Below are 55560 nucleotides of genomic sequence, written 5' to 3'. Positions count from 1 at the left end.
TAATGTTCAGGATAGAAGCCACATTGCGGGCACTGCACTCCGAATGTCAGACATGGCAAACGGAGATTATGTCACTAAGGGTTTTTCGCCTGTTCCTTCAACCCCAGTAAGCTCGTCTGCTCTTCGCAATTGGACGACGAAGCTGTTTTCGGGCGGCTACGTCGATTCCCTCCCTGATGGCCGTGCCATTAAGGTTCAGGGGATTGTCGAACTGCAGACCCGCTCGCGCAATTTCGTGTCCAGGGCAACCGTGACTACAGCTGACGAACAAACGCTCTTCATAGACCGCGTTGAAAAACAGCCCGTTGACGGTAGTCTCCTTGACCGAGGGCGACGGCCCGCGGTTGAAGGTCCTAGTCAGCCAACGAACAATCCTCAAACCAGGGATGGCCGCTCTCCAGACACGCCCCGGGCGGCAGTGCTCCGAACGGAACTTACTGTCCCGGATCTCCCCGACGCCGCATCGTTCTTCTCGGAGATAGTGGGTGTCCCGGTGAAGCACGCATCACGCCGGGTCGGGATTAGCGACAGTATATGGTTGTGCGAACCCGGTCCTAGCCGAGAACCCGGCACTCAATCAGGGGTGTTCCTGACGATCCTTGTCGCCAGCCTGAGTGAGGTTGAAGCCCGGGCGACTCACCAGGGCAGAACAACATTTGCGTGGTCACCAGACAGGCAGTCGTTGTGGCTCGTAGGTCCAGGAGAAATGCGCATCCGACTTCTTGAGACGACCTCCGCAAGCGTCGGTCGAGCTAATTCAACTGAGCCGGATTCTTTGTCTGACAAGAGAGAAGTGACCTCTGGAGTCGCTCCATATCCAACTCTATTTGAGATGGACGTTTAGAGTGCAGGATCGGACATCGTCCGTCACCCCAAGATAACCGAGTGACAGGCTGAACGAGCGGACGTAGTCGGGTCCGCTCGTTCAGCCACCAGCCCAGCTGCGCATCGCTTGGATAAAGATTGTCTAGTGCGAGACTTTGCCGCTGTGCGCTCGCTAACGGAGTACAACCTTGCGCCGGCACCCTAGTTCCCTTAGATCTGATGGAGAGAGGATGGTTGTGCAGGACAGAGCCAACCTTGACGACCGGCAGCAGCAACTGTACTACGCCTTGGATGAGCGAAGTCCGGCTCTCGCCGGGACATATAGTGCGGCCATCCGAATGCTCGGGACCCCGGCGGTGGCAGGCGAGGAACGTGCTCGTGTTTTCGCTTATCGGAAATGCGATGCGAGAAGTCATGAACGCCCTGCCCTCAGTCATCGGCGAGACCACAGGCCGCCTGAAGGGTAAGTCCGCGTCAGCCCTCGCCCGCGAGCTTTCTGATGCTCTGGCGCTGTCGTCTGACCTCGACCTTCGGCAGGACCTAGACTACATCCCCGTGCCTAGAGCAGTAGCGATTGCTATTGATCAGGTAGTACAAACGGTGGTTCTGGAGACCAAGAAGGTCCGCGACGATGCCGCCGCTCTGCTCGCTGAGGGTAGCAGCAGCGATCATCCAGCGGTCGGGCAATGGATTGAGGCCCGTGAGTTCTTCGTTCGGTGGACCCATCTGGAGCGTCCGCCCAGGGACAACGGTGATGTGCCAACCGACGTTGAGATTCTGCGGAATATCCGTGTTGTCGAAGACCTGGTTGCCGTTAGGACTGCCGGCTTCTTCGACACTCGTCGGCTACTCGACGAGTTGTTGGCTGAGATCAATCGCGCGGACAAGCCTCCGACTTCCGAACAAGTTCAGTGTGCCTTGCGCCAGATCCCAACTCTCCAGCTTCGTCGGGTCTTCTTCGAGGGAAACAACAGCCCACTTTGGCTACAACCATTGGCTGCGGCAGGTGTCTTCAGCACTCCGCCCGAACCTACCCCGGGGGACGACGGCTACACTCGTGAGCCGTATTGGCCCGAAATCGAATTCTTGACTCGTATGGCCGGCCTCGTACCAGACCAAGTGGTTGGCGTTTTTCTTGGTCTTCGGAGCGCTAGCAATTCGTGGGTGCGCCGAGCGGTGTTCGATATTGGGGCCAGGATCCCTGCAGAGCATGCCGCACGTCTGGTGCCAACGATATTGGAGTGGGGCGTGGATGGGCTCGGTTGGAGGACTGACCCACGTTCACAAGGCGCTTTGACCAAAAACCTGCTTGACAACGGGGAAACCAAAGCAGGACTAAAACTTGCCAACCTACTCTTCCGCCCTCGGGCCGATGGCCAGCAGGGCAAAGTTGAGGTTGCGTTCGAGGACTACTGGTACGCCGAGGAACTGCCTAAGGTCGCCCAATCGCTGGGTGAAATCGGACTCCGCACGATTACGCCCTGGCTTGAAGACTACCTATGGATGATTGAAAGCGTCACTGAGGATTTTGATGTGAGCTACCTGAGACGAGCCGTCATTGGCCGTAAGGATCTCTCGCTACCGAGCGTTGAGCATGCCCTCATTGACACTGTTCGTGATCTGGCGACAGCAAGCATCCGAAGGGCTCCCGATTGGACCATCTCGATGCTTACACGAACATCAATTCTGCTACTTCGTCGGATTGTTCTGTTCGCCACCGCGGAGGCTCTCCTGCTTTTACACGCGGAGCGTGGGGACACCGTGGCCATCATCTCTGCAGCTAAGGACCTCATCTCTGACCCTCTGTCAAGCGAGGAACCATGTTGGCTTGAATTGGCTCACTTGATCAAGGCCGTCGCCGACATCGCACCGGATGAACTCGCGGAGTTGGCTCTACTTATCGGAGCCGTTCCGCGTGTCTCATCAACCGCGGTGGGGAGATATTCACGTAGCGAGGATGGTGTGCAGACGTCTCCGGATGAGCAGTCGTCAGAATTCCGGGAGAGATGGCAGCAGCGGCTTCTGGCTGCGATCGGGGCACCGTCTCTTCCGCCCGACCTGCAGCAGCGGTTGTCAGAGTTGGATGCGGAACACGGTGTCATCGAGTCGCCGCTGGCTCCTGACCTGAGCTCTGGATCGTGGCGTGGGCCAACGAGCCCGAGCTCCCAAACTGAGTTGTCCGCGATGGACTCCCGGGAGCTGGTTGCACACCTTGAATCCTGGCGGATAGGCGACGATTGGCGAGGACCAACGCACGAAGGCCAAGGACGCGAACTCACTACTCTTGTATCCACCAACCCGTTTGCCCTTGCTGGCATATCAGATCTGGTCGACAGGCTACGACCGACATATCTTAGGGCAGTACTGACCGGGTGGGAAGCCGCGATCAAGGCGGGTATCCAGCCTGAATGGAGTCAGCTCCTGGACGTCACGCATGCTGTACTCGATCGTGCCAAACCTTCAGTGTTCCCTCCGGAAGGCCATGACTTTGATGACGATCGGGACTATGGACATGCAAAACATGCGGCGATAGGCCTCTTGGAGGAAGTGACTAAGAAGCGAAACAACGTCTTCCTCCCCAACTTGGTCATGGAGCAAGTGGCTGCAGTGCTGATCGGCGCCATAGAGGACGATGGAGCCTGGCGTGAGTATGCCAGCCGTCATTCCAGTAGCCCGATGGATCCCTTTGCAATATCGCGGACCTCCCGGTGGCCGGTCTCAGTCAGGGGTCTCATCAACCTCCTAAGCCACGGGGCTGATTCTTCATGGTTCCAAGGTGCCCTTGTTGCACTTGAGCGCGAACTTGGGCGCCGAGATCCGCACGGAGCAATCCACGCAGTTGTCGGTGAAAACCTGATGAAACTGTATGACTGCGCTCCCGATTGGCTGACGGCCAATCTTGCAAGCTTGTTTGGCGGCGACGAGGGAATTTCCAAGGGGCAGCAGGTGGCTCTCACGACGGCGCTAGCTGTATATCATCCCCACAAGGCTACGTTTGAGCTGCTCCGTAAGCCGCTGTCTGCTGCGCTCCACCTAGAAGAACCGATCGCGGTTGGGTGGAAACGGTCGGAACCCCTTGAACTGATGGGTCAGTGGATTGTCGAGTCGTTCATTTGGGGTGACATCGACATAAACGACACCTTGCTACGCGATTTCTTCGAGTTGGTCCCGCCGGCAACCAGAGGGGCGGCCGTCGCCAATATCGCATGGCAGTTTGTGGCGATGAAGTCGGTTGACGTGCGCATTGCGCAACGATTGGGCGAACTTTGGGACGAGCGTGTCGCGCACGTGCGCGCAAATCCGGAGGAAAGGGCTGAACTCGGCGACTTCTATTGGTTCGTAAGGTGTGGAGAGTACCCAGTGGAATGGTGGTTGCCACGCCTAGTCGAAGCAGCTGAACTTCATGGCCGTCTCAACAGTCATGGGATGATCGGCGAAATTTTGGCCCAAGCCGCGCCGGCGAATCCCCGTGCCTCGCTCGACGCACTCAGACTTCTACTGCCGGAGGGGGTTGATGCTGAGGCAAGGAGCTACGACCTCACGGAGCATGCGGCCCCTGCCGTAATAGCAGCGGGTGTCGCGTCAGACGATGAGCGACTCAGAAATGATTCGCGGCATCTGATGCATGTGTTGGGCGCCCGTGGATACCTGGATCTTGAGCAACGAGTGCTGGCAATCGTTGAAACCCCAGGAAACCCCTAAGAGAAAGTAGTGGGACAACTCCACGCCCACACTCGCTAAACTCGGCACGCCGGCTGTTTACATAATCCGAGGTGGCCGTGGTTTATTCGCGAAGCTCGCTCGGATGAGGCATCGGAGTGGATCTGGCTTGAAACAGCAGTCAACACGCAGTTAACGTACTATCTCGCGATGAAAGGCGGGAGAGTCGGCACTACAGGGCTGACTTGCTTGTCGCGTTGTTGGCCAACCAGCGCACCTGGCCGTCGGTTCAGTGCGCCGGCGTTTCTGCCGGACCTAGCCACTCCACGAAATCGCAGTTTTCGACTTGGCCTGAGTCAGATCGCAGAACATCAAAAATCATAGTGGCAGTTCTGGACGTGGATACCTCCGCATAGTGGGAGTTGTGATCGTGGTTGGAGACGTATATGTCATTCCGCAAGTAGGGCACATCCGACTTATGGACCAAGCCGTCTATTTCGATGTCCGCTGAGAGTTCACAACGGACTAATTCATCCCCACCGTCAAAAATGTCATTTCTCTGTGTGGTCATCGTGTCGAACTGAAGGTCGACGCTCGAAAGCATGGGATTCTCGAATGTCCTTGGAAGGTCAAGCGTGTCGAGCTGCTCACCGTCCCCAACCTGTATTTCGTGCCACAACAGTTCTTCAGCGGTAGCTGTCAGCGCCAATTCGAGCATGCGATTCTGCTCATCATGAAGCTCTTCAAGCTGGGCTGGTTGTTCCCTAGACATAGGAACGTTTTCGCCTTCCGGTTCCTCTGCTTCGCCGGCCGGCAGTTTCAGGCCGGCCGACTCTAGGAACATTGCGACATCTAGTTTAGCCGTCAATTCGAGCTTGACGCCGTCGTTGATCGCCGATGCTTCCTCTAGCAGGTGCTTGGATAAGACGTCATCGGTGCCAAAGTCCCTCGAATTATTGGAGACAAAGTACATATGCGTGTTGGCAGCGCTCGCTTCAACGACTTCCAAGATCGAGTGCCAGATGAGAGCGTCTCGATATCCACTACCGTCAGATTTGAAAGGCTGTGTAAAGCTGACGGCTCGCTCAAAGAGTGATTCCTGAGCAATCTTAGGTAGGGGTAAAATCCGGCCACCGGAAGCCGATATCTTGTTGATCATCCTAATGAGGTATCCATTCGCATCAGTCTCAATAGAGACTTTTTGCTCAGCCAGCGCCTTTTCCAACGCGGCCTTACTGCCTGCAGTTCTCAACTTTTTGGATGCTGCCGCGAGTGAACGCACGGTCTCGGCGGCTGCCGCCTTCACTTGACGCTCGGCTTCACGGAGGACAACAAGTGGAACGGCAAGATCAATAGAACCACGGCGCGAGGCCTTCAATGTGGTTGTCCAGGCGATTGTGCCAAGCTCCGCACTTTGGTCATGGAGAGTCGTCGTGTCGACAACAACACAGACCTTAGCCGGTTGTTCAGTTTGTTCTGTCAATCTGTGCCCCCGCGTACTCGTATAGCTATAAATGTCTTCGGTCATTCTTCCATGGGTCGAGCCGCGTTCAGTTGATTAGTCCGAGTCAGACTACCCGCCGCCAAGATTCGAAGTCTGAACACGTGGGAAGCCTGTTCTATCAGCAAGAGGTCCCGTGAGCCCCGGCTAACCTGGCGTTATGAAAGTCGTGAGCCTACCGTTCGGAAAATTCCTTTCGGGTCTGCTGGTTGATGGGGTCGCGGATACGCCCTACGCAGCAAGCACTTTGCGCATGGAAGAATCAAGCGGCGCCGTTGTTGAGATTCCGTTCATCCAGGATGACTCGACGGGGCAATTCAAGGCTGTGCAGCAGTGGTTCTCGACGCGAACAGCCCCGGAAAACTTACTACTTAAAACTGATGAGGGCGACGTGTCGCTGTTTGATGTTCAATGGTCTAGCCACTCTATGAGAAGTGGTCACAGAGTGTCGCTGGGTAAGCTTGTGCCCACAGAAGTTGTGCTGGCGCGACGCGAGGCGGATCTTTCATCTCCGCTGCTGGTTTCAGAGATGCGAAGCCACATCGATGGGTTGAAAGAGTGGAGCGGATTTACTGCAATCAACCACTCCGGCCGCGCCATTGACAACAAGCTCGTTACCAACGTTGAGAGTGCCCACTCCGTTGAATGGGCTCAAGGCGGCGCGACCATGACACTTCGGACCGATTGGCGCACGGCAGACTTCGAGACGCCTGACGGCCCGAGCTTAGGTATCTTCGAATGGGTAGTGCTGACAGTAGGTTCGCGGAACCAGCACGGTTCTTCGACCATTTGGTTGAACAACGGAAGATTGTGCATCTCCTTGTCCTCGTCTTCGGTGGGGCCATCCAGTTCCGAAAGCACCTTGTCAAGGATGAGACCTTCACTGATCGCTTTCTCAACGGCGCGGGGCTGCACCACCCGTTCGTGGAACTGATCAGTCGCCGGACGGTACACGAGTACGTCGAGCAGAGGCCCACGACCAGTGATTTGCAACGGCCCCTCGTCGCACTCCGACAACTCGGCCCGGTTGGGCTCGTTCGATGGGCCCAGGAATACGAGAAATGGAAGCGCTTTATCTTGCCCGCGGTCGGGGTACTCGGGCGGCGCGGAGTGTTCGTCGAGGATATGGTCGTCTCCCTATCGATGTCTCTGGAAGCGGGCGGTCAGCTTATAGGCGTGCGTGAGGGTGAAAATGCCACGTACACCAGAAATGAAAAGCCTACGACGGCAACCTACGTGTATCGGTGTCTGCATCTGCTCGATGTCGATTGGGGCAACCGGATTAATAGTATCGGCGGTCTCGCACGGGCGGCCGCTAACTCTTACAACTCAATCAAGCATTTCGATAGAGGCGAGTTTCCTAATAACGACGAGACGTATCTCGTCAGCGTGGTGCTTCGGCAGGTAGTCCGACTGATGCTGCTTGAGATCCTTGACCCCTCAGGTGGTCTGCTCAAAAACTTCCGCCAAGAGGAGAGCCTTTGGCGGATCCACGAAAGTTTCAAGAATGCCGGGCTTCGCATTCTCGACGACGGCAAATGGGAAGTTGCGCTGAGGCCTGAGCCGCGCCCTCTCCCGGACGGCCTGACGTTTTGAATCGCACATCCCGAATATGACAACTGGGTATGGCCGAACTGGCGGAAGGTACCGGATTCCGCACGGCGTTGGGAGGAGTCGCCTTTAAGTTGTTACACCAGGAACCACGGCGCTCCGGCTCAACCACCTGTCGTAGCTCGGCTGCCACGTGCCATAGGACTTGGCGGAATATCGATGGCCCTTCTTCACTTTCTTTATGTGCTCAACGAATTCAGCAACGTCTCGGCGTGAGAATCCTTGAGTAATGGCCCAGGCCGCGAGTTTGTTCTCATCCAACTCATGGCCGTGTCGCTGGAGCTCAAGGAGGGTGGAGACCCCATTTGGATCATAAGAATGTTCGGGAGTACAAAGTTGAGCGGTCAGTTCTCCACGCAAACTAACGAATGCAGCTTCAACCACAGGATCAAGGTCATTGGCCGTGCTGATTGCTCTCTTTTGGTTGGTGATCAGATCGATAGCCCCAACGTAGTCAAGCCACACATTGGGAAAGCGGTCTGCCTCCCCGTAGGTAAGCACGCACATAGCCGAGACACGGTCGGCGTATCGGTCGGTGAGTTTGAGAAGTAAATCCCTAGTGGGGAAGAGGGCAAGGAGTGGCCGGTTGCTTCCGCCGGCTCCTATGCCGGAATCTCTTGTGTGGACTTTCGAGACAGACCGAAGCCAAGGACTCCTTGGGATGTCGTTAAGCGCACTTGCCAGGTCGCAAGCTAAGACACCACGTTGACCATTTGGTTGGTTGCGTAGCCACTCGAGACCCGCCGCAACGACCGTTTCAATGCGGCGTCCATTTTGAATTTCAATGTAGTAGATAGGGGCAAAATCTGGTTTGGTCAGTATCATGGCTTTCCTTAGAGTCGAGGGGATGCTTCGGGAATTAGTCTGTCACCGGGGCATGACAATTTAGCCGCAGCCTGAATGATGCGCGATTTCTAGGGCGCCAACCCTGGGCGTGGACCTGAATCCGATCCCGACAATCCTGCTGACCCAATAACCTGGATTCACATCGGGCCTCTAGTTAGAACTACTTGCCCGGTCGGCTCGTGCAGCGACGTTCGACCCGAGCGGGGCTCCCATAACCGGTCTCGCAGGACACCGCGTCGGCACTTGACCGGGCAGTTGGTCACGGAAATTTGCCTGATCGGTGTCAGACGATACGGACAATCGAAACTCCAGCATCTCGGAGATCTTGGTAGATTTCCCCAAGTGGCGCCGGTCTGCCTCGTTCGTCGCATTGGGTGAAGACTAGGCGCTCGGCCGCTCGGGAAACACCGACGAAAAAGGTCATGGTGGACTCGACGGTATTTCGTGCGTGCGCCCACCACTGGTCTCTGTCGAGACCGATGAAGAAAACCGTGTGGTATTCCAAGCCTTTGCTCCGGTGGACTGTCAACAGCGGAACCGCGTCCTCGTCGAAGAAAGCGTCTGAGACGGAGCTCCAAGAATCAACCCGCTGAAGTACCTGGGCGAGACGGATCTTGAAGGCCGCTACGGTCACCTCAATATCTTCAGGCCTGTCGCCGAAGAGCCTCTTATGCCCGGCCGATTCCACCCCGATAAAATTCGTCAGTCGGTCTACCAGAGACACTGCAATCTGGTCGCTCAAATCGATTCCCGAACCATCACTCAGGGGGGTTGCAGCGAACCACGCCCGTAGGTCGCGAAGGTAGTTCGTGAGATCGTCGTCGGCCTGGGAGCTTACCTCTCTGTCGCCTTGCCCAGAGTACAGCCGCGCCAACGTAGCGGTGACTTGTCGCCAGATTTCGGGCTGGCCACCCTTGTTGGCACCAAGTGCGATGATGCCGACCAAGAAGCGTACGAGGTCGTCGGTGAGTAGGTCCTGCAACCTGATGTCGCCGACCTGTGCATCGTCGTTGCGGAGCCGCAGGCCGACGGCCGTCAATGCCCTGCTCAGTTCAGGTTCCAACTTGGAAACTTGCTGCCTGGCTATCAGAGCGTAGTCGGCGGGACTTTTCCCCGAAATCTCAATATCCGTCGCTATCCAGGCCGCGATGGCGTCAGCTTCGCGTCTGGCGGTCGCAAAAGACCAGACCTCGACCGGGGTCTCGCCAACCAGCGGGGCAACGCGCGACTGCTGCTGGGGCGAATTCGGGTCGAGCCGGACGGCGAAGCGGTGCTGGAGGTCAATGAGCTGTTGGGAGGATCTGAAGTTTGAGGTCAACGTGAAATTTTCTGCTCCGAAGTCCTCCTCGAACTGAGCGAAAGCGTCACTGAGCGCCCCCGCCCAACCCATGATCCGCTGCTTTCGGTCGCCGACTGCGGTTACCGTAGTTCGGTCATGGGCGAAGACCGCCTTGAGAAAGGAATACTGCGCGTAGGTTGTGTCTTGAAACTCGTCGACGAAGACGAACGGGTAGGTGGAACGCAAGGCTCGTTGGAGCTGAGGACTCGACCGAATAATTAGGTCGGCGAGCCGGTTCAGCATGACGAAGTCGACCACGGGAACTTCGCGAGTCAGGTAGTTGCGCCGCCACCATTGTTGGATGGCGTATTCGCTGGCAGAAGTTGGGGCTGGGTGCTGGGACGGCGCTGCCGGAAGGTCTGAGGCACCCAAGACATTCGAGAGGAAGGTGTCAGCGGATAGTGAGTAGATGGCTGCGGCTTGGTCCGTCTCAAAATCTCCAGCGATGTCAGCTAGGAATCCTTCGATCTGTTGCTTGGTTGAGAAGCCGATCTGGTAGTCGGCGTTCAGCGCCCATTCGTTTGGCAGTAGTCCGAGGAACCGGTCGACGATCGACTTGGTGAAGGCGTCGAACGTCATCGAGATGAACCGATGGGCGTGTTCTGGAAGCCGCGCTTGCACACGGTCTCTGAGGTTAGCCGCAGCTGCGCGCTTGAACGAGATGGCAAGGATCCGTTGGGGTGGGCGGCAGATACCCGTCTCTAGCAAATACCCTGCACGTTGCGCGAGGAACTCCGACTTCCCAGCGCCTGGACCGGCCGTCACTGAAGCTGCTCCAGCCTTTAGGGCGGCCCACGCAGCTGGCTCGAGGTCCTCGATGCCATGGGGGCGCCAATCCTCAGGGGTCATCATGCCGGTGTGACCGCCTTCTGGATGCGGTCCAGGAGCCGTCCGAGTCGCGCGGGCGGCGTCGAGAGAGCCTCGTTGGTCACAAACGACAACGCTCGGAGGTGTGTGCCGGGCTTGGAGTTGGACATGAACAAGTAGCGGTACCATCTAAGGTCATCCATGTCAGGTTCGCTGTTCCAGACCGCTAGATCTGCTCTGACGTCGGGATCACCCAGGACAGCGTCGCGCGGGTCACCCTTGCTGCTGGGACCGGTCTTCCCCTCTTCGAGGTGACCCGTGTACGCGTCCTTAAAGTGTTTAAGTAGGAGCATGTCGAGGTCGAGCGGTGTTGAAAAGTAGATGTCCCACTTCTCAAGGTGCTCGAGCCACGCCTCGAGCTGGTCGGTGCTGAGATCGTTGATGTCCTCCACGGAGGTAAAGCCCTCGATGCCTGTGCTGCCGTCAAACGGTGACATATCCATCGCGACCAGGCGGCTGCATGCGTCGCGAATGCGGCCTTCACCACCGCCACTCCGACCGTGGTCCAGGTCCAGCAGTGTCGCATACGGGATACCGAGCTGATGGAGGAGCCGCCAAAAGTGGTTAGTGTGACGTCCCCCGAGTGGAACGATAGCGACGAAGGACTGGTCGATGTGCACACCACGCGCAGCGGCGAGCTTGGGAATGACTATTTCCTCGGAGGCACCCTCGCCGAGCACGACAAAGCGAGCGAAGTAGAGCTCTGGGTGCGCCCTCACGGCCTCGCGAAGATATTTCCCGGCCTCGGTGCCCTCATCAGGAAGAATGATCCGGCTGACCACAGTTGACTTGGTGGTCTCGTCAGTGCGGAAGTGTCTGACCTGCTCAGGCGGGATTCGAGACATCACACTTGCCGAGTGGCTTGAGATCAAAGCCTGGGCCCGGCCCGTGCCCGTAACGTCCACGAGCTGCCGGACGACCCTTGAGAGGAAGTACGGCGCCAGGTTGTTCTCCGGCTCTTCGATGGCCAACAGCGTCAGGGTCGGCAGTGCGGCCGCTGTTATGTCGAACTTGTCATCGTGCTTGCCGGAAGCGATCTCTGTTTCAAGGTCGAGGGTGGCCGCGGTCAATGCGATGTGGAGGAGCGACTGCTGGCCGTCGCTGAGCTCTCGCGCCGGACGCGTCCTTCCGGTGGACGTCGGCTCGAAGTGCATTTCGGCATTGGTGACGAGAACTGTCATGTCTCTGCTTAGAGGCTCAAAGATGGGGTCCCGCTCCACGGCGAGATGGTGGAGCTCCTTCCAGCGGGTAGCGATCGCTTCAGTCACAGACGCGACAACAGCCTCGGACTTGAAGTTGGCGGACAGCTCGTCGGCCGCTTGTGTTATATGGGAGCGAAACGTGTCGGACCAGACGCTCGCCCGCCACAGGCGTCCGCGAAGGAATGCGTTGACGTGGCGGGCGCCGTCTCGAGTGGCTGGCACGTAGACAGCTTGAATGCGGTTTCGATCGGAAGCACGCAGGTCGACGCACTTGTCGCCGAAGTCGTCGTCGAAGGTGTACACGACGCGCCGTTGGTCTTCGATGAGTCCGTTGGCCGATCCGTCTGCCGTCCACGTGGCGTCCAGGACGATTCTCAGCTTGAGGTTGCCTTCAGAGTCGGCGGCCATCTGCGCGAAGAACTCCGGAACGGTGGCCGCGCCACCAGCGTCCGTGTCTGAGTCGAGTTCGGGGAACGCGAAGACCGCGTCCACGCGGAGGGTTCTGGCTGCCGGCGCTTCGGACTCGTCGTCAGGGACGTGGAAATCTTCAACACGGACCTGCCGCTGGTCGGCGACGACGCTAAAGAGCCTGAGCAGCGCGTTAATCGCCGCTGTCTTGCCCGTACCGTTAACCCCGAGCAAAGCAGTCAGTTGCTGGTCGAACATGATGGTGTGAGGGACAGGTCCAAAGCACTGGAAATTAGTCAATGTGACGCGTTCGAGGTACATCTGTGTTTACTCTCTGTTCTGCCCTAGCCTGTCGTTCCATAACCTTACGGGAACCTAGCCACCCCAGACCTGGGCCATCGTTCCGTGTCGGCAGAGTTGAGGCCCGCGAGAAATTCAGCCACGCGATTGACCCATCAGCTGCACTATTAGCTAAGCCTTGCTGGGGTCGCTGGCTATACGTCGTGGTCCGCCGCTTTGACGATTGGTGTCTTGCGCCTTGATCGTGAACTCGGGGTCGGCATATTGCCATTGATGGTGAGGACAACAACGAGGCTAGGCGCCTCGGGGTTGTCGAGTCCGTGTAGCTTCGGCTCGAGCGTGAACAGGTAGTTTTCGGGGGTGCCGGGCGGGAGGTCCTTCACGCTCATGTCCAAGATCGTCAGGATGGATAGGCGTGCGCCATCGGCGGAAGCGTACTGTGTCGCCTGACCGATATACTTTGGGGCGCTTTCCCGCGTGACAGGAACCTTCCGTTCGACCTTCAGCTCCGCGGTGATGCCGTCGTGACGCACGTCAAGGAAACCAAGAGCGAGTGGCGTGCCGCGCTCGACTCGTCCGCCGAGTTCCGGGTCTACGACGAGTCGGTCGTGGAGGTCGTTGTGGAATTCGCGCTCCTTCACATACACGCCGCGGCGGTACTTCTTCTCCCAAGCCATTGATAAACCAGCACGGCAGATCGCGGTCATGAGTCGGCAGAACGCTTGGAGCTGATCGTTGTCGTAGCCAGCCTTGGCGAAACGGTCGTACATGGCGAGCAGGCGTTCATCGAACACTGGAAAGTCTGTGGCACGGTCCCTGGTCGCGTCGTACGGCCGCACTCGCAGTTCCCTGTGCCCGGCAACGTCCAGGACCTGGCTTCGCGGTTCTTTGTCGTGCTTCCCTCGCCAGGTCAGACGCAAAAGCAGTGGGGGTGCCGGTCTTCCAGGGGCGACCGCGAACTTCAGCACGAGAGATCCTGACTGCTCGTACGTCTCGCCGTCGCCGGCGTGTTCGACCCTCCTCCACTCGAAGACCGGCTTGATGATTTCGTCCTCAGTCAAGTGGCTGATGAACTCGGCATCGAGACGGTCAGCCCAGGTGGGCCACGCGCCTGTCTGAACCCGCAGGGATAGGTCATAGACCCGCCCGCCGCGGAGGACTTCTGGGCCAGTGACAAGTTTCCCGTCGAGGGAGGCGAGAGCGACCACGACCGGTGTTTCATCGTTTTCCGATGTGAGGGAGGGTATCGATCCGTCCGGTTCGGGTCCGAGCTCTGAGGGCCACTGTCGTGGTTTAATTCCCACGACCATCGGGACGGGCAGGGGCAACTGGGCCAAGGCGCCTAGGGTAGCGGCAGTCGCAGCCCCCGCGGATCCGGACGCAACAGCGTTGAGTTGATCGCGCAGCGGACTGCCGAGTGGGTCATCGTCGCCGAAACGCGTCTGGAGGTCTCCCACGATCAGCTGTACGCGACGGTCCGCTGCCTCCTTATGCGCAGTGCGGTCAGCGGTCCGTGCGTCGAAGGTGGCCGCTTCTGCCCGCAGCAAGTGCGCACCAACCTCGCATGCCGAAGCAAACGCCCGTAAGTAGCCAGCGGTCGGGGTGGCACGGACGGACGCCCCTGCAAGCTCGGCTCCAGCCGCCGACAATTCAGCCGCCCGGGCCTCAAGCGCCGAGGCGGGATCGGTTCCGTCGATCAACCCACCGGTCACCAGCGCACGCTTTACCCTAGCGTTCGCACTCACCGAGGCAGCGAGTCTTGTGGCCACGTCTTCGCCGTGCTGGTCCCGGACTGCGGCCGCGGCTGCGGTTGCAGCATCGGCGGCCTTGCCGCAGTCATTGCCGGCCGCAGCTTCGGCGTCGACGTCGACAGCAGATGCGAGTGCGGACAGGAGGGCGCGATGGTCGGCATAGGCCTGCTGGTCTGGGGTTCCTTTAAGGAGAGCGAGGAGAATCGCCCGCGCGTCACCGATACGACCTGCACGCCACGCGACTTCGACGAACTCAGCCGCTGCCAACGGCCTGTCGGGGCCCTGTCCTACAGCGGCTTCGGTCAGCTGCGCAAGCGGAAGCTCGACCAAGCCGGCGCCGCACGACAGCAGGTCGCACAGTTCGTCGTCGTCGTGCACATTAAATCGGTCGTTGATCGCAGGATCCGCTGCTTGCCGAAGGCGCAGCTTCGCCATCGCAGCCGACACCGTGACCTTGCGCGTCCAGTCGGCAGAGCGGCCGAGTACCGTGGCCAAGTCATATCTGACCAGCGGCTCGACAAAGTTCAGGACTTGCTCCTCGGCCCACTCGGTTAGCCGGTCGTTCGACAGACGGCGGGCGAGTGCCTTGACAGCGCGGGCGGACTCCTTAGCCACGTCCTTGTGCTCAAGGACATCGACGCCGGCTAGTACGTTCAACGTGGTTTGCAGCAGGGTCATGGTCTGATCCGGCGTCCATGAGAGGCGCATCGCTGCACGGGTGACTGCGGCGGCGACCACGACGAGTTTGTCGCCGGTCAGCGCAGGCAAGAGGTCGGCCAAGCTAGACGGTAGCGCATGAGCGCGGCCGATTTCGGACCAAGCGTCGATAGCTTCGGCCCGCAGAAGCGGCTCTGAGCAAAGGGTGTAGGTGTATAGGGTCGGAAGCACGGCCTGGATTACGCCGAGCTCGTTGCCGTACCTGGAGCAAATACGGCCCAGGAACTTCAGTGAGTGCCAAGCGAAGTCCATGTCCTTGGCGGAGTTCCGCTCGTCGTCGATGAGTTCAATTATTGCAGCGCATACGGCCAATGGGTCAGCCTGGGCTGTCCGTTCGACGGCCTCCAGGGTGCGATACATAGCGGAACTGAACGCGGTCCGCCGGTTCATCGGCTCAAGACTCTGAATCATCGGGCTTGAGTCCGCGACGATCTCCAGCGAGGATACCTGCGGCTTCTTCGATTCCTCGAGTATGCCGAGGAAACCGCCCAGAAGTGCAGGGAGGCGCTCCAGGGTGAACTTGGGCTCGTCAGTCGCGATCTCTTTGATGAGTTCGGCAGCATCGGCACGGGCGACGTCACCCCACGCTCCCGCGAGACACTTCAGAGCAAGTCCGAGAATGGTATCGATCAGCTCGGCCCTTCGGGCGGTGTCCGGCCGTGGATCACCTGGGTCACGCCACCGCGGCTCCGCAAACGTCAGGTCGACCGCAAGTTCGAGGACCCGTACGTACCGTTGACCCGAGACTCCACGTGTCCGCTCAGCGGCTTCGTTGATCTTGTTGACTACGTTGCCCACACCCAACACAACGCACACCGCGAGAGCGCGCTCCACAAATGGTCGCGCGGGGTCGTCTTCAAGTAAATCCTCGCGATCCGCGGCCTGATGGCGCACCAGGATGGGCAGGAGTTGTTCAACCAAGTGTGGGTGCGTTGGCGCGAGAGCACGAATGGCGCCCGCGGCCGCTGCAGCCCCGTAGTGCACGGCCTCGTCTCCAGCTGGGGGCGTCGACAGCAGGATTAGAGTCCGTGGAGGGCGGGGGATTGGGAACATGGCCTTAGCAACCGCGACCAGGCGCTCCGGAACCAGATTGGCGATCGCCAGCAGCGCCACCGGGTCCTTGGCTAGACTATCCGGCCGATGATGGACACGCGAGACCCTACCAGCGAGTTCAATAGCCGTCCGGCAGACCGCATCGTCGATTTCGTCTAGGACCAGGTGGTCTGATAGATCGGCAATGCAACGTCCCGCAGGCACAGACGCGCGACGCCGAAACTCGGCCACTGCGGCCGCTGCGACCTTTGGCCCGAATTCGGGCCGACGAAGTGCGACCCGCCGTAGGGGCTCTAATAAGTTTCCGCCGATACCAGGGCCGGCGATCAGGGTGGTGGCCGCAGACACTATGTCGAGCGTGAACAACTCTGGCACCCCGTCAGCCAGGGCGTTCAACCGCGCCAAAGCAGCCTTCTGAGCATCGAAGTCAGGCTCCGCTAACGGGTCGGGGTCGACAAGGCCGATGTCGGCTATTGCGGCGGCCATGACCTCGTCACTGCCGACTGACAGCGCCCGGCGGGAGTCCTCCCGCTCGGACCAGGAAGCATGCGCGGCATCCTCACGCTTTGTCGACGCAGCCTGCTCTGCTGCCGCTGCAGAGTCCTCATCCGCTACCGCGGTCGCTAGGTTCGGGAACTCACCGGTTGAACGGCGCTGGTCGCAACCCACACAGTGCTCCCGGAAGAAGGTGGTCGCTACCGCGAGCAGGTCCATGGACCCCATCGATCCAATGGCAACCGGACACTTTGCCTTACGCATGTTGATGGGGAGTCCGGTGATTTCTTCGAGCATCCCCCGACCCAAGAACTGCTCGAATGTTAGATTCAGGCAATGGCGCCGGGCGAGCTCGATCGTCTGGAGGTTCAGTTCTCCCTGACGGATGGACTTATCGATGCGGTCGGACACCCCTGAATTGTCTCAGTTGCCGCGGACACGACCTAACCGATAGACGCTGCTCAACTCAGCGGCCATGTTGGATCCCCCGTCAATCCGCTACAACAGAGTTCATGATGCCAAGACATCGCATATCGAACCGGGGGGTTTGAGGGCCCGACGCAGCCTCGCGTTGTAGGTACGGCCGGTCATTTTCGGGTCACCGTCTAAGAGAACGGCTGTTGAAGTACTGCGGGCTGCAAACGCCACCACGGACAGATGGCCGTCGCAGATGGCGGTCCTGCGGGCCACGTCCCGGGCGGTGATGGCATAATCCTCCGGGAGCGTCTGCAAGTGGTTGGTACCGCTGATATCGATGTGGCCCATAGCCGCTAGGGTGGAAATTATGGGGCTCCAGAGGATTAGCGAGCGCCACATTAAGAACTGAGTGGGGCAGCCCAGGTCGACGCGATGCGAGATCCGTCTGTGGTGCCAGGACACGCCTTCTTGGTGCGACCGGGGGGCTGAGTGGCCTCCGAGCTCAGATGGTCCCGGTAGGCAAGCGAAAATCGTCTGCTGGTGCAGGGAATTGGGGTGGGTGGGCGGTTCCGACCGGCTGCTCGTGACATAGATTCTCACCAGAAACACGTATTACGTGCTCATCCGGGTGGAAAGCGGACTCAACCATCATGGCAGGTTCTACAGTTGCCAATGAGGAGCGCCTCCCTGGGCTTCGATCTGAGGCGGATGGGCAATCCAAAGGGGATTTAATGGCAAGCTGCTGGGCCATCCCCAGCCCTTCGAGCCGGTGTTTGACTCCATACATCGGACCATATTGGTCCGAAGGGTAGGGTCGCCCATGTAGGCTTGGCGAATGAGCTTTGACGAACGCGAGACGCGGATGCGTCTCATTGATCCATTGCTAGCTGCGGCGAGCTGGACCAGCGAGCAGATCGAGGAAGAATACGTCTACCGTCCTGGGAAACTTCGGCTTCTCGGCGAGCAGACTGTGCGTGACGAGGCGCAGTACGTGGACTACATACTTCGTGCGGAGCCGCGGGGAGCGATTCTGGCAGTGGTCGAGGCCAAGGATGAGACGCACGCGCCCGGAGCCGGCATGCAGCAGGCCCTCGCGTACGCCGCTGACATTTCCGCAACTTTCGCTTTCGCGACCAACGGGCACGAAGTCGTGGAACAGGACATGCGGACTGGTGCGGTTCGTCGTTTGTCGGCGTTCCCGACGCCGGACGAACTTGTACAGCGCTGGCGGTCAGACGACTCGTGGCGGGGCGAGACAGTTGTTGGACGCGGCGGCCAAATTGTCAGGAACCCACTGTTGCAACCAGCGTTCCACCTTCCAGGTGCGCCGTCGATGCGCTATTACCAGGAGCGCGCAGTTTTCGCTTCCATTGAGGAGATGCTCAATGGTCGGCATCGGGCGTTGCTTTCGCTCGCGACTGGGACTGGCAAGACGTTTATAGCCTTCAATATCGTCCACAAGCTCTTAGCGAGTGGCTACCTCAAACGTGTCCTTTTCATCGCTGACCGTGTGAGTCTCCGGGACCAGGCCTACAACGAATTTGGGGCAATTGGCGAGCGTCGCGGCGTGGTTGCGGGCGGTAGCGTTCCGTTGCAGCGGGACGTCCACTTCGCAATCTATCAGTCCCTCTACGCGCAGACGCCGGATGGTCGACGCGTGTATGAGCAGTACCCCAGCGATTACTTTGACCTCGTCGTCGTTGATGAGTGTCACCGAAGCGGGTATGGAGACTGGGGTTCGATCCTCGACCACTTCGACGAAGCGTTCCACCTCGGCATGACGGCGACGCCGAAGCAGGACGACTCGATCGATACCTATGCCTTCTTCGGTTCGGAGAACCTGGATGCCGGTGGCCAGCCGCGTCCTGTATACGAGTATTCGCTAGGGCGTGGGATTGATGACGGGTATCTGGCTACCTACAAGGTGCTTCAGGTCAAGACCAACGTCGACGATGGCATCGTGATCCATGATGAGGTCGAGCGCGGCGCTGAGCTCATCGTTCCGGAGGGGACGTCGGCGCGCGATATCTATGCGATGGCAGAGTTCGAGCGCGAACTGGTGGTTCCGGATCGAACCCGCGTCATGTGCGAGCACCTGGCTGGTGTTTTGCGTTCGTACGGTGCGCTTGAGAAGACTATGGTCTTCTGCGTCACGATGGAACACGCTGAACTTGTCAGGAGCGAAATGCAACGATTGCTTGGATCGGAGACGGGCAAGAACCTGTACGCTGCGCGTATCGTCAGCGAGGAACGCGATGCGCAGGCAACTCTCGAACAATTTCAGCTGGCTTCTTCGAGTGAGCCCGTTGTTGTCACCACCGTCGACTTGTTGTCGACCGGTGTGAACGCCCCATCAGTTCGCAATATCGTGTTCATGAAGCCGATTGGGTCTGTTACAGGGTTCAAGCAGATCATCGGACGCGGCAGTCGGATTGATCAGCTCACAGGCAAGACCTTCTTCCGCATAATCGACTACACGAACGCTACGCGGCTTTTTGACCAGTGGGACCTTCCCAGTCAGCCCGTCGTGCAGGGACCGATCGAGGGTACGCAGGCAATTGCGGGCTATGTGCAGGATCAAGAATCAGCGGAATCGCTAGGCGGCGCCTCGTACTCCGTCCGGCTGCAGGGACGGCTCCTAGCAGAAGGGCGATGCCCTGATGATGGTCGCTTCGAGGTTCAAGACCTGCCGGGTGGGGTAGTCGACCTCTTCATCGCGGCAACGGGATACTCTCGTCGTCATCTGCGTGTGGACACGACGTTGGAAGAGACGAAGGATCTTGTTGTTGCGCTACGTCGTCCATCCGAGGGGGCGCGACGGTTGCGGATCTCGGGGGTTGACGTCACCATCTCCGACGAAGTTGAAGTCGACCTTGGCGACGGCCACGTTTTGCGGACAGCTGAGTACCTTACTCGCGCGAACGGAGTGATCCACGAACGTGCTCGGTCGATGGGCGATCTCAGGGATGCTTGGCAGAGCAGAGACACCCGAGTCGCAACAGAAGAGTACTTCGCAATGCGCCAGGTGACGCCCGAGCTCCTGTCGCTTGTGCTGGGACGAACTGACGTTGATGCTTTCGACTTGTTTGCCGCTGTTGCTTTTGACGCCCCTATGACTAGCCGTGAGGTACGGGCAGCGGCTGCGCACGCGATTTTGGAGGACAAGTACCCGATGCTTCCCACCGGTTTCCTCGAGGCCGTTCTGGATAAATTTCGGATCGGTGGAATTTCGGAGATCGCCAGTAGCGAACTGTTCGGACTTACTCCCTTTACTTCGACCTGGGGCGGTGTGCTTGGAGTAACGTCCAAGCTCGGGGGGCCAGCGAATGTGGCTGCGTTCCTCCGCGATCTCCAGGTTGCTCTCTTCTATACAGAAAATGACGAATGACTATCCAAGAACTACAAGCCAAGATAAAATCCGCTTCCGACAAGATGCGGGCAGATGACAACACAAAGAACGCACTGAAGTACCTCGAACAGCTTACCTGGCTGTTGTTCCTAAAGGTCTTTGATTCATTGGAAGAAACCAAGGAGATGGTAGCCGTCATCGATGGTGCGGACTATAGGCCGCTCATCGCCACAAAATATCGATGGAAGACTTGGACTCGCAGTAGCGAGTTGACCGGCGACAACCTTATCGACTTTGTCGGTGATGAACTGTTGCCATATCTGCGGGAGCTTAAAGGAAGCACGCGAGCCGAGCGAATTGCGGCAATTTTTGGCGAGATAAGGACTGTTATGAAGTCCGGTTACTCCCTTAAGGAGGTCATCACGATCGTAGACTCGATTGACTTCCACGCCCTCGACAACCACCACGCTATGAGTGTTATTTACGAGTCGTTGCTGGCGCAGACCGCGGACGCGGGATGGTCTGGTGAGTTCTATACACCGCGTCCGGTCGTGGAATCGATGGTACGGATAATTGATCCGCAGCTCGGTGAGCGTGTCTATGACCCATGCTGTGGATCAGCCGGATTCCTGGTGGGCTCCGCTGAACACCTGGCTACCACGGCCAGCACGCTGGAGGACAAGGAGATTTTCGATTCGGCGACCTTCTTTGGACAAGAATCGGGGGAGATCGCAGCGCTAGTTGGCACGATGAACTTGATTCTCCACGGCGTCGAGGATCCTCAGATTGTCCGCCGCAACACTCTTGAGCAGGACGCACGCAACGTAATCCCGAGCGAACAATACGACGTCATCCTGACGAACCCGCCATTTGGCGGGACTGAGAATCCTCAGGTTCAGCAGAACTTCCCGAGCCGTTCAGCAGCGACGGAGTTGCTGTTCCTACAGCATTGCATGGCAAAACTGCGGGACGGCGGTAGAGCCGCGATCGTGCTGCCAGACGGCATCCTTTACCGAACGGAGACGGCGTTCTCGACGGTTCGCAGGAGGCTCTTGAATGAATTCAACGTCACGGCGATCGTTCGCCTCCCCACAGGTGTCTTCCCGACCGCAGCGGATACCCGTACGAACCTGATCTTCTTCTCGAAGGGCGGGCGAACCGAGTCGATTCGTTTCTACCAGGTGCCCAATCCTCCTGGAAAACGTTCTTACAGTAAGACGAATCCGTTGACGCGCCTCGTGCTGGCCGGTGCCGAACGATGGCTGATCGAGGGCATCGAGGATGAATACTCGTGGTCGGTGGACTACAAATCCATAGTTGATAGTGGTTACGACCTCGATATCCCCTGGCCCAAGGCGTCTCTCACCATCGACGCAGCATCCGCCGGCGAACGAATCGAAGACATGCAGAATCGACTTGCGACCCTCATGACTTTGACAGACGCGCTATCAGCCGCCCACGGCTCGCTCGACTCTTACCCCCTTGGTGAGAATATTCCGATCGGGGAATGGGCTGTTGAATCGGGCGTACGCGCTGGTACACGCGTCCCGGACAATCTCGTTGGCGTGTCAAACGAAGGCGGGCTTGCTCCCTTCAAAGGAAAGCCCGCCAAGGACACCAGCCGTTATCGCGAGCTTCGGCCTGGAGACTTTGTGTACAACCCCATGCGCGTTAACGTCGGATCGATTGCCCTCTGCCGTCGCGAGGAGGAATCAGGATGGGTTAGCCCCGATTATGTCGTCTTCCGTCTTGCGGAAGGTGCGCCATTCGATGAGGAGTTCCTCCTCATGTACCTTAAAAGTGAACACGGCAGGGCCGAGATTGTCAGGGAAAGCCGCGGCGCCGTGCGACGGCGACTCTATTTCGAAGGCGTGCGAAAGATAAATGTACCGGTGCCCGTCGGCAAGGAGCAGTGGACGGCGCTCATCGCGTCGTTTGCTGCGGTTAGACGACACCTGCGAGAGTTACCCGACATTGCTTTCGGGACACTGGCGGCGTTTGAAGGGGCGGCGTTCCGTCCGCGGGAGAGCGAAGCCCTTTAGGGTATCCGCTGAATTCGTTCAAGAATGCCGGGCAGAGCCGGAAGGCAGCTGAAGGGGCTGGGCCGTCTTGCCCTTGGCGAGACTGACAGGGCGGTGGCCGTCCGATATGTGTTGAAGCTGCTGGCGCAGGTCGACCACTATGTCGCCATCGTCACTCTGATCGTAGATAGATCGGTGGAATAAGACCCCGGACCATCTTAATAGCATGACACGGCGTAAGAGCGCTTGACCGCCACAGCGATCGTATCCAGCCTGATCTGACAGCAAAAGGAGCCTCGGATATCTGAGGCTCCTTTTGTGAGTTTCTAGTAGATATCGTCTGGTGCTATGCCGAGTGATTCCATCACTCGACGCAACGCCGCGAGGCCAAAGCTGGCCGCTTGGATCTCGGTTGCCATCAGCTGCCGCCTATAAGCACAGACGTCTGCAATCCCATCCAGGTTCTGCGGATAATAACTCAAAAGTGCTGCGCGTTCGGAATCCGAAAGAATATCGAAGGCATCTCGATGGAACTCCCATAAAGAGTCCGCCATCAGTAACTCTGTATTATAGCGACGCTCGTCTGGAGATAAAGTATCCGTCATTTCCTAGATTATGGGCAACAATCCTTTGCTTTACAAGGTTGAAGTCACCAGTCGAAGGCCTTGAAATCTGGAGTCACGCCGCGTTCGAAGTCATCCGAATGGATTTTGGCCGCCTCATAGGTGCCAAACTCATAGCGAACCGCCCAGCCGTCGACATGTGGGGCGAACGGGTCATTCTTTCCATGCTGGTGAGGATTCCGGATTTGACCGTCGCTCTGAATAAAGGCTATATCCCCATTGCTCATATAAATAGTCTTAGCGACATCAATCGCGTCTTCTCGCTTCAATTTGCACCCGCCCCATGATCGCGTCCTGCCAGCCAGGACAGCTGCAAGTCAAAGTAGCCGTCTTCCTCGGCCGCGGTCAATAGACATACCGGTTAGTTCTCCCTGAAGTCGTGTCCACGCCGCCCGCCCCGGGTCTGCAAGATGCCCATGCTCGCGATATTCAGCGTCGCGTGTCATGCTAAGGCCCATAAAGTCGTGACGTCATGCAATGCCCCGCGCTTCCTACGAGACCTACCGTCAACGTCACCTGCAGCTGCGCCAGCTTTTGGAATGAGCGCCAGGGTCTCTTTGTCCTAATTGACCCCACGGAGCAGTGGGTACTTCACGAGTACTTCCTCTGCGCCGGCCAACCCGTCCGGGCACGAGTCAAAGCATCTGCAGAACGCAAGGGCAAAGTGGTCACTCTCCGTAGCTTGGGCAGCCGCCGATTGACGTCGATGGCTACGTCGTCACGGTCATGCAGATAGTGGATCTGTTCAACCGTGACGAATCGGCTTCATAGTTGCGACACGATTGATGCCGGTTGGTGGCGGCTCCTAGGTGGACTCTATGATCGGACTAGATGTCGGTCGAGCGGTATAAAGCATAAGCGTTTTATAGCAAAACAATGAATTCCACTATTGTCAAATTAGGGACTGCTGAATTATAATTGAAGCAATAGATTCATAGCGAGGAATGAAGCTATTTTAGTAAGGATCCAGTCTTTGAGGGAAGGCTGGAGATCAATAAATCAAATGGGGGTTTCGCTATGAACACACTACTTATAGGTTATGACCTGAATAAGGTTGGCCAGAACTATGATGAGCTAATCAAGGCTCTCAAAGAATATAAAACACGGTGGCATCATCTAGACAGCACCTGGCTGATTCGCACGGAGGAATCGGCGAAAGAAGTCCGAGATAAACTTATGGAGCTTATTGATACTAATGATGAGCTCCTCGTTATTAATGTTACCGGCGATGCTGCAGCCTGGAAGGGGTTCTCAGAGGGTGGAAGTAGTTGGCTTAAGAAGAATCTCCAAAAGTGATCTTATGGTGAGTCAAAAACAACTATCACCCCTGAAAGGCAACGTGATGACGAAGGGTCTAGTCTTATGACACTGGAAGCACAGCTACGCGGCTGGACCGGTCCATCAAGTGCCACGGAGAAGGATAAGCAGGAACGAACGGAGCGGATGATTCGCGAGGCCATTAACGCGCACGAGCCGTTCCAGGACATGTCTCGCGAAATTTACGCCAAGGGATCGTATGCGAACAACACTAACGTACGTTCTGACAGTGACGTTGACGTCGCCGTGGAGTGTAAGGAGGTCGTTTACTGGAACGAGCACGAGCCGGGCGCGCATCCATCTGGCAGCTCTCCATATACAGGGGAGTGGTCGCCTGAAAAGCTTCGTTCGGAACTCGTGACAGCCCTCAGGGCTAAGTTCGGTGATGCTGTAGATACGAGCGGGTCGACCGCTATTCAGATTCATTCCAGCTCTGCGAGAGTGGAAGCGGACGTCGTGCCATGCTTTAACTACCACTACTACTTCTCAGCTACCAGCTTCAGGCAGGGTGCGAAGGTCTTCAAAACTGACGGCACCTCTCTGGTCAACTACTCCGCACTGCAGCTCACGAACGGTCGGGCGAAGAACAATCGCACTAATCAGGCGTTTAAGAAGGCCGTACGAATCTTAAAGCGTTTGGAGAATGCGATGGTCGAGGCGGACTATCACCGTGAAGTACCCTCGTTCTTTGTCGAATGTTTAGCGTACAACTGCCCTGTCGTAATTTTCGAACGTGCGTCATGGACTGCTGTTGTAAAAGGTGCTCTTGCTCACATCTATGACTCATCGGAAGGAGATGAACCAACAGAGGAAAGCGAGCGTTGGCTTGAGGTAAATGAAGCAAAGTTCTTGTTTGGCGGCGCTCAGAAGTGGACGCGTAAAGATGCACGGGATTTCGCGTTTGCCGGTTGGAACTATTTAGGCTTGGGGGATGCGTAGATGGGTCGTCCAACTGCCTTAGCTCGAACAATCACGCTTATCATCTCTGGTATCTACTCTGTTGTGCTCTTCAACGTTGGGTTTCAGCTTCCTGGCTGGTGGCGCTTCGTTGTTTCATTTTTGCCCACGCTCGCAGTCCTTGGACTTGTTGTGTGGGATCTCTGGGTCTGGCGCTGGCCCGGGGTGCAGAAGCTCGTACGGCGCCCGGATCTTAATGGCCTGTGGCGCGCGACACTTACGCCACACCCAGATTCGATGATTCCAGATGGCGGGAATCGAGGTCCGATCGCAGCGTTTGTAGAGATCAAGCAATCGTTCTGGGCCCTCCACGTCCGCCTCTATACGGATCAAAGTTCAAGTAAGAGTACAGCTTCCACTTGGCTTCCGACCTATGAGAGTTCAGTGGATAATCCTACGTTCACATATGACAACACGCCAAAAGTGTCCGAGTCTCCCCGGAGTCTACGCAGTGCCGGTACCTGTAATCTGATGCCGATGTCGCTCAAGCCTGACGAGGTCGAGGGAACTTACTTCACTGATCGCTTCACTAAGGGCGACATGGTTCTTAAGCTCGTTGACCGTACAACTGGCTATCCATCTTTTGCGGCAGCAACGAAGTACGCAGATGAGAAAGAGGTTCAGGCATGAGCCGGGAACTTGACGTGTCTCGCGCCCCTCGCGGCGAATTGGTCGCGGCCGCCTTGGTCGAAGCAGTCGCTGCCAATGATGACCGTGTCGAGCGTCATTATCTGGAAGTAAAGAGCGATCTAGACTTGTCCAGGAAGACCGATGTCGCGAAGATCGCTAAATACATCCTCGGATCGGCGAACCGGATTCCTGGGATCGCGGCTACGGCGTTCGAGGGCTGCGGGGTCATGGTGATAGGTGTCGCTCCTGGCAGTATCCGCGGAGTGCCGCCAATTGAAATTCTTGAGATTGACAAGATTGTCAGCCGCTACATAGGCGCCGCTGGTCCACGTTGGGATCTCGTTCGTGTTCCTGTGAGCGATTCGACGAACGAGGTACTCGTCATTGTCGTGGATCCTCCAGTCGAAGGACAAGATCCGTTCCTTTGCAGGAAGGACGGTGAGGGGCTAGCGGATGGCGCGATCTATATTCGGGCCGACGGTGCCACGCGAGAGGCAAAGGCGGATGAGGTCGAACTGTTGCTGCAACGTGGTAAGCACCAGGTCGCGCCTGAGGTTGCGTTTGAGGTTGCTATAGATGGGGTTGCGCATCCTGTCGACGTGAATAAGGAAATGACCATCGATGCCGAGATCGCTCGTGTGAAGCAGCGACTTTTCGACGCGCTCCCGCAACCCGATCCTGAGCCCGATCCAGAGCCCGACACGGGTGGGGCCACCACTACACACAGTCTGGGGAGCCATCTTGGCACGTCCCGGATCGTATCTTCTGCCTTCTCGGACATGATGAAGCCGCACACAAGTACGTTGGCTGGTATGGCCGCGGAGCTGGCAAAAGTGCAGTTGCCTGTGATCCCATCGATGATCAGCACTGAGCCTGAGAAGCGCACCGAGGACCAGTACCGAGACTCGATCGCCAAGTGGGAGGCGCGCTTTGGCGAGAAGTGGCCGTCGGCAGTAGATGCCCTTGCGGGTCGTCTCCTAGAGGGGGTTACCTTTCGCATCAAGAATGCGACAAAGACGTTTTTCCATGACGTAGAGGTAAAAATCCACCTTGAGGGTGCTGTGCGAGGAATTGACCGCGTTAACGACGAGCGGATCAACCGTTCCGATCTTGACCTGCCAAGTGCTCCTCGTATCTGGGGGCCGGTGTCGCGTTCAATGTTTGATACAGGACCCCACCTCCCAGGAGCATATTTACCGACGAACTTCACGGCGTCGACGTATCGCTCCCCGCTGGATTGGCGCAATTCAGGATCGATCGATCTTCGTCTAGACGTAGGCGAATTGCGGCCGCGTGAAGAGTATGTTTTCGACGACCAAGAAGTCGTTCTGGTCCTTCCATCCGGCTATGAGGAGACCATCAAGGGTACGTGGGAGATTACCGCGCGTGGCCATAATGAGATCTATACAGGAGTGCTCGAAGTGCAGGCGGGAAAGTCACTCGATCTAACTACCGCATTTCGAAAGTTGCTCGACATTAGCTGATAGCCCACGTTGTGCGACTAGTTCTTCAGGAGGTGTTCGTACGAAGTCCGCATCTCAACTCCCTTTTCAACCAGCCGTGATCGCACCGTATGAGCGGTCACACTCATACGCTTGCCGATTGTGGCGAGTGAGTAGCCTTGTTCGTAGAGCCTGGTAGCTTCCTCGATTTGCTGTTCGTCCAAGCCGACCCTGCGTGGCGCGATTGTTTGCCGGCGTAGATGCTTGCTTACCGTCTCCCGACTGATCCCGTACTTAACAGCAAGCTCCTTTACCCGCATGCCGGACTGGTAGTCCGCGGCTAGTGCCTTGGACTGTTCAGCTTTGAGTTGTGGGCAGCGCCGGGGGACTAGCTGATCCTTCGGTTCTCTCGGTGGTCTGGCCTGAATCTTCTCAATCAGGGCTCGAAGCTCCAGATGCTCGGTACCTTGATTCGAATAAGCTTGTAGGACGCCCACCATCAAGGTCCTGTCTTCTTCATGAATTGCATGGAGACGGCAGGACCTTGTTCGTACCCGGAGGCAGCCGCTTGCAGAACTCGTGGCTATTTGGCCGGTGCCGGGCGTAACGCCGGCAGCATGAACTCCCACATCTGTTCGATCCTTAGCAGCATGTCTTCACGTGAGGCCAGTACTTCAGAGACCATCTGAACGCCGGTGAACGACGCAACCAAGTACCGGGCGAACGCTGCAGCGTCCAACTCGGGACGTACGGCGCCATCCTCTGCAGCCTGCCGCAGCAGTTGCTCTGCCGTGCTGATCCAGTCCTGGTAGGGACCTGAGACGTCGGCGTCGAAAGCGGAGGCTTCAAACGTGAGCCGAATGCCTCCTTGGACAACCGGCTCATCCAGCAGCTGTTGGCCGAACATCCTGCAGAGTCCTATGAGCCTGTCCAAGGCGGGTGCGCCTGAGGCGACGATTTCAGACCCCGCGGCCAAGACGATGGCGTGCTGCTCCTCGATGACAGCTAAAGCCAGGTCCCGCTTTGACGTGAAGTGGAAGTAGAGCGCACCCTTCGTCACGCCTGCACGCTTGGTGATGTCGGTCAGGCTGGCATTTCCGTAGCCGATTTCCGCGAAGACCCGGGCAGCGCCTTCGATGACGGAAAGCCGGGTGTCTTTCGCACGTTGCTGCATGGGTGGTGGGTAGCCTCTCAGGTCAGGCAGGAGACGGAGGAGCGGGCCGCCGTCGAGACTCCACAACGCTACCATCGGCGGACCACGGCCTCACCGGAACATAAACCGACTGAACGGTTTGGTTTTGTTCCGAGGAAAATCTAGACTTCAAGTGGAGCCGCGCAGTTTTGGCGGATGGCTCCTTCGCGGCCGGTTTGGGGGGAGGTGCGGTGGAGTAATCCAGCGCACCTCGGCTGCGGATCGCCCTCCGTCGGACCGCAAGGGCGGCGTGATGCAGCTCACGTTCCGGCGATTTCGCTTCTCGTGGGATTGTGGTTAGTATTGACGAGTTGCTTCGGCGGGAAGAGAAATTGAACCGTTTGCGGTCAACAAAATTCCGGGGCTGTGGCGCAGCTGGTAGCGCACCTGCATGGCATGCAGGGGGTCAGGGGTTCGAGTCCCCTCAGCTCCACCATATTGACGTTATTCGAAACATCGGCAAACTCGATACCATCGAGTAGGTCCTTAACGGATACCAAAAGGGAACCGCCAAGTCTGGTGGTTCCCTTTTTCGTATCGCTGTTAGCGGTGCAGTGCGCTTGTGCGCGCCCGAGAGCCTCCGCGTGGCTTACACCGACTTTGAGGGCCTGGTGGCCGACTTGTGCGGCTATAAGGGTTGCGATGGGTTCTTTGAGCAAGGTACCTGTCACGTCGCCTTCCTCTACGAGGACTTTGACGAAGATTGCTTGGTTTAGCTGACGGCGTTCCTGGTTGCTGGCGGCGCGATACAGTGCTTCTGGGTTGGCGAGAAGGTCGAGGTAGGTTTCCAGATGCCGCGCTCCCACGTCAAGGTTGCATTCAAGGTTGCTAAGTTGTTCACGGACGCGGTCACGCTGACGTGTGATCACGGTCAATCGGGACCGGATCATGTCCTTTGGAAGTATTCCCTCGGCGGCAAGTTCCAGTAGGTTCTCTTCCTTGGAATCGCATTCCTGCAGCGTTGAGGTGAGTTGCTGGCGGAGGAGGTGGTTGGCGGCTTCCTTTTCCTTGAGGGCTTCGCGGATGCGCTGTTCGGCGAGCTGGATGAAGTCTTCCGTGAACGTCAACTTGCGGTATTCGCCGATCATGGCGTCTTCGAGACGGGCGGTGCTTATGTATCCCGATGTGCAGTCCTTGACTGTCCGGCCGACGCAGAAAAAGTAGAAGTACTCGTTACCGTGTCTTCCGATCGAGCGCTGGATGACCATGCGGTGGACGATGCCTCGTTTGTGGCAGTTGTCGCAGTAGAGGGTGCCTTTGAGGTAGTGCTCGTGGACGCGGCGCCGTTCCCCGGAATTGCCTCGGCTGTCCAGCAGTTGCTGGACTTGATGGAAGAGGTCGTCGGAGACAAGGCGCTCGTGGCGACCAGGGTGTTCGGCACCGTTGAGGCTGATGACGCCACAGTAGTAACGGTCGCGCAGTAGCCGCGAGAAGTGGGTTGGGGTAATGGCTTTCGAGGGGCGCTTGGCGCTTGGTTTGGTCGTGAGGCCGCGGTCCTCCATGGCTTCGGAAAGGTCGGCGAAGGTGTAGTTGCCGGTGGCGTAGAGCTCAAAGGCTTGGGTGATGAGAGGACCGCGTACTTCGTCTATGACCACGGTTCGTATTTCGCGGCCTTCGAAATACTCGCGGACGTTGAGATACCCGATAGGGGCGCGGCCGATGGTGCCGCCCTTTTTTGCTTTTTGTGCCATCTTGTATTTGATATCGGCGCCGTCTTCGGCGGAGCGGTACTCGTTGAAAGCAGCCAGCAGCCCGTGCATCAGTTGGCCGACGGGGCTGGCGTCGATGCTTTCGGTGGCGCTGATCAGGGTGACGCCGCGTTTCCTTAGGTCGGCCATAACAAGGGCATCGTCAGTGCGGTTGCGCGCAAAGCGGGAGAGTTTGTAGACAACGACGTAGTCGACGTCCCGATCGGCCCTGACCCGCCGGAGCATTTCCTGGAAGGCGACGCGCTTGCTCATTTCGGTGCCGCTGCGCCCGGGCTCGATGTACTCGGTGACGACGTTCAGGCCCATTTGTTCGACTTTGCGGAGGCAGGATTCGCGTTGTGCGGGGATGGAGATGCCTTCGGGGTCGTAGTCGGTGTTTACCTGGCCTTTGGAAGACACTCGGAGGTACAGGACGGCGCGGGTTCCGGCGGGAGCCTCGTCGGTGATGTTAGTAAAGCTCAAAGAATCCGAATCCGGGATGTCGACGAGGTCATTGACTGGATCGTCAGCTGCAGTGTAGGCGCTGGGGGCGAGTGAATTCATATGGAGTCTCCGATTAGGCGTCTCTGACAATAACTCTTCTTCGCCCTGAAGGGAACGGTCGAATTCAGGTGCGGCCATGGGGCTTCTTTCCACCCCCGACGTCCCTGACGGTTGTCTGTGGATAACTACGTGTTGAACACATGGACCGTGCCGTTTCTGTTTTCAATGACTTCCCAAGCTTCTTTGTAGCGCTCCCAGATACAAGATCGATCAAATTCCAGTGGGCAGTCGATTCCCTGCTCAGCTTTGAATGCGCTCAGCGCTTGGCTCCATCCCATGGAGTCAAGGAACTCGTCGATGCACGTCTCGGAGTCCGGGAACGAGGCAATGTAGAATTCTTCGAATTCGGACAATAGATTCTCGCCCTGTTCACCGCCGGCGTGTGCCCTGGCGTAGGCGGCGAAGGGTTCGCCGTGGAGGTCGATACCTTGGCCTATGTTGGTGATATGGGCGATGTCGGTATCCAAGGAGGGGCCGTGGCCGTAGAAGCCGAGGGTGTCTTCGATGAACCAGCCGGGTGCTTCCGGACTGCCGGACCGGGCGGCGGGTGAGGCCGCAAGGAAGGCGTCTAGCTGGTCCTGCATCTTGTCAGGTGCCTGGTCAGCGCGGATCCAGGCAGAGTGGCGGATATTGGCGGTGAGGTCGGCAAGTGAAGTCACGTAGATCCACGGGATGTCCTCGGAATAGCCGCCGCGTTCTGGGCTCGAGCGCCGTTCGGGTAGGTCCTTTGTTTTTTCCATCACTTCTCTCCTTCCTTGTTGGGTGTTGTTGTTTCGCCTCCTGCTGCCACTAGCGGGGCGAGTCCCTCAATTTCAACGACTCGGAACAATTCGTTGCTCAGGTTTGGCTCTTCGTCGATGGCCGCCTCGATTTTGCTGCGGCGTGCTGCGTCGGGGACAACCCAGACCGTGAGGGGAAAGACTCCTTGGCGCTGTTGTTCAATGCCTCGGTCGTGGTAGAGCTGGACGGCGCGGCACTTGCGGATGACAGCAGGTAGATGCTCGGTGTCGCGGTCGACCTCGATCATCCAATGGTCCTCAAATTCCGGTGTTTGCGTGACGACGTAGAGGTCGGGTTTGATGTGGGCAGGCTGACCGTGGCGGTTCAGATACGGGCGCCAGCAGTCCGGTTCCATTTCGGTTCTCATGATGTTGAAGGCCCCTGTCCGATCGGCCTCGATCAGCTCCAGTCGGGCATCGGTGATCGCCAGGATGTGATCGAGATGGTGGGTCGAGGGGTGGTCGTAGCGGCGGCGCTTCCCCGGGACACCTTTGAGGTCGGCGATGGCCTTCTCTCCGGTATCAGTGACACCCCAGACGAAGGCGCGGGAGCCGCCGGCAAATCCGCCGACCCGTCGCTGCATCCGCATGATGAGCTGATGCTCGTGGAGGCGGCCAAGGACCCGGCTCGTGGACCGAGCGGCCGCCAGCTGGCTTTTGTGACCGTGGAAGTAGAGGCGCTGGATCTGGATGGTCGTCAGGTAGCGGTGGGCGGCCAAGCCGAGCAGGATGCCTCGATCACGGTCACTCAGCTGGGACAGGATGTGGCGGCGCAGCTGAGGGCTGAGCCGCGGGGCCGCGGCTGGCTGTGTCCTCCCAACGGGAGGATCAGTCCCTAGCTGTGAGTTCGCATCGGGGGCGTGTTCTGGCGAAGTCATTACGTTCGTCGCAGCAGCGACCGGACGGGCGACCGGATGGTCTGCACTTCTGTTGGCGCTGGCCGGTGTGTTGGTTGTGGCGCTGGTTTCGTTCATTTGGGGTTCCTCCTTTTCCTGCCAACCGTGGATGCGGCTGGCATTGCTCTTAAGGGACTTGCAGATGGGGCGGACGTGTCTTTGGAGACTGGCGGCGGCTTGTCCGGTTCGGTGGGGCCGTAGCGTTTCCGGCTGCGTCCGCGCAGGGCGGCCGGGTCACTGATTTTGATCGGCGGTGGCAATGTCTTGGCTGAAGCCCATCCGGATGGTTGGCCTCCTGCGACCAGGTTGCAATAGACCTCGTATTTGCCTAAGGACTGGAAATCGATGGGTTCCAGGCTCGGTGCCATCGTGGCCATGGCCTTGGCATCGTCGATTTCCAGGGCGAAGGCCACCTTGCTGCGGGCGTTGTTGTCGATAGCAGAGACCATTGAGGGTGGTAGCTGCTTGCGGTATTGGTGGGCCAACTGCCAGCCCACCCCGAGGGAGCGGGACTGGGCAAGGGCGCCCGCCAGATCTCCGATTTTCAGGTAGTCCTGCACCTCATCGACTGTGATGATGACGGGCGCGCGTTGGTTGGCTGGTACTGCGGCCCGGGCAAGGATGCATTGCCAGAGCTCGGCCACCAGTAGCGATCCCAGAAGCGACGCGGACTCGGCCCCGACGATGCCCTTGTTGAGGGGTACCAGAAGGATTCTGCACTTCGTGAACAGGTCGTTGACGCTGAATCTCGGCTCGACCTGGGACAGGACGCGGCGCAGTTGCGGTCGCAGGAGGAACACTCTGAGTTTGTTTAGCAGTGGTGCGGTGGTTGACGCCTGGGCCTCCGGCTTGAGGCCGTCATACCAAGCCCAGAATCCAGCTAGGACGGGATCGCTGGCTTGGGCTGCTGTCAGTGGCCGCCGGTAGGACGGGTCGCTGAGCAGCCGGGGAATGTCGGCCAGGGTGCGCCCGCCGGCGCGCACCAGGGTGATGAGGGAGGCGTGCAGGATGTCTTGGCTGCGCGGACCTATGCCCTCGAAGATGTCCTTGATAGCCATCAAGATTCCATCGACGACTACTTCGGCGTTCCGGCCCGAACTGGCCAACGGGTTGAAGCCAACCGGGTGCTCGTCACTGGCGTCCAGGACGACGACGTCGTCCCAGCGGCTTTCCGGCACTCGGGCGAGGACGTCGTCCACGAGCTCGAGCTTCGGGTCGATGACGCATACAGAGCGTCCAGCGAACATATCGGCGATAACCGTGTTGAGCAGGGCGGTCGACTTGCCGCTTCCGGTAGGGCCGATATAGACAGCGTGTCGCAGAGCGTCGATCGGTCCGATCCCCATATGTCGGGGCTTGCCCGGCGCATTGGAGAACGCGAAGACCCTCTCAGTCGCGCTGACCACCGGCGACGCGGCCAACTGTCGGGGGTGGAGCGGACGAAGCCCGGGGAGGTCACCGTCGCCCAAGGGCGGCACCATCAGGGCCGAGGCTTCATGAACACTAAGCCGCAGCGGCCAGTGCAGCTGTGGGGATCGAGCCTGATTGAACTTTTCGCCTCGTTCCACCGCCATAGTGGCGCGGATCCCCGGACCTTCCATGGTGCCGATGGCCTGAAGCACGCCAAGGGCCAGCGCTTGCCGTTTGGCCGACGTTTCCCCGGCGACGCCAATCCGCACCACAGCCTCAATCGAATGCTGGCCTGCCTTGCTCGCCAGACTCGCCCGGACACTGGCTGTCGGCCTTCCCGTCCCGCTGGCGAGGACTCTCCACCACGGCGCGAGCGGGTCGGTGGCGTCATTGGCAAATTCCGGGCTGTGACCGGCACCGATGACCATCTGAAGGACAACCTGATCATCGCCGATGCGGGCAGCCGTCAGTGCGGCAAAAAGTGAGCGACTGATTGCTTCGGGGTCCTCGACCGCCGACGCCAGCGCAGATGGACTCCAACGCAGGCTGCCGACCCGGGTCACCGCAGTTCTGGCTGCCGGGGTGGTGAAGGAAACCCCAGGGAGGAGCTGGCGAAGGAGGTGGGCGAACCGGCGGGACTGTTCCGGGTTGGTCGCCATGAGGTGCCGAACCAGACCATGCTGTCCGCGAGCCTCCCAGACCATCGTTCCCTGCTGACGGCTCGACGCCAGATGGCGGACCATGGTGACAACTGCTTCGTACTCCAAGGGGCGGGGCCAATGAAGTTCTCGCCAGACTAAGGCCGATGCGTCCCGGCTAGTCATTGCTTGCCTCCAACCGTGCTTCCCGTTCCGCTTGGGCCTCCTGCTCGGCAGCGGCTTGCCGCATAGCCATGTCGATGAGGGTGGTGGTCAAGCGATCCAGGTTGGGTGGATCCTGTCGTATGCTCCGCACCCGGAGATGCTTTTCCGGCTTTGGGCCTCGTTTTCGTCCTTGCTTTCCCATGTGCGTCATCCTCCTTTCGTGTAGAAGAATTTGATTCCGCCTTACTGGTGCTTGTTATATTCCAGTCAATTCAATGGGTCAAGAGAGTTTGTGTATTTCACAACACCGACTTGACGCCTTGGCAATTTGCTTTTACAGGGATCAATTGATGGATTACGGCTCTGGAATTTCATGCGGTTATTTAGTGGTTCTGTTTTCTTTTCCGCTATATCTGGGGCTTTGGTCACCAGCGGCGGCGCCAGACTCGCCACCAAATGATCAGCCCGGCAATGACAGCAGTGCTTGCCAGGGCGATGACGACCCCGATCCAGACTTGTGAGATGAGTCCCATAGCCCAGTTGATTGCCAGCGCCGCGCCGAGCAGCAGGAGGCTGGCGTCGAACAGCCAGCGCAACGGGCTCCTCGGCGGTGGCTTATCCGCCATGGCTGGCACCTTCTTCGTCCGGCACGGTCTGCTGATCCAAATCAGATGACACCGGGTACCCCGAAATGCTGATCTGGCTGTCGATCTCATTGCCCCAGGCATCCCAACCTGGCTGGTAGCGACGGGCGAATAATTCCAGTCTGGGTCCGTCGCAGAGGCGTTCAATCGGTGCGTAGAATTCCTCCGGTTTGTGTGAGTGGTCCTGGACGGGGGCGAACATCCATGTCGGCTGGCTGCGGAAGTTGGGCTTCACTCGACCTCGCGTACCAATGAGCAGGTGTTCGGAGGCATTTCGGAGGTAGTTTCCTAGTCCGAATTTTGGTTTGATCCAGGTGAACGGCACCCTCGGGGTGAATCCCCAGGCTTCGAGTACGTCGTATCCGGCGCGGAGGGTTCCGTTGGTGACCCATAGGAAGCACCAAGCATCATCGGCTGCTAGATCGGACACCGGCATGGCTTTGATTCGCTCCAAGGTCATCAGTTCGTAATGACGTTGGGCGCCGAGCTGGCCTTTCTGGTCGATGTCCCAGGGTGGGTCGGCCAGGATACAGGTGTAGCGTTGGCCGACGCTCGTGGTGATGTTCATGATTGGGTCCTTTCGGTGGTGGTGATTTTCAATTTCGCGGTTCCCGGATCGGAAAAGGTTGTCCGTAACGGGCCGACGATGCAGGTGGCGGACTCGTGGTGTTCGCCTGGTGGGTCAATTGAGTGCTGGAGTCTCTCGTTCTTCATGGGTTGCCTCCTTTCGGGAGCTGTTTTGGGCGCAGCAACCTCAGGTCGTGACGTTTAGCTGGAGATTCGACGTCGTGCTGGCGGATGCTCTGGTGGTACTTAAGACCAGGCAGGTGATTTCGTAAACCGTCTGATCGCCTTGTCGCTGCAGCGACTGGACGGGCGATCAGACAGGCCGCTGCTTCGACGGAATGCCCATCTGGGACCGTTAGGTTGGCGGCGTTTCGTGTGATGTGGAATTCACAACGATGCTTGATCTAGGGCGGCTCGGTGGTGTCGATCTGTCGTCCTTCACGGTGTACTGTGAGGCCCTCGAAAACAGCCCGGGCGAGACTGCCTGATGCGGAGTCCCGCCGGATAGTGAGGCTCGTGATGTTCGGCGCGGCCAAGGAGTCTGGCGGCGAATTTCGTAGGCCGACAGCGAAGACCAAGCCATCGAACGTCGTCAGCCGCAGCAATAGCGGTGCAAGGTTTTGGTCGAACAACTCCCAGTCGGTCAGGATGATGAGCGCCACCTCGTGGTCCGGGTGCTGAGCGGCGATGGCCTCGGCGGCTTCCAGGCCGGGAGTGAGGTAGCTCGATCCGGCTGCATCCGACGGCGCTGCCAAGCCGTTCAGGATCTTGCGACGTCCATTTCGGGTGAGCGGTGTCGCGTCAACACAGCCTGAGGTCGGGGTGTCGAAATGGACGACGGCAGCGAGACAGCGCCTGCACTTGCAGTGTCTGGCGAGAGCCGTGACGGCCTGGCGTGCTTCGGCGTAGCGGTTGCTGATCGGGTCGTTCCCGGCCGGCCCGGCCAGACTTCCCGACTCTTCGGTGATGACGATGACCAGGGTTGGGCCGGAAGGGCAGCGGCCGGGGTAGCCAAGCCGAATCCTCTGATGGTGGTTGTGTCGACGTGGCTGGGGCCCGACGGCGAGGGTCGCCGACGACTGGAGTGTGCTGGTTAGTAATGGTTGGTAGATCACTGACCGGTCTCCGTCGCTGGTGTGGTGCGGCGGCGGTGACGGGAGACCGGTTCGGCGGGCTTGTCCGTATCATCCGTGGAGGTATTTACTGGTGCCGGTCGTCGCCCTGGTCCGTGGCCGACCACGCCGGGGTTGGCAGTCAGTGAATGGAATTTCAAAACCCGAATGTGGGCGGCGGCCGCTTGGGCGCGGTGCTGGTGCTCTTCCTCAATGGAAATTGCTTCCTCCGTGAAGACTGCGTGGAGGCGCAGCGGTTTGGCCCGGGCCGTCTTGCGCAGGGCCTTCTGTTCCCGCCGGTAGTTTTTGTCGGAGACGCCGATGAGATCGGCGACCTCGTCGGCGTAGGCGTAGCTGTTGATCACGGAGGCAAGAGCGGTCGCCGCGGCGAGACCACCGAAGACCATTCCTGCAAGGAGTCCTTCGATGCTGCCCCTGAGGGCACCTACGCCTAGGACGAGCAAGCAAACCACCGCTCCGGCAAGCATGGCGACGATCTTGAGTTCCTTCCCGTCGTTCGGTGCGCCACGGAAGAACCGCGAATAGCGTTTCTCGTCCTCGGTCAGTTCTTCCGGGTCTCGCCGCCGCTGCCGGGCCAGACGAAGCTCCTTCAGATCGTTTCCGACCAGGCCGGCGGTTACCGCGGCGACCCCGGTAGCGCAGGCCAGTCCCGCAGCTATCCACATCTCCTCGCCAAGGAGGATGGCAGCGCCTGCCACTCCGGCGGCGTCGCCGAGTCCGAGTACTGCCCACCCGGTCCAGTAACGGACCTTGGCATGTGGTCCACGCTGCACCCAGGGTTGGAGAGTCTTGCGGCAATGGTCAAAGTTCTCCTTTGCTGAGGAGACCAGGCTTCTGCCGTGTTCCAGCAACGACATTTCGGCCTTGGCGGCCTCTTGCAGACTTTCTGCAGCCGCCGCCTTTGGACGCTGGGAAACTTTGCCTTCGGCAGGCCACAGAGAAAGCTGCTCAGATGCGAGGGCATCGAAGCCTTGTTCCATCCAGGTACCGTCGGCGATGGTGGCCGGTGTTTGGACGGCCACGGCTTCATCGACGCGTTGTAGATTGACCATGCCGGAGGGGTGGGCCATCACGACCTCGGAATCGGCTACCCGGGGATGACTTCGCTCCCCGCGGATTGCTCGTGGGATTCTGAGTGGCATCGAGCTCATCCCACGGCCGGGGTGTAATCGGTGACATTGATGCATTTGGCAGCCCCCGCGCGTTGGCAAACGGCGTCGTAGAAGGCTTTCATTCCGTTGACGACGTCGGTAGCCACGACCGTCTGGTCGTTGGTCTTGCCGATTCCGGCCACGGTGATAGTGGCTCCGGGCAGTGCCGGTACATCGATGTCGCCGGCAAGGGTCTTGGCCTCGGCGTCTGAGATGTCGCGGTCGCCAAGGACGAGTCCGGCATTCTGAAAGCCGTCCGTCAGGATCATCAGATTCAGCGGATGGTCGCTGCCGAGTTGCCGCTGGCCCTCGGCGGCCAGCCGGTACTGGGCGATGATGTCGGTACCGCCCGGAGTGAGCGAGCCAATTTTGGTGGCGTAGGCGTCCTCGATGGCTTTCATGGTCTCCTCGACGGCTTGGTGGACGTGACGGAGCCTGGCGTTATCGGTGCTGCCAGGCATTTGCAGATCCCCGTCGAACAATCTGGCCGTGGCGGTGCTGCTGGCTGAAAACGCGACCACGGACAGGTGCCCCCCGCAGACGGCGGTCCGCCGGGCAAGGTCTTGGGTGGCGGCGGCGTAGGTTTCCGGGAGTTTCTGCATTCGATCAGTGCCGCTGACGTCGATGCTGACTACAGCTGTCGGTGATGTTGTGGGACAGGTTGCAAGGATTTTTTGGTCGGTGCCCAGGTCTCCGGGGATCATCGCTTCGGAGCAGCCCATGAGGGCGAGAATGGACGCGGGAACTACGGTAGCCAGTGCGGGAAATGCGAGTCCGTGTTTCATTTGATGTCGGTCTTTCTGGGGTGATGGAGTGCGCTGGGGAGTCGGTGCTGTTGCCCTCCCCAGCACGCGGCCAGGGAGGGCTATGTACCGGAAACAGGAGGTGCTGTGTGAAATTCGGCAGCTACCTGTTCTTCGAAGAGAGCCGACAGCCTGGCGTCGAGCGCTAGGTTCACGGCTTCGTTGAAGTAGGTGCTTAGGCGATCGAAATCGGAATCGGGGCGATGAGTGAGGGTTTCGCCGTCCTCAATCTGCTCGAGTCCTTTCAGCAATGCCGCGTCCGGTGAAACGGCGAATACCTGGATGTGGCGGACGATCTGGCCACCTGAGTGGATGGCCAGGCTATGAGCTCGGTTGCTGCTGATGTGGGCGGTGGGTTGCATGTCGGACTCCGTCTGGTGTGTGGCGGGTTGGGGTGTGGCGAGCGTAGAACGCAAGCCGTACGCCGCGCTGCACCACAGTCGGAGGCTTCGCTGGAACGGCCGGACGGATGAGCGGAAATTTTGAAACCAGGTGTCGGAGCGAACGGTCGGCAGAAAAGTAAAACCCCGCCCGGATGGCCCGGACGGGGTGTGGAGATCGGCAAGGGTGGATGTCAGCAGGCCGGCCAATGAGGCCTGGATGTGAACTCCGTTAGGAGCTGGTCTCGCTCGAGGTTGGTTGCGTTCTGAAGCATTTGGAACTGTGGATGGGGAATCGGCCCGATTGCTGGCCCATGAAACGAGCAGCCATGCCACGGCAATGCGCGGCACATTTCACTGTCGCGAGCGGTGACGCACCCACCACCCATGATTCCCGCTCGCATCGCTTGTCTGCGCAGCTCCAGGTAGAACTCGTATTGATCCATGCAAGGCAGTTGCTGGGCAGCATCGGCTAGCCAAGTAATCCCATCGCTGAGCAGCCAAAGATACAGATAGTCGTCAAGCCAGCAGATCTTGCCAAGATATTCGATGCGTAGGCACCGTCCGATATGTTGGCGTCCGTCGCACTCAATGCCTCTGCACTGGGACTGATCCACGAGGGACCAAATGGCGGATTCGAGGATCCTTCCAAAGAGGTCCTTGGCTGTCTGTTCAATTTCTTTCATGATCGTCCTCCTTTGCAGGTAGACCGATCTCCGCACTTAGTTGTGACAGGATCCGCGGAAAATGCAATACCTACCGTTGCGCCCACCCCTGTACCGGACGTGGTAATTTCCGCAACAGCAGCATTGGAGTTCCGCCACTAGGATGAGCCCATGGAATGGGACCAACGCGAACTTCAGGCAGAGATCCTGGAACAGTTCGCGGACAGAGCCGGCAAGTTCACCGTGACTTCCTGCCCGATCCTTGCCACCCTGGCCCGTGAACATATCCGCCCTGACGTCGACGAACCGCTCCTGAAGAGCGTCGTCACCGCTTCCGTCACCTTGGCCCTAGATATCCCACCCGACGGACCTGCGCTCGACATCACACAACGGGCAGCCCTGGCCGGTGCCTTGGGCTTCTTCTTCCTGGACGGCGGTCCAAACCAAGGACACGTCACCGAAATTCAACAGGCCCACCAGGGCAAACTCGTAACTACTCATTCCCAGATTTGCCGGTACTCCTGGGCCAAATGGCAAGAGAACCGCGTTCTGAAGCCCAAACGCGCTGGTTCAGCTCCCAACGAAAAGGGAGGCAGACAGCGCAAGGAATCCTACTCAGCCGCGCTCGCGGCGGTCATTGCCCATGCATTTTCCCAACCTGGTCGGCTTCGGACGATTCTTCTTGAAGGACCCGGAACTGAACCGGCGCTCTCAGAGGAACTCCGTGAGCTGTTGGCCGTTTCGGCGGCGTACGCACGGGATCTCCGCGTCGCCTCGGATCTCCACGTCCTGCGCGAACTTGAATCCGAGCTCAGAGGGTTGGTCACCGGACCCGGCCACCCATGGCCTCGGGTTCTGGTAGGCGAGGCGGGAACTGGGAAGAGCACGGTGATGTGGTCCCTGCATCGCTACTTGGACGCTGAAGACAGCATGTTTTCCGTTTTATTGCCTGCCGCGTGGCTGATTCGTTACCTGGACAGTCGCTCTCCAGAGTCCATGGCGGCTCTGTTGAAGGAAGCCGAGGCATCGGGGCGGAGTGTCGTTCTGCTGGTTGATACCGCTGATCTGATGCTCCACGACGAAGCTTCCCGACTGGTACTACTTCGCCTGATGGACGCGCTGTTCTTGGCGGACATCGTCGGAGTCTATGCCATCCGACCACAGGAAGCAGCACTTCTACGTCATGACCAGATCCGCGAACATGAGTTGAAGCCCTATACCGAGCGGGAGCTCGGACTTGCTGTTGAGGCATTGGTCGCCCACTACTGTCCCGGCGCCCCTAGCGCCGATGTCTCCATGCGCATCAAAAGCGCCCATGCCCGTGGCCTTCCGGTCGCGGACGTCTGTAGCAGTCCCCTGATGCTTTGGCTCCTGTTCGACCTTTCGTCACCAGTCCAGCCAGAACTCGAAGATGTCGACGTCACAGGCTTGCTGACCGCCTACTGGGAACGGCGAATCGTGCGCGATGCGCGCACCGAGGCCGAGAGTTTGCTTCGAACCAACACCAACACCGATCTCAGTACCCTGGCTGGACATGCTGCCATCGGGCTCCTCGCATCCGGGCTTCCTGAACTACCAGGAACGCCGCAACAAAAGATGACCAGCGCGGCGGCCGGCGGGTCCTCGGGCGTGAGCGAAGGCCTTGACATCCTCATCGAGCGAGGTGTGCTGGTAGCGGTGGGGAACTCACGGGCATTCTTCCATCAGGTAATGTTCGAATTTGCCGCCGCCAAAGGGCTACTGGCAACGATCAAGCCTGCTGTCATTGAATCCCTCACCGCGCGTACCGTTGGGCATGACGGTGACCTGTTCGTGGGCTCGGTACTCGAGCAGACTCTGATCCTCGCTGGCCAGAACCCGGTCTTTGAGGACGCGGCCAGGGCCGCGGTAACGACCTTGGCCGCGCACGACCACGAGGGCATTCAGGCGATTGGTCTCGTTGCGTGGGCGCACCACCGCAGCTTCTTGGAAGAGCCGGAAGATATGCTGCGTCGGGTCGGGGACGCGGCGTTGGAACGATCAGCCTGGATTCTTCCGTCGGTCGCTGGGAAGAGTGCCGGTCAAATCATTAGTCAACTTTTGCTTCTGTGGCAGGCCGCCAGAACGGCTCACACCCGGGTGATCCTGCTTGACGCGTTTTCCCGGGTCGCCCTTCGTGCACCAGGAGTTGTAGTGCACGCCCTCGGTTCCCTGAAAATAGCGGAGCTTATCCGGAACGAACCTGGCTCCAAGCCGCTAAGAGAAAGCCTTCTCAGACTCCTAAAGGCAGTTTCGGATAACGCGCCCTCGCTGGTACGGTCACTGGTTCTCACCATGATTGCCGCCGCCGACAGCAATGCCCCGATTGAGCTTGACTTCCTGGCAGAGCAGTGGCCGGACATTGGAGATGATCTTCTTCTCAGCGAAGTTATGAGGACCCTGGGCCCGCCGAAACCTTCTGACCACACCGCCGCAGTCAAGCTCGGGCGGATTGCCTCGGCAGAGTGGCAGCGGTCAGCCACCTGGGAAGATTCACCAGCTTGGTCGAATTTTCTCGCGAACGTCACCAGTACCCGCGCGGAAACAATCCAAGATGTCGTCAACTTGTGCGGTCTCGGGACTTTCGCGGCCACACTCACCGACGAGGCGCGTACCCGGACCACCATCGAGGCGCTTCTCAACGCAACTAATCCGCGCGTGCGCGAGATAGTCGGCGGAATCGTGCTCCGCCAGATCCTTGACTCTGACTCGCTTCTTTCAAAAGTGTTCGAGACCACCGTCAGAGAATCTCTGGCGACCATTGGCTACTCTGCCCAGAAAAATATGGTCACCCAGAGACAGGCGTTACTCCTCGAACTGCTGTCGGGTTCCCAACTCCCGGACGGACTCCTCAACCGAGTCCTGCCAGCTCACCTTGGGTTCAGGGACTGGACGGCAGATGACCGGCTCTTACGGATCGCCCCCAGTGCCGCTGACCACGGCATGCCGTCAGCTCGCCGACTCCTCGAACAGATCAGCCACGACCCACAGAAATTGAATTCGGCACAAATTGCCGCGCTATTCTCCACACAGGCCATGCACATGCCTGCCAGCGAAGAGGTTTTTGACCATGTCCTCGAGATCGCTCAGCAAACGCACAGAATAGCGGATCTCAATAAGCTCATCATTTCGACCGACCGCCATGGCACGCGCCTGGCCAGGCACGCCACGAAGCTGCTGGACTTCTCTCGTACGCTTCTTCAAGGGGGCACGACGAGCGCACACAAAGGCGCGACATTACTTTCTTCCCTGATGGCCAAGGTTGAAGGAACGCTCCCATGGCCCGACCTGCGAGCTGCCCTCGAGTCGGTCACGGACGCGAAGATCCACGCAGCGCTCATCAAGAATCTGTGGCAGCAAACCCCTTCAGATGAAGTGGCTGCCTACCTTGGCTACCTTCACCAGTTCATCCTCGTTCGGCAGGATGACGAAATTCCCATCATCAAGAATCCGGACCGGGACGTTGACCTAGCCGTTGCCGTCGCGTCGGCGGAGGCTTCCCTGCGGATTCTCTGCACCCGCGCCGAAGTCACGAGCGAGCTCTGGTCGATGATTAAGACACTGGGCCTTTACGAAGTCGGACAACCTGGGATCCATGTCACAGGCATGACATTCGTTGTCGTCTGCCACTACCTTCAGCACTTGGGCCAGAAGGCTCCGCATCAATCAGGTCAGTACCTAGTCGATTACTTAGAGGCAGTCGCGAGCGGAGAGTTCTTCGGGATGACGCCAGTCCTTTGGAGACGCGAACTGCGCAACGCGGTCCAAGTATCGGTGGATTGTGCCAGTGGCTTGATGTCGACCCTAGTCGAAATGTGCGTCAGGCTTGACCTCGAGATCGCGGAGGTCATTACGGCTGTCATTGCCGAACGCAACTATAGGGATGCGCGAAACTCCCTCCGGGCGCTCGGCCAGGCAGATATCGACCCAGAATTCCGTACTTTTGTCCTCGAATTGATCCGTCAACATGACCGCAGCACAGGAACGCGTGCCTATCCGGAAATCCTCAGGATCCACTGAGGCCCCGACCATCGACTCCCGAGGTAGCCCGTCACTCACAGCAACTTCGGTTCTATTACCCCTTCTGAGATGACCCCAGGGCTGTGGCTTTGACGATAAACGGTGGCGCGTTCGGAGGGCTATTTGACGCATCGTAGATCCCAGAGGGAGCCGGTATACCCACGCTAGATCGCCGCCCACAATCATCGACACTTCTATGACCTGTCCCGCAACCAAGCCGCTCCCCGGGTGATGACTATCAGGCGTTCTGACTTACCGAGGTCCGGTTTGCTCTGGTTCTTGTGTCCATACAAATGCGATGCCGGTGCGGGGGAAGGCCCAGCCGTCGAAGGTGAGGGTGACGGATTTGCCGGGTACGGAGATCGGGGTGCGTTGGATGCGGGCGTGTTTTGTGCTGGCGATGAGGTCTAGGACGCTGAGGTGGGTGATGGTGGTGTTGCTGTAGTCCAGGGTGATGGTGAGTCCTTTGGTGGGTTGGTCGATGTCGAAGTGGAGGAGGTGGCCGTTTGTGGGGGTGATGGTTTTGTAGGTGTAGGAGATTCGTACTGGTTTTCCTTCTGTGATCCGGTCGTGGCCGAGGTTGACGGTGTAGGTTTGTCCGGTTTTGCGTTCGGTGCGGCGGATGGGTCGTTCGGTGCCGTCGATGGTGAATTGGACGAGTTCGAAGGCGTCTTTTTTGGCGGCGTTGAATCCGGGGCGAGGGACCATGTACCAGGTTGCGGTTGAGGGTATGTCGCTGATGAGTTCGCGGAATTCGTCGTGGTTGTTGACGCAGGCGAAGCGTTGGAGTTCGTGGCTGGGGGTGACGGTGTAGTCCCATTTCACGGTGACGATGAACCGGGGAGTTTCGCCGGTTTTTTCGTTGGCGGGGGTCAGGTGGATGGTGATGTTGACGTCGTGCCAGCGTTCCGGGGCGCGGATGGCTTGGTCGCGGATGTCGGTGTAGATGTCTTCGGCGAAGGCGCGGTCGCCGAGTCTGAGGGCGAGGACGTTGCCGGCGATGCTGTCGAGCAGTTCGGGGGTGGCGACGCGTTGGAGGTCCTCGCTGTTGACGGCGAAGCCGCGGACGACGGCGTCGCGGAAGCTGGGGGCGGATTCGGTGAGGAGGCGTTGTATGCGTTGGTTTTCTCGGGTTTCTTTGTCTTGGCCGTCGAAGTAGTCCCAGGCGATGCCGAAGAGCCCGGCGGCGAAGACTGTTCCGCCGATTTCTGACAGGGGCAGGAACCCGGTCCAGGCGAGGGCGGGCAGGTCTTGGCTGTGGGCGGCGAGGACTTGGAGTGCGATGCCGAGGCCTGCTGAAGTGAGGGCCACGATGGTGACTTTGAGGCGGTAGATGCGGTGCAGGGGATCCTCGGGCATGGGCTGCGTTTGATTATGGGACAAACGCCTGCTTTTGTGAAGCCCGAAATCCTGGGCCTTGGCATGACCTGGCGGTGGAAGGCGATGGGTGTGGAGGCAGGGGAGGGCCCGGTGGTGTGCCAGGGTGCCGCCCCCGTCTCTTTTGGGTCAGGGGGTCATTAACCCCCTGCGTAAACCGTCGCCGCCGCTCATCCGTTCCATCTCCGCCTGGGGTCTTGTTCTGGTGTGGTGCGGGTGTTGATCCGGGGCGGATCGCCCTCCACGAACAATATCCGATCTTGGGATATTTGGGGATTGGGGGATCGACTAGTGTGGTGTCGTCCATCTACAGCGAGGAATAACGCGAGTTCCGTGAACTCCTGCGGCGTCTTCGCCTGGACGCGGGGATCCGCCAAGTGGACCTGGCCCAGGTCCTGGGGGTGCAGCAGTCCTTCATTAGTAAGTACGAGAGCGGGGAACGCCGCCTCGACGTTATTGAAACCGCCCGCATCGCCGAAGCCCTCGGCACCGACCTGGTCAGCGTCGTTCAATCACTACGCACAGACTGACCAAACGAATCTGGACGGGGTGTGGATCTGGCGGGTTGGGGAGGCCATCGATTCCCTAAATGACCGTGGCCCGCACCTCTTCGATCTCCCCCCGCGGCCGCTCGCGCCTGAAATAGTTGGGGGGGTGGTCGACCGGGCTACTTCCTTGCCCCTCATGGATTGGCTACGCTTGGCGAACGCATGGACCTGGAGGTGCCGCAGTGAAGCCCTGGAGCTTGGTAGCAGAAGCTAACCGTGAACCCACAACACTTCGCATAAACCCGCGAACCGGCCGTTCCTTCCGAACTACCCAATACACGTTCGGTGTTTTGATGCCTGACCACGAGCATCCGCTGTCGTGCGTCAGCGTGGCGAACAGTTCGCTCTCCATTGACCTTTGGGTCGGCTGTAAATGGCAATGCGTGTACTGTCACGTGCAAGGGAGCAGCCAGGATCTGGGTGAAGACGGGCTGATGCCGAGAGATCTGCGGCCGCGCTCCAGATTTTCAGTCGAGGAGATCATTGATGCCCTTGTGCAACACCCCTTCTTCGTTGCTGACGAAACGGTCGTGAGCATAGGGACGGCGAGTACGGAGCCATTCTCCCCAGGTCAGGTGATAGCCAGCACGTTTGAGATCATGGAGTCATTTGTGCGTAGAGGATACGCGAACCCGTTCTGGATCGTAACGAAGCGCGGGGTGCCAGCAGGGTATCGAGGCCGTCTCCAAAGACTCGTGGAGAAAACACGCGGTTTGATGATTTCTCTCTGTTGGGCGGACAATCCTAAGGCGATTGAGCCAGTTCAGAATGACCGGTTTCTCAACTATTGGGATGCGGTCGAGGCCGGTGTCTGGACTAGTTGGTACATGCGGCCACTCTCAACGGACTGGGGGGCGTCACCTGAGAAAATCGACACGATGATGCGTGAGGTTCGCCGTATATGCGGGGACTCATTGAGTGCGATCGTTCCTGGCGGTCTTCGATGGAGCGAGGGCATCGATAATAGCGTTACACAAATCCGAGGCTTACCGGCTCCGTCGACTGTTGGGACCCCGGAGGCCAATGGTAAGGACTTGCCCCAAGACTTAGCAGAGGCGATCTTAGAGTCGGCGCGTACGCACTTTCCGGGCACCCCCGTGTACTTCAAGGCTTCCTGTGCCATTACGCATATGCTCGGAAAGCCAAGTATCGCTTCCGTCCAGCGGTTTTCCACTCGTGAGTGCAACTATTCGGAGTGCCCTTCGGCCCAGAGGACCGTATGCTCCGCCGGTCCGATCATGAGCCTATCCGTGAGCCGGGCGCAAACTGTAATTGACGAACTGTGCATACCAGCCAAGGTCTTGGGCCTTGGGGGAGCAGGCGAACTGTTGACGGAGCCTCCACTTGCGAGCTTCACCTATGCGCTCCAGCAGGCCATCCTCAACAATCTTGGGCGTTAGACGGAAATCGATGAAGCTAGGCGGCATTTCCTGGCTGCGCGTCAAAGACGTATTCGGTCATCGATGCTAGCGGAATGCCGTAGTGGTTGGTGAGGAGAGCCCTGGCATCCTCAAAGACGGCGCAGTTCCAGTCCAAGCCGCAGGCCGCGGCAACACGCCGGACGTCAGTTCCAGAGAGCCCTTCTACCTCGGCATATGGAGGGACTCCCGGCCAGGTATCGATATCCACTCTCACGGAGCCCAGCGCGAGTGTGTAGCGAAGCTTTTCCTGCCTACGGAAGGCAACCAGGCCGAGCTTGGTCAGGAGTTCTTCGGCGGCTTCTGCGTCCGCAATCTCCAGTTCGACCTCGCTTGCTCCATCCAGAGATTGGGAGCGGACTTCTTTGTACGTAACCTGACTCTTTCCTCCAATTTTGCGGATTCTTACGAATCGACCCTGTGACGGCCACTCATTCTCAACATCATAGAAAATGGTCTCGGAAATGAGATGTTCTTTAAAGTCCTTGGCGCCTAATCGACGAAGACGCCTAATGAGCGCGAACTTGTCTACATCAAGAAATCTAGCTTCATATTCAATTTTCATTAATCTTAATATATATCACGATTAACAATTATAAAACTATTTAGAGCAAGGGCTGTCCGCTAGAAAAGGAGTCTCCTTGCAATCGCCGCATGTAATCTTGCTTCCTCTGAGTCCAAGGGTCGATGGATTGCGTTGCGGAAATAGGTGACGCCCTCCCTAAAGAGAGGCTTCCTTCGTCCATACTTGTATCGAATGCTGTCCCGACCGCATTGGAGCGGATCGGTGTGCTTCCCTGAAATGCTGACAAGGGTTTGTACCGTGTTTTCGCCGCCGACAAGTCCAACCTCCACTGGCTCTCTAAAAACTTGCAAAGTGACTTTCATTAGGCCGGGATCCAAAGTGGGATATATTTGGGCTAGTGCTTCCGCCGGTAATATGAGGCGCCGACAAGCGAGGACCGTTAGCTGAGAAGCGATGATTTCGCGTATTTCGTCGGCACGCTTCATGGCTTCCGGTTTGATGATGTACATGCTTTCCAGCAAGGCGCTCCTCTTGTTCGCATGGAGCTGTCGGGAGGGCCGGCGGATCATTGGGGTCCGAGGGCTTCGGCAATGGAGGCGAGGGCTTGGTCATGGTCGGCGACTGGATGGATTCTGTGTTCGCTCAGCCAACTCAGGACGGGCACCAGGTAAGATCCATGCCCTCATGCGCAAATCCAGCTTTGCTGCATCGCGGGCGACTCCCGTCGATGGGTCTCTCAAGAGTCCACCGTGGGCGTAGTCGGATCGTGCGTCGTACCAGTCGATGAGCTGGCGCCATTCCGAACACAGCCCTTCTGTCGTGTTAGTCCCTTTCACGAGGTTCCTTAGGATCGATCGCTGGCGATTCTCCTTCGGGTCCTGCTTCAGTGCCGTGCAGGCGTCACGGTGACGTCCGCAGAGGGAGCCAGCATGCCGACCGCACCCGAAGAAGGCCCCGCGTCGTACGAAGTGGAAGGTCTGTGCACTCGGCGTGCGGTCTGTGATCATGGCTTCCAGGGCTTGGACCCAGTGCATCACGTTCACGCTATGGTTGAGCCCGATCAGAGCCTGGGACATGAGCTCAATTCCAACGACGGCTTTGCTTTCGGCCCCTTCAGTCGGAATCAGGCTGGCTACGGCATCCGAGGCAAAGGTGAATTCCTTCGAGGAGCGAAACTCCTCTAGTGTCTTTTCCGGTATCTCAACGCCCAAGACATGACCCTCCCTGTGCCAGGCGGGCGTCACGTGTTCTGCCTCGCGTTGCAGAAACCTGGTGTTGGCTGTCGAGGCCTGTCCCGGGAGCCCGAACGCTGCATGAACGGCACTCGATCGGCCTTGGTAATGATAGTAAAGTCGCAACAGATGGATCGCCTTGTCGGTCAGGGACAGGGCTTCATCGCGTGAGTTGGCGGAAACTTCATAGTAGGAGTTGTCCTTAATGTCCTGCAGGATTTTCCTGTGGCGCTGGCGCTCATGCGATGATTTCTCGAGGCGTGGATCTAACGGGTGAATTGTGTGTGACCCGCCGTCACCGGGGATGAATGAGCCAGCTCCGATCTTGATCGCCGACGAGATTTGTAGTCCTTGCACGGGGAAGTAGAAAACAATCTCACGTCCAGTCTTCTGACTCTCCACCATGGATGAACTTTAGCGCGCCGGCTGCGACGGCGCCCTCCTAACTTCGGCCCGTTTCCTGCGACCGCCTCTCAGAGGGGCCTGGGAGGTAGCGCCCGGCGCGAACGACACGTCCGGTTCCAAGCCAGCCGATGGAGGGTCTTGATTGTGTGGGCGCAGAGGCCAGATAGTCGGACAGTTCTCCAGCGGTCAAGTTGTGCGCCTGCAGCAGTTCTGAGAGTTTGCCGGCGTCTGCGAATCTGAGTTTGCTGGCGCCACAGAAGATGACCGCACAGATCGAACGAGCTTTGACAGGGGCACGGCACCAAAGTCGGTGTTGGGCCCTCCTATACGCCTTGTGGCACGCCGCCGCCGTGTCGTCGAGGGCAGTGCAGTGTTCTGGGACCTCAGGGATGGTCGTTGCCTGCTATTTGGGGCGTTTACCCAGTACGGATCTCGCAGAGCAAACTCTCGGCCGTGGTCATTGGTATTGAGGCAACATGCTCAAAAGCTGTCCAGATTCCAGAGCGGCAGGAACGGGCACCGCTTAAACGGATACCTGGACCATCGACTAGAAGCTGACCGCCTGGCAGCTAACTCTAGGTGACATTCTCGATGGGGCTGGACCAGATTCTCCAGGTCGAAGTCGACAGGCGGGAGGAAGCCGGCCCACGCCACGATTCGCTCGCGGCCGGTTGACTCGGCGACGCGCCGCTGGTTGCGTCTGACACATGCTTTACTGGCCCGTGATGTAGTCTGTTTCCGTGACCGAGAAAAACATGATCATTGGGCGCCTTCAAGAGGCTGGCATATTGGACGCCATTAGGTGGGCGTATGACTCGGCCCTGAGTCGGACGCTCGCCGACTACTCAGAAGACGCCGGGCACGACGCCACCCTGCTTGGGATCATGCGTCACACCTTGTTTCGCGATCGGCTGGACCGGGTCTTTTCCTGCGGAAAGTACCACGTCCCGGCGGGTGCTGAGCCGAACAGCGGCTTGGCGGCATTGTTCGCAGAGCTCCCGGACAAAGACATTGCAACCATGCCCAGATTGAGTCCTGGCTTGGTGCAACCAGCCGCCCTGAATGGGAGTCCTGGATGGAGGCATGAGGACGTCCGGATCCTCATGACGTCCTGTGATTTCGGTAAAACGGACAGCTTGCCTTGGGGTGAAAAGAGTGAAACCAAGCAGCGCGTCGCCAAGCAACACCACTGGGATAGTCACCCGTCCCTTTTCGACGACACGGACCTTCTTGATCGTGAATTGCTCCTTCCATTTACTGGGGAATATTTGGATCTCGAAACTTTCGTTGTGGCTCATACGCTGGACGCGGTGAGCCAAAAATCGGAGCTCATCATCGGAAGCCCCCGCCTGAATATCGATGGTGGCAACGCGTGGCACTGGCGCCAGGATCTCGATGAGATGCCCCCAAGCGCCGGTGGACGTCGATTTGAACAGCCCACCACGCCACCACCTGACGCGACGACGGAAGATGCCCCAGTGCGTCTCCGGCGTACAGTTTCTGAAGAAGCGAACGGGCGGACTACGCGCAGTGGCAATTAGTGTTACAGCTGCAGATGCGGCTGCATTATTCTCCGGGCACCGCTTACGGCTTGCCCGCCAACTGGCCGGGATGCGCAAGAGCGATCTCGCCCAACTTCTCGGAAAAAGTGCGACGGCAGTGTCCGGATGGGAAGCTGAAACCAAGCGCCCTTCGCCTGCGACGGTCGGTGAGTTGGCGCTGTCCCTAGGAGTGGACCCGGGTTTCTTCATGGCCGGCCGTGAACAACTAGCGCTGGAAGCCACCCCTCATTTCCGGTCGCTCCGCTCCACGACGCAGATCGACCGCGATCAAGCCACGGCATATGGACAGCTAGCCGTTGATGTTGCGGCTGCCATGGAACGGCACGTTGAATTTCCGGAAATCGCCCTTCCATATTTTCCGGTCTCGCAGGATGACGCAGACGGCATCGGACCTGAGGACGCCGCCCGGTTCGTGCGACAGCAATGGGGACTTGCTGCAGGACCGGTCGGGCATCTAGTTCGACTGATAGAAAACCACGGAGTCATAGCAGTCTTCAGCCCACCCGGCGCCGTCTCAGTCGATGCTTATTCTTTCGAAGGTACTGGCAGGCCAGTAGTCGTTCTCAACCCGCTAAAACAGGACTACTACAGGCAACGCTTTGATGTTGCACACGAGCTTGGCCATCTGGTTATGCATCAAGACGCCGAGCCGGGGGGGCGAACGGTTGAGGAGCAGGCAAACCGGTTCGCCTCGGAATTCCTTATGCCTGAAGCTGACATCCGGGAGTCGCTACCCACATCCATGAGCAGGTCAGTCTGGACATCGATCGGCCAGCTGAAGGAGCGTTTCGGCGTGAGTATGCAGGCGATTCTGTTTCGGGCTCGTCGCTTGGGTGAACTGAGCGATGTGTCATACAGGAACGCTATGATGACCGTTTCAGCGCGTGGGTGGAGGCGAAGCGAACCGGGGCTGGTTAACAGTGTTGAACAGCCATCCATGCTTCCACGTGCCGTCGAAATACTCGACGAGGCAGGTATATCGGAGCTGGAGCTCATCAGCCAGAGTCGCGTGCCAGTCGAGCTGTTTCGACAAGTAGTATCTCGTGCTCCGATGGATCGCCAGTTCGGTGATGCATGCTCCGGCGTTGGGTTGCCTCTGGCCCCCGTTGTGGCACTCATGGATGTGCGACGGGGAGGTGCCTAAAGGTGGGTTTTTCCATGCAAGAAAACCTGGGACCGCCGACACGTAGAACTGTCGGGCAACTGGCTGTCGAAAAAGACTTGCTGCTGGACAAAGGAGGAGAGGCGTGACCCCGCTACCGACTCCACGAGGAAAGCAGTCACACGTCATCCATTTGGCCTCGGACCGACACAACGTCGTGTTGGGAACGGCGGGCACCGGCAAGTCGACCATGGCCATGCTTCGTGCCATGCACCTTGCCCGCCCCGCGACACAGAACAATGGGCCTGTCTTGGTCGTCACCTTTAATAACACCTTGGTCCAGTACCTCCGCTTCCTCGGCCAGGAGGCTCGGAACCACATAACCATTGAAACCTACGCGCGTTTCGCTCGAGGCTACCTCGCCAACAGGGGGCTTATGCCACCTAACGCAATTGCAGGCCCCGGCGCCGTCCGCGAATTCGTTGAATCAGCCTTGGCCGTTGTGACAACGGACTGGGCGCTGCGTTCCATGGATCCAGGTTCGGTCGCCTCTCGGCACGCAGACTGGTTCATTGACGAACTGCATTGGATCAGCGGGATGGGCCTCGAGACGGAGGGGGACTACCAAAGAATTGCCCGAGTTGGGCGACAAACTCCTCTGCAATCGGGTCAGCCGCGCGCGTTCGTATGGGCCGTTCGGCTAGAGTATGTCCGTCGCAGAACTGCCGCGGGTAAACACTATGACTGGTACGACTTGGCCTCGAGTGTTCGAAGGAGTCTCGCGGAGGATACCAGTGAGCGGCGCTATCGGCACGTAATCATCGACGAAGGTCAAGACCTTTCGCCGGAAGCTATTCGGTCACTGACGGCGGCGGTGCTGCCCGGAGGTTCGCTGACGTTCTTCGGTGACTATCACCAGGCCATATATGGCCAAGGGCTCTCGTGGCGGAGCTCCGGAATCACGCTTGGCGGGCGCCAGGTTGAACGCTTTGTTGATAATTATCGCAACACGGCCGCGGTTGCCAGGGTCGCCATTGCCATGGCTCGATCAAGCTACATGAACTCTGGGGACGTAGACCTGGTTGAACCAAGACAGCCCACCGCGGCAGGTCCTCCGCCGGCATTGTCGCGGTACCCGGACATCAGGGCGGAATCGGCGGCCGTTCGTGGTATTGCGACGGAGCTTGGGAAGGACCAAACAGTGGGGATATTGGTACGTACCCGAGCGGATGTGAGGACTATCGGGAGAAACCTCCAGTGTCGGCTGTTGGATGACACCATGGGGAGATGGGACGAAGCTCCCGGCGTGTACTTGGGCACGTATCATTCAGCCAAGGGCCTAGAGTTCGATACCGTGATCATGCCCTTTCTCAACGATGACACCGTCCCGTATCCGGATGTACTTCGTGCATTCGACGAGGTGGAAGCGTGTTCTCGTGAAGCAAAGCTGCTGTACGTGAGTCTAACCAGGGCCCGTGCAGGCCTTATTCTGACGCACACCGGCCAAGTCACCCGACTTCTGCCTGAGAACGCCGGTTTGTGGAGCGAAAGGGACCTTACATGACGCCGACCGTGGCCGAAGCGCTCGAACAGGTGCCGGTGACGCGTCTTATTCATTTTGCACCAGCAATGAACGTCATGCCGATTTTCACGGATAACGCGATTCGGACCAGCCTCGATCTTCTAGAGCACGCGCCGCAGCAATTCTCGCCCACCGACGAGCTGCGGCTCGATGCGAGGAATAATCATGTCTGCTGTTCATTCGAGTATCCGAATGCCTACTATCAAGCCATAGCCGCGGGAAAGACCGCATTCAGGAACTACCCCGATTGGGTGGCTTTTGTGTTGGATATTGAGCTGGTTAAAAGGCCCGGGACTCTTTTCTCTGCTTGCAATGCAGCTAAAGGAACCGGGTCATTCTTGGCCGACGGCGGAACGGGACTTCTGGCGTGCTGGGCGAACCCATCAAGCCCCGGAGGGTACACGAGGTCTTCGGCACACAGAAGTTCGGTCCCAACAGATCTGCAGAGCGAGGTGTTGATTCCTGGAGCCGTTCCATTGTCAGCGGTGTCTGCCATAGTTACACCAACCCCCGAGAAGGCCCGAGAGTTGTATGTAATGCTGCATACCTTTGGCTTGAACCCCGGGCGGATGGGATGGCGATATGCTCCGTTGTTCTTCGACAAATGGTCTCTTGCCAATGCCCTACGTACCGGGGGAGAGATCCCGGAATCCCAGTGGACACCATCACTTGAGGACCTAGTATGAACCCAACACACCGCTTCTTGAATTCCGACCGTGCTGTAGGTATGTTTCTTGGCGCTGCAGTCGGCGACGCCCTTGGGTGGCCACAAGAAGATAGAAGCCAGATAGTCGGTGGCAAAGCTGCCCGGCAACGGGAGCCGAGAGCTTCTTTCCGTTCGTGGTTGAGGAACGGGGGAACTCAGTTCGCACGGTATCGAGATCCGGTGGATGCCGGTCAATACAGTGACGACACGCAGCTGTTGTTATCCGTTGCGCGCTCATCATTGATGGGTTCCGATTGGTATGAGTGGCTAACGAGGGTTGAACTCCCGCAATGGCCGCTATACCAGCGCGGCGGTGGCGGAGCCGTCCTACGCGCCGCCAGAGCTTGGGCGGACGGGAGGCCGCCGTGGAGTGCTGCTCGGGCCAGCGAGAGAACTAAAGTTGCCTCTTATTTTGCGGCGGGGGCCAACGGTGTGGCAATGCGTATCGCTCCCCACGTCCTCGCGACGACGGATGCTTCCCGGGAAACTCTCCTCCGCCGAGTGGTAAGTGACGGGCTGTCTACCCACGGGCATCCTCGAGCTCTCCTGGGTGCAGCGGTTCACGCCCTGGCGCTCCGAACTGCTTTGACGCAGTCGACGACATTGGAATATGGGGAGCTGCTGCATTCCATCATTGACGACGACTCTTGGCGAACTCCCGAAATCCTTATGAATTCCGTAACCAACGACTGGCTTGAGTCTTTGCATCAAGTTGACACGGAACTGAACTGGGAGGGACCCCAGCTCCTGTGGGAGAGGACGGTGGCGGAAATGGATACTCTGTTGCAGATAGCCGCGGAGGGTTTGTCTAGTGGTCCTATGGCCAACGACCAGCAGATTCTCACGGAACTTGGTTGCTTTGATAAGAGACAAAGCGGATCGGGAACGGTTGCGGCCGCCGCTGCCATCTACATTGCCGCAAGAACAGCTTCTCGCCCCATGAGCGGCTTGCTCCGTGCCGGGTTTCTCGTGGATGCCGATACCGATACCCTCTGTTCGATGACGGGGTCGATTCTAGGAGCCTTGCACGGATCCTCATGGTTGGGGGAGCTGGGCAC

The 55560-nt window shown here is 58.6% G+C and carries 41 protein-coding genes, 1 tRNA gene and 2 pseudogenes; 18 read left to right on the top strand and 26 right to left on the bottom strand.

Translation table 11 applies throughout. The features are described from left to right. Positions 1 to 1203 precede the first annotated feature (1203 nt). Positions 1204 to 4527 (top strand): hypothetical protein, encoded by a 3324-nt coding sequence (locus AC6CH8_RS21440; RefSeq protein ID WP_498192278.1) that lies wholly within the window; start codon positions 1204 to 1206, stop codon positions 4525 to 4527. Between the two features lie 247 nt (positions 4528 to 4774). Here AC6CH8_RS21440 and AC6CH8_RS21435 read toward each other — a convergent pair whose 3' ends face one another. Further along, a complete protein-coding gene (locus AC6CH8_RS21435; protein WP_498192277.1) occupies positions 4775 to 6013 on the bottom strand; it encodes a PIN domain-containing protein in 1239 nt (412 codons plus the stop codon). A 133-nt stretch (positions 6014 to 6146) separates the two neighbouring features. Here AC6CH8_RS21435 and AC6CH8_RS21430 point away from each other — a divergent pair, with 133 nt between their 5' ends. Both AC6CH8_RS21430 and AC6CH8_RS21425 read left to right on the top strand, forming a co-directional pair. Next, positions 6147 to 6920 (top strand): hypothetical protein, encoded by a 774-nt coding sequence (locus AC6CH8_RS21430; RefSeq protein ID WP_498192276.1) that lies wholly within the window; start codon positions 6147 to 6149, stop codon positions 6918 to 6920. Continuing rightward, a complete protein-coding gene (locus AC6CH8_RS21425; protein ID WP_498192275.1) occupies positions 6911 to 7582 on the top strand; it encodes a hypothetical protein in 672 nt (223 codons plus the stop codon). The genes AC6CH8_RS21430 and AC6CH8_RS21425 overlap by 10 nt, the downstream gene beginning before the upstream one ends. Positions 7583 to 7666: 84 nt before the next feature. Here the strand turns inward: AC6CH8_RS21425 and AC6CH8_RS21420 are convergent, their stop codons facing one another. The 5 genes from AC6CH8_RS21420 to AC6CH8_RS21400 all read right to left on the bottom strand — a co-directional run bounded on the left by AC6CH8_RS21420 (position 7667) and on the right by AC6CH8_RS21400 (position 17340). Further along, positions 7667 to 8422, bottom strand: a complete 756-nt coding sequence (locus AC6CH8_RS21420; RefSeq protein WP_498192274.1) for a DUF1889 family protein — start codon at positions 8420 to 8422, stop codon at positions 7667 to 7669. 304 nt (positions 8423 to 8726) lie between these two features. Beyond that, positions 8727 to 10634, bottom strand: a complete 1908-nt coding sequence (locus AC6CH8_RS21415) for a UvrD-helicase domain-containing protein (protein ID WP_498192273.1) — start codon at positions 10632 to 10634, stop codon at positions 8727 to 8729. After that, a complete protein-coding gene (locus AC6CH8_RS21410) occupies positions 10631 to 12580 on the bottom strand; it encodes an ATP-dependent nuclease (protein ID WP_498192272.1) in 1950 nt (649 codons plus the stop codon). The genes AC6CH8_RS21415 and AC6CH8_RS21410 overlap by 4 nt, the downstream gene beginning before the upstream one ends. 173 nt (positions 12581 to 12753) lie before the next feature. Next, entirely contained in the window at positions 12754 to 16986 is a 4233-nt protein-coding gene (locus AC6CH8_RS21405; RefSeq protein ID WP_498192271.1) for a hypothetical protein, read from the bottom strand. Positions 16987 to 17085: 99 nt separating this feature from the next. Continuing rightward, on the bottom strand, positions 17086 to 17340 hold the full coding sequence (locus tag AC6CH8_RS21400) for a hypothetical protein (protein WP_498192270.1): 255 nt from the start codon (positions 17338 to 17340) through the stop codon (positions 17086 to 17088). Between the two features lie 487 nt (positions 17341 to 17827). Between AC6CH8_RS21400 and hsdR the strand changes: the two genes are divergently transcribed. Together hsdR and AC6CH8_RS21390 are read left to right on the top strand one after the other, a co-directional pair. Then, a complete protein-coding gene (gene hsdR, locus AC6CH8_RS21395; RefSeq protein WP_498192269.1) occupies positions 17828 to 20380 on the top strand; it encodes an EcoAI/FtnUII family type I restriction enzme subunit R in 2553 nt (850 codons plus the stop codon). Continuing rightward, complete coding sequence (locus tag AC6CH8_RS21390; RefSeq protein WP_498192268.1) at positions 20377 to 22383, top strand: N-6 DNA methylase; 2007 nt, start codon at positions 20377 to 20379, stop codon at positions 22381 to 22383. Before hsdR ends, AC6CH8_RS21390 begins: the two co-directional genes overlap by 4 nt. A gap of 305 nt (positions 22384 to 22688) precedes the next feature. On the opposite strand, the gene AC6CH8_RS21385 is transcribed toward AC6CH8_RS21390, so the two are convergent. Beyond that, positions 22689 to 22967, bottom strand: coding sequence for a hypothetical protein (locus AC6CH8_RS21385; protein WP_498192267.1), 279 nt, complete (start codon positions 22965 to 22967; stop codon positions 22689 to 22691). Positions 22968 to 23011: 44 nt separating this feature from the next. Continuing rightward, positions 23012 to 23212: a hypothetical protein gene (locus AC6CH8_RS21380; protein WP_498192266.1), complete on the bottom strand. Its 201-nt coding sequence runs from the start codon at positions 23210 to 23212 to the stop codon at positions 23012 to 23014. A 790-nt stretch (positions 23213 to 24002) separates the two neighbouring features. Here AC6CH8_RS21380 and AC6CH8_RS21375 point away from each other — a divergent pair. The 4 genes from AC6CH8_RS21375 to AC6CH8_RS21360 all read left to right on the top strand — a co-directional run bounded on the left by AC6CH8_RS21375 (position 24003) and on the right by AC6CH8_RS21360 (position 27373). Continuing rightward, positions 24003 to 24281, top strand: coding sequence for a hypothetical protein (locus AC6CH8_RS21375; RefSeq protein ID WP_498192265.1), 279 nt, complete (start codon positions 24003 to 24005; stop codon positions 24279 to 24281). Between the two features lie 66 nt (positions 24282 to 24347). After that, complete coding sequence (locus AC6CH8_RS21370; RefSeq protein ID WP_498192264.1) at positions 24348 to 25241, top strand: nucleotidyltransferase domain-containing protein; 894 nt, start codon at positions 24348 to 24350, stop codon at positions 25239 to 25241. Continuing rightward, positions 25242 to 25889 (top strand): Cap15 family cyclic dinucleotide receptor domain-containing protein, encoded by a 648-nt coding sequence (locus tag AC6CH8_RS21365; protein ID WP_498192263.1) that lies wholly within the window; start codon positions 25242 to 25244, stop codon positions 25887 to 25889. Beyond that, a complete protein-coding gene (locus tag AC6CH8_RS21360) occupies positions 25886 to 27373 on the top strand; it encodes a hypothetical protein (protein ID WP_498192262.1) in 1488 nt (495 codons plus the stop codon). The genes AC6CH8_RS21365 and AC6CH8_RS21360 overlap by 4 nt, the downstream gene beginning before the upstream one ends. 541 nt (positions 27374 to 27914) lie before the next feature. Here the strand turns inward: AC6CH8_RS21360 and AC6CH8_RS21355 are convergent. Beyond that, positions 27915 to 28505 carry a ScbR family autoregulator-binding transcription factor gene (locus tag AC6CH8_RS21355; protein WP_498192261.1) on the bottom strand — a complete coding sequence of 197 codons (591 nt, stop codon included), beginning with the start codon at positions 28503 to 28505 and terminating at the stop codon, positions 27915 to 27917. 378 nt (positions 28506 to 28883) lie between these two features. Between AC6CH8_RS21355 and AC6CH8_RS21350 the strand changes: the two genes are divergently transcribed. Then, a tRNA-Ala gene (locus tag AC6CH8_RS21350) sits at positions 28884 to 28959 on the top strand. Positions 28960 to 29494: 535 nt separating this feature from the next. Further along, positions 29495 to 29947 (top strand): hypothetical protein, encoded by a 453-nt coding sequence (locus AC6CH8_RS21345; RefSeq protein ID WP_498192260.1) that lies wholly within the window; start codon positions 29495 to 29497, stop codon positions 29945 to 29947. Here the strand turns inward: AC6CH8_RS21345 and AC6CH8_RS21340 are convergent. The 13 genes and pseudogenes from AC6CH8_RS21340 to AC6CH8_RS21280 all read right to left on the bottom strand — a co-directional run. Beyond that, positions 29885 to 30775, bottom strand: a pseudogene (locus tag AC6CH8_RS21340) (recombinase family protein); the annotation flags it as partial. The gene AC6CH8_RS21345 and the pseudogene AC6CH8_RS21340 overlap by 63 nt on opposite strands. Before the next feature lie 125 nt (positions 30776 to 30900). Further along, positions 30901 to 31515, bottom strand: a complete 615-nt coding sequence (locus AC6CH8_RS21335; RefSeq protein WP_498192259.1) for an antirestriction protein ArdA — start codon at positions 31513 to 31515, stop codon at positions 30901 to 30903. Next, on the bottom strand, positions 31515 to 32528 hold the full coding sequence (locus AC6CH8_RS21330) for a replication-relaxation family protein (protein WP_498192258.1): 1014 nt from the start codon (positions 32526 to 32528) through the stop codon (positions 31515 to 31517). The genes AC6CH8_RS21335 and AC6CH8_RS21330 overlap by 1 nt, the downstream gene beginning before the upstream one ends. Then, positions 32525 to 34684 (bottom strand): type IV secretory system conjugative DNA transfer family protein, encoded by a 2160-nt coding sequence (locus tag AC6CH8_RS21325; RefSeq protein WP_498192257.1) that lies wholly within the window; start codon positions 34682 to 34684, stop codon positions 32525 to 32527. The genes AC6CH8_RS21330 and AC6CH8_RS21325 overlap by 4 nt, the downstream gene beginning before the upstream one ends. A gap of 404 nt (positions 34685 to 35088) precedes the next feature. Continuing rightward, positions 35089 to 35289 carry a hypothetical protein gene (locus tag AC6CH8_RS21320; RefSeq protein ID WP_498192256.1) on the bottom strand — a complete coding sequence of 67 codons (201 nt, stop codon included), beginning with the start codon at positions 35287 to 35289 and terminating at the stop codon, positions 35089 to 35091. Further along, positions 35279 to 35875, bottom strand: a complete 597-nt coding sequence (locus AC6CH8_RS21315; RefSeq protein ID WP_498192255.1) for an MT-A70 family methyltransferase — start codon at positions 35873 to 35875, stop codon at positions 35279 to 35281. The genes AC6CH8_RS21320 and AC6CH8_RS21315 overlap by 11 nt, the downstream gene beginning before the upstream one ends. Then, positions 35872 to 36021 (bottom strand): hypothetical protein, encoded by a 150-nt coding sequence (locus tag AC6CH8_RS21310; protein ID WP_498192254.1) that lies wholly within the window; start codon positions 36019 to 36021, stop codon positions 35872 to 35874. Before AC6CH8_RS21310 ends, AC6CH8_RS21315 begins: the two co-directional genes overlap by 4 nt. 257 nt (positions 36022 to 36278) lie before the next feature. Continuing rightward, positions 36279 to 36989, bottom strand: a complete 711-nt coding sequence (locus AC6CH8_RS21305) for a hypothetical protein (RefSeq protein WP_498192253.1) — start codon at positions 36987 to 36989, stop codon at positions 36279 to 36281. Next, on the bottom strand, positions 36986 to 38149 hold the full coding sequence (locus tag AC6CH8_RS21300; RefSeq protein WP_498192252.1) for a hypothetical protein: 1164 nt from the start codon (positions 38147 to 38149) through the stop codon (positions 36986 to 36988). The genes AC6CH8_RS21305 and AC6CH8_RS21300 overlap by 4 nt, the downstream gene beginning before the upstream one ends. Before the next feature lie 5 nt (positions 38150 to 38154). Then, entirely contained in the window at positions 38155 to 38943 is a 789-nt protein-coding gene (locus AC6CH8_RS21295) for a hypothetical protein (protein ID WP_498192251.1), read from the bottom strand. An 80-nt stretch (positions 38944 to 39023) separates the two neighbouring features. After that, the gene (locus AC6CH8_RS21290) at positions 39024 to 39323 is read right to left on the bottom strand and encodes a hypothetical protein (protein WP_498192250.1); all 300 of its coding nucleotides are present in this window, start codon (positions 39321 to 39323) and stop codon (positions 39024 to 39026) included. Positions 39324 to 39535: 212 nt separating this feature from the next. Beyond that, positions 39536 to 40027: a hypothetical protein gene (locus tag AC6CH8_RS21285; protein ID WP_498192249.1), complete on the bottom strand. Its 492-nt coding sequence runs from the start codon at positions 40025 to 40027 to the stop codon at positions 39536 to 39538. A 327-nt stretch (positions 40028 to 40354) separates the two neighbouring features. Further along, positions 40355 to 40507, bottom strand: a complete 153-nt coding sequence (locus AC6CH8_RS21280; RefSeq protein WP_498192248.1) for a hypothetical protein — start codon at positions 40505 to 40507, stop codon at positions 40355 to 40357. A 411-nt stretch (positions 40508 to 40918) separates the two neighbouring features. Here AC6CH8_RS21280 and AC6CH8_RS21275 point away from each other — a divergent pair, with 411 nt between their 5' ends. After that, entirely contained in the window at positions 40919 to 44044 is a 3126-nt protein-coding gene (locus tag AC6CH8_RS21275; protein ID WP_498192247.1) for an NACHT domain-containing protein, read from the top strand. Positions 44045 to 44296: 252 nt separating this feature from the next. Here AC6CH8_RS21275 and AC6CH8_RS21270 read toward each other — a convergent pair whose 3' ends face one another. Beyond that, positions 44297 to 45403, bottom strand: coding sequence for a hypothetical protein (locus AC6CH8_RS21270; RefSeq protein WP_498192246.1), 1107 nt, complete (start codon positions 45401 to 45403; stop codon positions 44297 to 44299). A 356-nt stretch (positions 45404 to 45759) separates the two neighbouring features. On the opposite strand from AC6CH8_RS21270, the pseudogene AC6CH8_RS21265 reads away from it, so the two are divergent. After that, a pseudogene (locus tag AC6CH8_RS21265) lies at positions 45760 to 45951 on the top strand (helix-turn-helix domain-containing protein); the annotation flags it as partial. Between the two features lie 1434 nt (positions 45952 to 47385). Here the strand turns inward: AC6CH8_RS21265 and AC6CH8_RS21260 are convergent. From AC6CH8_RS21260 to AC6CH8_RS21250, 3 genes are all read right to left on the bottom strand, one after another. Continuing rightward, positions 47386 to 47952, bottom strand: coding sequence for a CYTH domain-containing protein (locus AC6CH8_RS21260; RefSeq protein ID WP_498192245.1), 567 nt, complete (start codon positions 47950 to 47952; stop codon positions 47386 to 47388). A 59-nt stretch (positions 47953 to 48011) separates the two neighbouring features. After that, the gene (locus tag AC6CH8_RS21255; RefSeq protein WP_498192279.1) at positions 48012 to 48422 is read right to left on the bottom strand and encodes a nucleoside-diphosphate kinase; all 411 of its coding nucleotides are present in this window, start codon (positions 48420 to 48422) and stop codon (positions 48012 to 48014) included. Positions 48423 to 48521: 99 nt separating this feature from the next. Continuing rightward, positions 48522 to 49550, bottom strand: a complete 1029-nt coding sequence (locus AC6CH8_RS21250) for a hypothetical protein (RefSeq protein ID WP_498192244.1) — start codon at positions 49548 to 49550, stop codon at positions 48522 to 48524. Positions 49551 to 50290: 740 nt separating this feature from the next. On the opposite strand from AC6CH8_RS21250, the gene AC6CH8_RS21245 reads away from it, so the two are divergent. From AC6CH8_RS21245 to AC6CH8_RS21225, 5 genes are all read left to right on the top strand, one after another. Further along, on the top strand, positions 50291 to 51091 hold the full coding sequence (locus tag AC6CH8_RS21245) for a hypothetical protein (RefSeq protein WP_498192243.1): 801 nt from the start codon (positions 50291 to 50293) through the stop codon (positions 51089 to 51091). After that, the gene (locus AC6CH8_RS21240; RefSeq protein WP_498192242.1) at positions 51081 to 52256 is read left to right on the top strand and encodes a helix-turn-helix domain-containing protein; all 1176 of its coding nucleotides are present in this window, start codon (positions 51081 to 51083) and stop codon (positions 52254 to 52256) included. The genes AC6CH8_RS21245 and AC6CH8_RS21240 overlap by 11 nt, the downstream gene beginning before the upstream one ends. 103 nt (positions 52257 to 52359) lie before the next feature. Beyond that, positions 52360 to 53778 carry a 3'-5' exonuclease gene (locus tag AC6CH8_RS21235; protein WP_498192241.1) on the top strand — a complete coding sequence of 473 codons (1419 nt, stop codon included), beginning with the start codon at positions 52360 to 52362 and terminating at the stop codon, positions 53776 to 53778. Beyond that, positions 53775 to 54482 (top strand): DarT ssDNA thymidine ADP-ribosyltransferase family protein, encoded by a 708-nt coding sequence (locus AC6CH8_RS21230; protein ID WP_498192240.1) that lies wholly within the window; start codon positions 53775 to 53777, stop codon positions 54480 to 54482. The genes AC6CH8_RS21235 and AC6CH8_RS21230 overlap by 4 nt, the downstream gene beginning before the upstream one ends. Beyond that, a partial coding sequence (locus AC6CH8_RS21225) for an ADP-ribosylglycohydrolase family protein (RefSeq protein WP_498192239.1) occupies positions 54479 to 55560 on the top strand: 1082 nt, incomplete at its 3' end. The genes AC6CH8_RS21230 and AC6CH8_RS21225, both read left to right, overlap by 4 nt.

This window comes from Paenarthrobacter sp. GQ52 (genome assembly GCF_059759005.1).
The sequence above is the reverse complement of the archived record's forward strand: the minus strand, read 5'-3'. Positions and strand labels throughout refer to the sequence as shown.

What these genes read in the sequence shown, in the direction of transcription:
- AC6CH8_RS21415 (WP_498192273.1), bottom strand. Translation starts at nt 10,634, where the DNA reads ATGATGACCCCTGAGGATTGGCGCCCCCATGGCATCGAGGACCTCGAG.
- AC6CH8_RS21435 (WP_498192277.1), bottom strand. Translation starts at nt 6,013, where the DNA reads ATGACCGAAGACATTTATAGCTATACGAGTACGCGGGGGCACAGATTG.
- AC6CH8_RS21400 (WP_498192270.1), bottom strand. Translation starts at nt 17,340, where the DNA reads ATGGGCCACATCGATATCAGCGGTACCAACCACTTGCAGACGCTCCCG.
- AC6CH8_RS21370 (WP_498192264.1), top strand. Translation starts at nt 24,348, where the DNA reads ATGACACTGGAAGCACAGCTACGCGGCTGGACCGGTCCATCAAGTGCC.
- AC6CH8_RS21315 (WP_498192255.1), bottom strand. Translation starts at nt 35,875, where the DNA reads ATGAACATCACCACGAGCGTCGGCCAACGCTACACCTGTATCCTGGCC.
- AC6CH8_RS21280 (WP_498192248.1), bottom strand. Translation starts at nt 40,507, where the DNA reads ATGAGTAGTTACGAGTTTGCCCTGGTGGGCCTGTTGAATTTCGGTGAC.
- AC6CH8_RS21320 (WP_498192256.1), bottom strand. Translation starts at nt 35,289, where the DNA reads ATGGCGGATAAGCCACCGCCGAGGAGCCCGTTGCGCTGGCTGTTCGAC.
- AC6CH8_RS21270 (WP_498192246.1), bottom strand. Translation starts at nt 45,403, where the DNA reads ATGCCCGAGGATCCCCTGCACCGCATCTACCGCCTCAAAGTCACCATC.
- AC6CH8_RS21365 (WP_498192263.1), top strand. Translation starts at nt 25,242, where the DNA reads ATGGGTCGTCCAACTGCCTTAGCTCGAACAATCACGCTTATCATCTCT.
- AC6CH8_RS21390 (WP_498192268.1), top strand. Translation starts at nt 20,377, where the DNA reads ATGACTATCCAAGAACTACAAGCCAAGATAAAATCCGCTTCCGACAAG.
- AC6CH8_RS21285 (WP_498192249.1), bottom strand. Translation starts at nt 40,027, where the DNA reads ATGAAAGAAATTGAACAGACAGCCAAGGACCTCTTTGGAAGGATCCTC.
- hsdR (WP_498192269.1), top strand. Translation starts at nt 17,828, where the DNA reads ATGAGCTTTGACGAACGCGAGACGCGGATGCGTCTCATTGATCCATTG.
- AC6CH8_RS21375 (WP_498192265.1), top strand. Translation starts at nt 24,003, where the DNA reads ATGAACACACTACTTATAGGTTATGACCTGAATAAGGTTGGCCAGAAC.
- AC6CH8_RS21430 (WP_498192276.1), top strand. Translation starts at nt 6,147, where the DNA reads ATGAAAGTCGTGAGCCTACCGTTCGGAAAATTCCTTTCGGGTCTGCTG.
- AC6CH8_RS21420 (WP_498192274.1), bottom strand. Translation starts at nt 8,422, where the DNA reads ATGATACTGACCAAACCAGATTTTGCCCCTATCTACTACATTGAAATT.
- AC6CH8_RS21410 (WP_498192272.1), bottom strand. Translation starts at nt 12,580, where the DNA reads ATGTACCTCGAACGCGTCACATTGACTAATTTCCAGTGCTTTGGACCT.
- AC6CH8_RS21385 (WP_498192267.1), bottom strand. Translation starts at nt 22,967, where the DNA reads ATGACGGATACTTTATCTCCAGACGAGCGTCGCTATAATACAGAGTTA.
- AC6CH8_RS21300 (WP_498192252.1), bottom strand. Translation starts at nt 38,149, where the DNA reads ATGCCACTCAGAATCCCACGAGCAATCCGCGGGGAGCGAAGTCATCCC.
- AC6CH8_RS21250 (WP_498192244.1), bottom strand. Translation starts at nt 49,550, where the DNA reads ATGGTGGAGAGTCAGAAGACTGGACGTGAGATTGTTTTCTACTTCCCC.
- AC6CH8_RS21295 (WP_498192251.1), bottom strand. Translation starts at nt 38,943, where the DNA reads ATGAAACACGGACTCGCATTTCCCGCACTGGCTACCGTAGTTCCCGCG.
- AC6CH8_RS21330 (WP_498192258.1), bottom strand. Translation starts at nt 32,528, where the DNA reads ATGAACGAAACCAGCGCCACAACCAACACACCGGCCAGCGCCAACAGA.
- AC6CH8_RS21290 (WP_498192250.1), bottom strand. Translation starts at nt 39,323, where the DNA reads ATGCAACCCACCGCCCACATCAGCAGCAACCGAGCTCATAGCCTGGCC.
- AC6CH8_RS21380 (WP_498192266.1), bottom strand. Translation starts at nt 23,212, where the DNA reads ATGAGCAATGGGGATATAGCCTTTATTCAGAGCGACGGTCAAATCCGG.
- AC6CH8_RS21230 (WP_498192240.1), top strand. Translation starts at nt 53,775, where the DNA reads ATGACGCCGACCGTGGCCGAAGCGCTCGAACAGGTGCCGGTGACGCGT.
- AC6CH8_RS21355 (WP_498192261.1), bottom strand. Translation starts at nt 28,505, where the DNA reads ATGCAGCAACGTGCGAAAGACACCCGGCTTTCCGTCATCGAAGGCGCT.
- AC6CH8_RS21325 (WP_498192257.1), bottom strand. Translation starts at nt 34,684, where the DNA reads ATGACTAGCCGGGACGCATCGGCCTTAGTCTGGCGAGAACTTCATTGG.
- AC6CH8_RS21360 (WP_498192262.1), top strand. Translation starts at nt 25,886, where the DNA reads ATGAGCCGGGAACTTGACGTGTCTCGCGCCCCTCGCGGCGAATTGGTC.
- AC6CH8_RS21260 (WP_498192245.1), bottom strand. Translation starts at nt 47,952, where the DNA reads ATGAAAATTGAATATGAAGCTAGATTTCTTGATGTAGACAAGTTCGCG.
- AC6CH8_RS21310 (WP_498192254.1), bottom strand. Translation starts at nt 36,021, where the DNA reads ATGAAGAACGAGAGACTCCAGCACTCAATTGACCCACCAGGCGAACAC.
- AC6CH8_RS21335 (WP_498192259.1), bottom strand. Translation starts at nt 31,515, where the DNA reads ATGGAAAAAACAAAGGACCTACCCGAACGGCGCTCGAGCCCAGAACGC.
- AC6CH8_RS21255 (WP_498192279.1), bottom strand. Translation starts at nt 48,422, where the DNA reads ATGTACATCATCAAACCGGAAGCCATGAAGCGTGCCGACGAAATACGC.